Raw genomic sequence first — 44,178 nt, 5'->3', positions numbered from 1 at the left:
CCGCTTCGTTTGCGTCGCTGCGTCTGCAGCAGAGAAACGAGATTATGGAGAACTTCCGCCAGATCGTCAACAGGTTTTTATCACTCGCTTAACCTGCCCACGCCGCTAAAGCCCTCGCCATAAAGGCTTCCCGCTTCCCCGCGCTCCGGTGTCCGGAGCACGAAAGAGCGGAATTCTAGTCGCCGCCAATGCGACTTGCAAGCGATATTTTCACGCTCCACCCGCAACCTGCCGCGCCCCCAAAAACACCTCGCCTCACGCAGTCGCATGCGCGCGCATCGCCCGTTCGACGACGGCCAAATAATGGTCGATCCCCGGCGTCGCGCGATCCCTCTCTTTCGCGCGATCGTCCCATCGGCGCAAACGCATCGCGTCTTCCGCGTACGGCTTCTGCATAAATGCCTGCGCCTCTTCCCTGCTAAAGATCCCGCCCTGCAATTGCAAGCTGCGCACCGAATCGGCGGAAAGCTGGCCGAAATACGCGGCGTCGATCGCGCACAGGCAGCGCTTTGCGTCGACGTGCAGACGAATCGGCTCCAGCACGGCATCTGACAACGCCGGTCGCAAAAACGGCAAGGCGAAATACTGATGCAGATCGTCGACACCCCGTTCCGTCGGCGTCTCCCCTTGCAGGTTCAGCAGATGTCCGAGGTCATGCAAAAACGCCGCGGCGACCAGTTCGTCGCTCGCGCCTTCCGCCTCGGCCAGCGCGCCGCTCTGCAACGCGTGCTCCAGCTGCGTCACCGGTTCGCCGCTATATGCGAGGCTGCCGTGCCGCTCGAAAAGCGCACGGATATCGTCGAGACTCAATGCCACGGGTCACTCCCAAGGTAATGAAAACGTCTTCAGATTGGTAAAGCTCTTCATCGCTTCCTGAACGCCTTCCTTGTAACCAAGCCCGGAATCCTTGATGCCGCCGAATGGCGTCAGCTCGATCCGGTAGCCCGGCACTTCCCAGACGTTGACGGTCCCCACGCGCAGCTCGTTAATGAAACGCGTGATCGCGTCCTGCCGGTTCGTACACACGCCCGACGACAGCCCGAACGGCGTCCCGTTGCTGATGCGAATCGCGTCGTCGAGCGTATCGAACGCGATGATCGGCGACACCGGCCCGAAGGTTTCCTCGCGCACGAGCGTCATCGACGGATCGACGTTGTCGAGCACCGTCGGTGCATACAGCGCGCCGCTGCGCTCGTTGCCAATGCGCAGGCGCGCGCCCGCGGCCACCGCCTCGTTCACACGCGCCTCGAACAGTTGGGCGGCGGCGGCGTCGATCACGGTGCCCATCTGGTTCGACGCATCGAACGGATCACCGAACGTCCACGCGCGCGTCTTCTCGACGACCCGCTCCGTGAACTCCGCCGCGACGCGCTGTTGCACGAGCATCCGCTTGACCGCCGTGCAGCGCTGCCCCGAGTTCTTGTACGACCCTTGCACCGCAAGGGTCGCCGCCCGCTCGAGATCCGCGTCGTCGAGCACGATCAGCGGGTCGTTGCCGCCCAGCTCCAGCACGACGCGCCGATATCCGGCCTTCGTTGCAATGTATTTGCCGATCGCGACACCGCCGGTAAACGTAACGAGTTCGACCGACGCGTGCGTAATGAGCTCGTCGGCGATTTCGCGCGGATCGCCGGTCAGCACCTGCAGCATCGGCGCGGGTAGCCCCGCCTCATACAGCAGATCGGCCAGATAAAGCGCCGACAGCGGCACCTTCTCCGACGGCTTCACCACCACGCGGTTATTCGTCGCGATAGCCGGCGCGATCTTGTGCGCGATCTGGTTCATCGGATGATTGAACGGCGTGATCGCGACGATCACGCCCGCCAGCGGCTCGCGCTGCGAGAACACGCGACGCCTTTTGCCATGCGGCGTCAGATCGCACGAGAAACTCTGACCGTCGTCGCGCAACGCCTCGAATGACGCGAAGCGGAACACGTCGGCAACGCGGCCGATCTCGTAGCGCGAATCCTGCTTCGACAGCCCCGACTCCAGAGAGATCAGATCCGACGCCTGTTCGATGCGCTCGCGCAGCAGCACCGCCGCGCGCTCCAGAATCTGCGAACGCTCGTAGCGCGACAGCGTCGGCCGATACGCGAGCGCGTAGTCGAACGCGGCGCGCACGTCGTCGATGCTGGCGAGCGGCACGGTGCCGACGCGCATGCCGGTATAGGGATCGAATACGTCGAGCGTGCGGGCGCGCGTCGCGCGCTCGCCGCCCAGCCGCAGCGCTTCGGCGCGGAACCCCGGATGGTCCCGCAGCACCGGGTTCATGATGTCGACAAGCGATTGAGCGCAACGTCGAAGATATCGAAGTTGCGCAGCCGCTTGCCTTCGCTGCCACTGGCCGCTGGCTGAACACGCCGGTTGAACAGCAGCGGCACTTCCTGCTCGGAAATCCCGCCATGCGAGCGCAGCGGCACGGTGAGCCCGGACAGGTCGTGCTCGTCGCGCCGCGTGCCGAGCACGACATGCTTCGTGCCGATCACGACCAGATCGCCGATGCGATCCTCGGGCAGCCCGAAGCGCACGCACGCCGCGTTTCGGTCGAGCACGACTTCGATTCCCGGCAGGCGGCCGATCCGCGCAATCACGGATGCTGCATCCAGCTCGCGCGGCAGATAGACGGTCGCGAACGAACCCAGCGCGCCATGATGCACGACGTACGGATCGGTGATCGGCAGAATCACGCGCGTCGTCGATGCGCCGAGCCAGTCGTCGAGCAAGTCCTGCAGATAGATCACGTTCGGCTCGCCGGTTTGCGGATCGTGCTTCGCGTTCATGCCGTGGTCGGCGGTGAGGCCGATCACCCAGCCGAGCGCGTCGAGCTTCGCGAGATAGTCGTCCATCATCGAGTAGAACGCGTTCGCGCCTTCGGTGCCGGGCGCGCATTTGTGCTGGATATAGTCGGTGGTCGACAGATACATCAGGTCGAGCTTGCGCGTTTGCGCGAGCCGCACGCCGGCCGCGAACACGAATTCCGACAACCCCGCGCTATACACGTCCGGCAACGGCAGACCGACCAGATCGAGCACGTCGTCGATGCCGTTTTCCTCGACCGTCACCTTGTCGGCTTTCTCCGCCGAAAAACAGATGCCCTTCAACTGCGAGCCGAGCAGCCCGCGCAGTTTGTCCTTCGCGGTGACGACGGCGACCGCGGCGCCCGCGTTGGCGGCGGCCGCGAGCAGCGTGGGCGCGCGCAGGTAGGCGGGGTCGTTCATCATCACCGCCGCGCCCGCGCCGTTGTTCGCGTTGGTGTCCCAGAAGTAGTTGCCGCAGATCCCATGCACGGACGGCAGCACGCCGGTCACGATTGACAGGTTGTTCGGGTTCGTGAACGACGGAATCACGCAGTCGCCGCGAAACGTCGCACCGCCTTCGAGCATCGAGCCGATGAAAGGCGCCACACCGGCCGCGACCGACGCTTCCAGATACTCGAACTCGCAGCCGTCGACACAGACGACGACCGTCGGTTGCGAAGGCAGCCGATAGCTCCGGCCGTTGACTTCGATCGTGCGCTGCTCGGGGTGTGTCATCGCGTGGTTTTCCATTCCAGGGGTGGTCATTGCCAAGGCCTCATCGCCCGCGCGAGCCGGCCGCGCCCGCGGTTGCCGGGAGGCGCTGTTCGTGCGCCGCATCGCACGCCGCATGGGCGCGCTGCAAGCCGCCCTGCACATGCGCGCGCATCAACTGCGCGGCCTGCTCGGCATCGCGTGATGCGAGCGCGGTCAGAATCGCGCGGTGCTCGGCGAGCGAGCGCGCCATCGCATCGCCTTGCACGACCAGCGCCGCTCGCCGAAACAGGCTCAACTCGCTGACGAGCCTGCGATATGTGTCGTACAACTTCGTGTTACCCGCCGCCGCGACCAGCGCATCGTGAAACGCGACGTTCGCGCGCGCATACCCATCGTGATCGTGCGATGCGAGCGCGGCGCGCATCGCATCGACGCAATCGCGCAGCACCGCGAGCTTGCCCGCATCGATGCTCGCCGCGAGCATCCGGCACGCCGCCTCTTCGAGCACCGCGCGCACCGCGTAAATCTCGTCCGCTTCCGCGAGCGACACCGTCCGCACGAACACGCCGCGATTTTTCTCGGTACGCACGAGCCCCGCCTGCTCCAGCGCGCGAAACGCCTCGCGCACCGGCCCGCGCGACACCTGCAAGCGCGCCGCCCAATCGGCTTCGTTGAGCTTGTCGCCCGGCGCCAGCGTGCCGTCGACGATATGCCGCTCGATCTCGTCGCGCACCAGCGTCGTCAGCGAATGGCGGCGCACGACCTCGATTGGATCGACGGAAGCAGATTGCATATATTCGGTCACTCTGACAAATTTTGCCACACCGACATCGAATGCCCACCGGCAGCGTGCATGCTTCAGGTCAAGCAAATCGCCCGCGAATCGGCCGTGTCAGCCAGGTCAGTCGATCCGCCGACGCGGAGCGCGCGCCGCGATCAACAGCAGCGCGACCAGCGAGACCAGCAGCAGAATCAGCGACAGCGCCGAAGCCGGCAGGTAATAGCCGCGCTCCACCTGCCCGACGACAACGATCGGCACCGTCGCGAAGCCCGGCGGATACACGGTCAGCGTCGCGCCGAGTTCGCCGAGCGACAGCGCAAAACCGAGCGCGAGACTCGCGCGGATCGCCGGCACCAGTTGCGGCAACACGACACGGCGCAGCACCATCGACGGCGGCGCTCCGAGGCTCGCGGCCGCTTCGCGCAGCACGGTCAGCTCCGGGCGCAGCGCGGCGGCCGCGCACCGGTAGCAGAACGGCAGCACCAGCGCGAGCTGCACGAACACGACGATCGCCGCCGAGCTCGACAGATCGAGCGGCCGCTTGTGATAAGCGATCAGCACCGCGAGGCCCAGCACCACGCTCGGCACGCCGTTGGGCATCATCGCGATCGTGTCGACGATGGCGCCGAGGCCGCGCCGGTCGCGTCCCTCGAGCGCGAGCGCGAGCCACAAACCGAGGATCGTGCCGAGCACCGCGACGCCCATGCCGACTTCGAGGCTGGTGGTCAGCGCGTCGAAGTCGCTCGAACCGAGGCGCTCGAACCAGCGCATGCTGAAGCCGTCGGGCAGGATCGTGCCGGACCAGTGCGACGCGACGCTCGATAGCGCGACGACCAGCACCGGCAGCACGAACAGCCAGAAGCACAGCAGCGCGGCGAAGCCGAGAAAAAGACCGCCGAACAGTCGCACGACGAGACTGTGCCGCACCGGCCGGCCCTTCTTGTGCATGACCGGCAGCACGGTCGGATCGAGTTCAACGGCCATGACCGGCTCCCTTCACCTTGCGACTATTGACGCGCCGGTACAACGCGTACAGCGACAACGACATCAGCAGCATCACGACCGCGCCGGCGGCTGCGGTCGGCAGATCGAGATCGACGGTAGCGGCGCTATAGATCGCAACCGGCAGCGTGATCAGATGGGCGCTGCCGAGCACCAGCAGAATGCCGAACTCGTTCAACGTCAGCAGAAAACACAGGATCGTGCCCGCTGCGATACCCGGCCACGCGAGCGGCAGGATCACCTTGAACGCGACCATCAGGCCGTTCGCGCCGAGGCTGCGCGCGGCTTCGATCAGCCGCTGGTCGAGCAGCGCGAACGAGGCCAGCGTCGGACGCACGACGAACGGCGTATAGAACACCACTTCCGCGAGAATCACGCCGCCGATGCCGAACAGAAAGTCGAGCGGCGGCGCCTGCAGATTGAACAGCCGCTGCAGCCCGATGCTGACCGAGCCCTGCGAGCCGTACAGAAAGATCAGTGTGAAGGCGACCAGAAACGAAGGGAACGCGACGAACAGTTCGAGAAAGCGCGTGACCATGCGCGCGCCGGGAAACGGCTTGAAGAACAGCAGCGACGCGAGCGCCACGCCGAGCAGCGACGCGAGGCTCGCGCTCGCGAACAGGATGCCGAGCGTGGTGCCGATCACGCCACGCGTTTCGGGGTTGCCGAAGAACGTCACGTACGCGTGACCCGACAGGCCGTGCGTGCCGGTCAGACTCAGCATCACGAGCCGCACCAGCGGATAGATGACGAGCGGTCCGAGCACCACGACCGCAATGAACAGCAGATGCCATTGCGCGAGACGCTCGCGCCGCTTCACCGCGGCCGCATGCGCCGCGGCGCTCGCGAGACGGCGTGCGGCGGCGGCTTCGACTTCCGCTTGCGCGGCGAGGTCGAGCGGATTGGACGTATCAGGGCTTGATAAGGACGACATCGCCAGCCTCATAACGCAGGGAAACGCGCGCGCCCTTCTCCGGCGTCAGGCCGAGGCCGCGCTGCATCGTGACGAGCACGGGATCGTTCGGCAGCGCATCGAGCACGACCGATACCGACAAGGCCGCGCCATACCACTCGACCGACGCGATCGCGCCGTGCAGTTGCCCCTCGCCGAGCGGCACGATGCGCAGCGCCTCCGGACGCAGACACGCGACACGTTCGCGCTCGTTGTGGCGCGCGTCGTCCATGCCGAACGCGACCTGCGGCGGCAGCAGATTGGCCGCGCCGAGGTAGCGCGCGACGAAGCCGTCGACCGGCGTGTCGTACAGCTGCTGCGGCGTGCCGAGCTGCGCGATATGGCCGTCGCGCATCAGCAGCGTACGGTCGGACAGCACGAGCGCATCGTCCTGATCGTGCGTCACGCAGACGATCGTCAGATTCGGCAGACGCTCGTGCAGCGCTTTCAGTTCTGAACGCACGGACGCGCGCAGATTGGCGTCGAGCGCGGACAACGGTTCGTCGAGCAGCAGCACGTCGGGCTCGATCACGAGCGCGCGGGCGAGCGCCACGCGCTGCTGCATGCCGCCCGACAGTTGCGCCGGCATCACGTGACCGGCATCGCCGAGCTGCACGAGCTTCAGCGCCTCGGCGACACGGCGTGCGACGTCGCGCGCCGGAATGCGCCGTGCGCGCAAACCGAACGCGACGTTCTCGAATACCGTCAGATGCGGAAACAGCGCGTAGCTCTGGAACAGCAGACCGAGGTTGCGCTTGTGCGGCGGCACGTGCGTCAGATCGCGGCCGGCCACCGTCAGCGTGCCGGCCAGACCGTCGGCTTCGATGAAGCCCGCGATGAAGCGCAGCAAGGTCGTCTTGCCGCAGCCGCTGCGGCCGAGCACGGTGAGCAACTCGCCGCGCTGGATGGTCAACGACAGATCGTCGAGCACCGTGCGCGCGCCGAAGCGCACCGTCAGGTGATCGATCTGCACGCCGCCCGGCGCGTCCAAACGCGCGGCGTCGAGCGCATCCAGCGGAGCGCCTGGCGCGGCGGGGTGAGCGAGACTGGCCGTATTCACCGGGGTCGTCCTCCAACAGAATTAATGCTGATGCGGCGCCGCGCAGTAGCTGCGAAGCGCCGCCTGGACCGACAACGTCAGACGTTGCTTATCTGAGTCACTTACTTCGGCTTGACCACTTCGGTCTCTTTGCCCGAGGAACCGATCACGTCGCTCTTCCAGCGCGCGGTCCAGTCGGCCTTCTTCGCCATCACGTGATTCCAGTCGACCGGGATCAGCTTGACGCCGCTGATCGCCTGCTTGACCGTTTCGCCGTTCTTGCCCGCGAGCGGCACGTCGCTGCGCGCCGGAATGCCGAAGACGTCCGGCACCTTCGACTGCACTTCCGTCGACATCAGATAGTCGATCAGCTTCTTGCCCTCGGCCTGGTTCGGACCGTTCTTGATCAACGCGATCGCGTACGGCAGCTGGAACGTGGTCGGCTGGCCGCCGGGCGTAGCGGCGAGGAACACCGGCTTCAGCGACAGGCCGCCGTTGGCCGCGTCGTCGAGATCCATCTGCAGATCGCCGTTGGCGACCGCGATCTCGTTACGCGATAGCAGCACGTCGAGATAGCCCGTGCCCTTGGTGTGGAACTTGGCGCTCTGCTCGAGCTTCTTCAGATAGTCGAACGCCTTGTCTTCGCCCATCACCGACGAGGTCAGAATGATCACCGCCATGCCGTCGCCGGCGGTCGCCGGATTGGAATAGGCGACCTTGCCGGTGAAGTCCGGGTGCAGCAGGTCCGCGAACGTCTTCGGCTGGTTTTTCGTGACTTCGGGGTTGATCGCGAACGAGAAGTAGTTGTTCACGAAGGTGGCCCATGCGCCATTCGGCGCCTTCGCGATGGCCGGCACGTTCTTGTAGTTGGCACTCTGGTACGCCTGCAGCAGACCGCTCTGGTCGGCCTGCTGGATGAACGGCGGCAGCGTCACGAGCACATCGGCCTTCGGCTGGTCCTTCTCGATGGTCGCGCGGTTCACGACTTCGCCGCTACCCGCCGTGACGATATTGACCTTCACGCCTTCCTTCTTTTCGAAGGCAGGCAGCACATCCTTGTACAGATTTTCGAGGCCGTCGGCCGTGTACAGCACGACGGCGTCGGCCGCATGAGCCTGCATCGCGGCACCGCCGAACGCTGCGGCGGCGACCAGCGCCGGCAGCAGTTTGCGCGCGAGACCGGCCGCGGCGTGAAGGGAATTCGTCTTTTTCATGTCGCTCTCTCCGAAAGGCTAAAAACCAGACGGTCGGGATAACCCCATACCTGTAGTGATTGAACGGCGGCACGCGCCGCCTGGCGTTGCCCGCTGCGGTTGCCGCGCCGGTCTGTCGTGGATTGCAGATTGCCGACAACTTTGCCGCTTCTCGCCCAGCCTGACTGACAGCCCGTCTCCGACACCCGCGCTGCCTGCCGCGCCTGAGCGGGCACGGGAAGAATCACAGGTTTCGATGACAGGGCCGTGACGATTTTGCCGAATTCCAAAAAAAGACACAAATTGCCAATTCAAGCCAACCGAAGGAATTCGTCGCGCCGCCCAAAATGAAACCCCGCGCGCCGATCCCGTGTGGATCGTACATGGCGAAAATGACGATGTATGCACGATGCATCGACAAAATTGCGAAGGTGCGGGGCTGCTCGCGGACGCGGTGCTCGCACGGCGCGCTGGCCGTGCGCGTCGCGGGCCCGGCGGTTGCCTCGGCTGCGGTGGACGCGCTCCTGACAACGGCGCGTATTGTGCCCGGCCGTTCCAATTTCTGGAGCGAATCCCGCGGCTTTTTTTAGTTAGATTTTGGCGGGTGAGGAATGGCGTTCAGCGCGAGTAGCCGTCTCACGCGATCAGAATCTCCGGACCATGCGCGGTGATCGCCTTCGCCAGCGCGCGCTCGGGCGCCAGTTCAGTGACCAGATACCGCGCCGACTCGATACCGTTGATGCGCACCGGCGTCACGCGTCCGAACTTCGAATGATCGGCGACGACCACCACCAGGTCGGCCGCGGCGATCATGCGGCTGCGCACTTCGGCCGCCATGCGGCTGTAGTCGGTCAGATAGCCGTCCGGGGAAATCCCGCCCGCGCCGATGAACGCGAAATCGGCGTGGTACTGCGTGACCTGGTGGACCGTGTCGAGTCCGAAGGTCGCGTCCTCGATATCGGACAACTCGCCGCCGAGCAGCGTCACACGATTGTCGTTGCGTCGGCCGAGCAGCAGCGCGATGCGCCAGTCGTTCGTGTAGACCGTCAGCCGATGCCGGTCGAGCAGCGCCCGCGCGACGGCCTGCGTGGTACTGCCGGAATCGATGATCAGCGACGCGCCGTCCGGCACGAACTCGGCCGCGCGCTCGCCGATCGCACGCTTGGCGCCTGCGTTCTCCGCTTCGCGCGTATCGAGATCGGGCTCGCGCCGATCGCTCGACAACGCGCCGCCGTGGGTCGTCACGAGCAGGCCGCGGCCGGCCAGTGCGTTGAGGTCGCGACGGATCGTTTCGCGCGATACGCTCAGTTCGCGCACCAGTTCAGCGACCGACAGCGCGCCGTTCTTTGCGACTTGCGCGAGGATGTATTGATGACGTTGTTCTGCGAGCATCTGTGCGCCGTGGTTGAGGAAGGCCGCCGTATTGTATTACGCGTACTGTGCGTTGTCGGTGCGGGCGCGCAGGTCGCGCTGATGGCGCGCTCATCGCGCGCTCATGTTGCGACGCGCCGCCCCTGCACGCGAACACGCCCGCCACCGCGCCGACCTGCTAACCTTGACGGCTGGACTCTTCGGCCATGCGGCCAACACCACGCCGCTGCCCGGCCGAGTCCCACGCACAACGCCTCGCCCGTCAACCGAACCGCCGATGCCGCCACTGTTTCGCCGTCTACTGCTGCTGTTCCATGCGCTACGTTACGGCGCGCGCCTGATCTGGCTCGCCGCCCCGCCCGACCACAAGCTGCATTGGATGATCGAGCTGATCGGCCGCGTGCATGCGTCCGAGCGCAGCGGCGCGCAGTTGCATGGCCTGCTGCCGGCGCTCGGTCCGCTCGCGAGCCGCTTCACGCAGACGCTCGCCACTCGCCCCGAGCTCGCGAGCGGCACGCTGCACGACGCGCTGGACGCCATCGATCACATGGAAGCGCCGCTGTCGCCGGACGACTCCGCGCTGGCCTTGACGCGCGCGTTCAACCGGCCGCTCGGCGAGCTGTTCAGCGCGGTCGACCTCGTGCCGGTACGCAGCGGTTTCGCCGAGCAGACCCATTTCGCGCGGCTCGCAGTGCCGATCAAAGGGCACTACGAGGTCGCCGTCAAGCTCGTGCGCGCGCAACAGTTGCAACAGATCGGCGATGAGCTCGCGCTATTGCGCTGGGTCGCGCGCTGGCTCGAAAAGCTGTCGCGCGTCGCGCGCCGGATGAAGTTGCGCGCGCTCGCGCAAACCTTCACCGACGACATCCTGCGCCGCTTCGACCTGCGCGCCGAAGCCGCGAACCTGAGCCAGACCGGCCACCATTTCGACGGCGACAAGCGCATCGTCGTGCCGGACGTGATCTGGGAACTGTGCACCGACCACACGCTGACGATGCAGCGCGTCAATACGCTGCCCGCGAGCGACCTGCCCGGCCTGCACGCGCACGGCATCAAGCTGGCGCCGCTCGCCGCGCATATCGTCGAGGTGGTCACCGAGCAGGCATTCGAGCATGGCTTCTTCCACGCGACGCTCGATGCGCGCCGCGTGCGCGTCAGCATCGAGCCCGACACGCTCGGGCGCCTCGTGCTCGCCGAGTTCTCGATCATGGCGACGCTGTCGAGCGGCGAGCGCGAGTTCTTCGTGCACGGCGCGACCGCGTTGTTCGACCAGGACTACGCGCGGCTCGCCGACATGCATCGCGAGGCCGGCCACGTGCCGGACGACACGCGCCCCGAGATGCTCGAAGCCGAACTGCGCACGCGCGCCGAAGCGCACTTCGCGGCGGCGCCCGAGGATCGCTCGGCGGGTTCGCTGTTTCATCATCTGCTGCACGGCATGCAACCGTTCGACGGCCAGGTGTCGGGCCAGCTCGCGACCGCGCAGCGCTCGTTCCAGCAGGCGGAGATGCTCGCGCGAACACTGCATCCGGGCGTCGATACGTGGAACATCGCACGTGGCGTGCTTGCCGATATCGCGCGACGCGATCTCGATCATCGCGGCTGGCTCAAGCGGCTGTCACACGAGCTGCCGCATCTCGCGCATATGCTGCCGCGCGTGCCGCAACTGGCGGTGCGCTATCTGCAGCAGCACGATCGCGCGGGTACGCCGCAACAGAACGCGCAACTGCTCGCGGATCTCGCGCGCGAATACCGGCGCACGCGTTGGCTGTTGTGGGCGTGCGTGGTCTGCGGCGGCGCGCTCGGAGCGGGGATGACGCTGATCGCGTGGTGACGGTCCCGCGCGCATTGCAGCTTTGAACAAGACGCGCGCCGCGCCTGGGGCCAACATGGCGGCTTTTTTAACCTCCTGCCGCCCCGATGCTCGCCACCTTTGTTGCCGCAGTGTTCGTCGTGCTGTGGTCGACCGGTTTCGTGGTCGCCCGCGCGATCACGCCTTACGCCGATCCCAATCTGTTTCTGCTGGCCCGTTTCGGCGGCACCGCGCTGATCTTCGCGCTGGCCGCGCTCGCCGCGCGCTCGGCATGGCCGACCGGACGTAACCTGGGCAAGCACCTGACCGCCGGCGCACTGCTGCAAGGGGTCTATCTCGGCGCCGGCTACTGGGCCGTCGCGCAAGGTCTCAGCGCGGGCGTGATGGCCTTGCTCGGCGCGCTGCAGCCGCTCGCGACGGCCGCCGTCGCCGCGCCGCTGTTCGGCGAGCGCTTGTCGCGGCGCGGCTGGTGCGGCATGGCGGTCGGCCTCGCCGGCGTCGCGCTGGTGCTCGCGCCGAAGCTCGCTGCCGCGACGCCGCCCACGCACGGCAACGCACCGGCGTGGCTGGTCGTGCTGATATCGATCGTCGCGGTGGGGGCGATCACGGCGGGCACGCTGTTCCAGAAGACCTCGCTCGCCAAGGCCGATATTCGCAGCGCAAGCGCGGTGCAGAACGTCGGCGCGGCTGTCGTCGCGGGGGTGCTGGCGCTCGCGCTCGGCGAGCATCGCTGGATCGCGTCGCCGACGCTGTGGGGATCGCTCGCATGGGGCATCGTGATGCTGTCCGGCATCAGCGTCACGTTGCTCGTCTGGATGGTCCGGCGCGGGGATGCTTCGCGCGCGACCGCGCTGCTGTTTCTCGCGCCGCCGCTTGCGGCGCTCGAAGGCTATCTCGGGTTCGGCGAGACGCTGCTGCCCGTGCAAATTGCCGGGTTCGCGGTCGCGCTGGCTGGCGTGTTGTTGGCGAGGTCGTGAGGGGCGCCCCGCGCTGGTATTGCGACAAGGACAAGGCGCCAGTCAGTCCGCCGTATCCGCGTGCGCGGGCATCTTTGCGCGCGCGACCGCGCCGGGGACTGGCGACCACGCTGGCCGGCTCTTGCGCTGCGAATCGACGACGACGATAAAACGCCCCGCCCACGGCATGATCTGCCGATCGCTTTTCAGCACCCACAACGACTGGCCCGAATCAATGAGCTGCTGGTATTCCGCGTCGAGAATCCCGTAGTGATCGAGAAACGTGTTCAGCGACGCGGGAATTCGCACGCAGCCCTTCGAATGGCGAATACCGAGCAGTGGTTCTAGCCGATCGGGGTCGGTCGCGTGCATCTGGAAACGCATCTGCGACATGCCGCCCTTGCCCCAGCCGCGTTCCCCCTGGGCCCAGCCGAGGTCGAAGATACGCATATCGCGCCGGCCATAACCGCGAATGTGGTTTTCGTTCTCTGTGCCCTCGGAGCGGAAATCCATATTGTCGGGCGTATGTTCGAACACGCCGAGCGGCGTAATGAAGTGGTCGTACTCGCCTGGCCGTCCGGTGGATACCGGCGATGCGCCGATCATCTGCCAGTCGTCGGCGGGCACCGCGCGGAAGTAAATCAGGAGCGCCTGCACGTTCGCGTTGCGATCGACGAGCACTACGTACTCGCCCGACACATTGCCAAGCTCGTTCTCGTTGAGCGCCGTCTCCAGACGGTCGGCGTACGCACGCTGCTCCGCGGCGGGCAGTCTGAGCCGGCGCGTCACATCCTGCGCGAAGACGTCGCGCAGCAGCAACGCGCGGCGCGGATCGACGATGCCGGCCGCGTCGGGCGCGGCGACGGTGGCGGCGTCGATCGTGCCTAACGGCTGACTCACGCCATTCCACGCTTTCGCCGAAGTGGTCGCATTCACCGTATGCACCGCCGATGTTGCGGATGCGGGCAACTGAGTAGTACCGGTCACCGCTGCATGAACCTGCGCCGCTATCGCGCCGGCACCTGCCGATATGACGATTGCGCACATCCAAGCGCAAATCCTCAGGTGGTTCAATCCAGGCTGGCCACGCCGATCTGGGTATCTCATCGCGTCCTGAAACAAACATGATTATTATTGATTGACACGCCGGATCCCTGTGGCGTTCGGTACGATCGATGTTACTCAGCGAATTGACGCGTGTCGATGAATATACCCTCTAACTTGCGACCTCTTCAAATCGATGGCTATTTCCCCGCAATCGACGCATTAGTGAAATGCAATTAATTCGCAATTAAATCGGTCATCGGAAAATCAGGCCACGAAAGCGAAGGACGATTTCATTTTCGGACGAAAGATCGCCCGAATACGGTGGTAGATCCCGATACTCAAACGGTTTTTCAGCCGGCTTTCAATCTGTTTCACGCCGTTTCAACCGCTTTTTCTCCCGCGAGGACAACAACGATCATGGCTCCATCCGATCCCGCCGCCCGCCAGGCCCGCATCGCGGCCGAAATGCACGTCACCGCTAAATTCGACGCAAGCCGCGAAATCGAGCGCCGGGTCGATTTTCTGGCGAACTATCTGCGCAACAGCAACCTGAGAACTTATGTGCTCGGCATTAGCGGCGGCGTCGATTCGACGACGGCCGGGCGTCTCGCGCAACTCGCGGTCGAGCGTTTACGGGCGAACCATTACGACGCGCGTTTCGTCGCGGTCCGTCTGCCTTACGGCAAACAGCGCGATGAAGCGGATGCGCTGGAGGCATTACGTTTCATTCGCGCCGACGAAAATCTGACTATCGATATCAAACCCCCCGCCGATGCGATGCTCGAGTCGCTCGATAAAAGCGGCGTGTCGTTCAAGGACGAATCACAGCGGGATTTCGTGCACGGCAATATCAAGGCGCGCCAGCGGATGATCGCGCAATACGCGGTGGCGGGTGCGCGCGCCGGTGTCGTGATCGGCACGGACCACGCGGCTGAATCGGTGATGGGCTTCTTTACGAAGTTCGGCGACGGCGGCGCCGACGTGCTGCCGCTCGTCGGGCTCAGCAAGCGCCGCGTGCGCGCGCTCGCACATACGCTCGGCGCGCCCGACTCGTTGGCGCACAAGGTGCCGACCGCCGACCTCGAGATGCTGCGGCCGCTTCGTCCCGACGAAGACGCGTACGGCATCCCGTACGACGCGATCGACGATTTCCTCGAAGGCAAGCCGGTCAGCGATACCGTGCGTGACGTGGTGCTGCAGTTTTACAACGCGACGCGTCACAAGCGGGCGCTGCCGTACACCCCATTCGACTGGCAGGCGTCGCCGGATGGGCAATGATGACGCAGCGCAAGCGGCTCTCAAACGAATAAAGGCGGTGGACCGGCGCGCAACGTTGCGCAGGTCCACCGCCTTCGAAAAGAATCGGCCTTACTGAACCGCCTACGGCGCTCGCTGCTCCGGCGGCGGGTCGTCGCTGAACAGATCGGCGCTCGCTTCGAGCGCTTGGCCGCCCAGATGCTTGCCGTGAATCTGCCGCGCGATCACGTCGCCGACATACGGCACGCTCGCGTCGAGTTCCACCGTCGCGTAGGCGTTGGGCTTGCCGGCGTCCACCACCTCGACGTGTTTCGCGTAGTGGCCGAGTTCGCGCTTCAAAAATTCCCGCACGTCCTGCTCGCTGCACGATTCGGCGATATTGCGCACGGTCAGGTTCATGCGGACTACCCTCGCCGTGCCTGCCGGTCAGCCCGTCGGTTTGAGCTGGCGATACGCACCGGTCGCAGCGCGACACGCTGCTTCGTCTGAGCCGCGGCCAGTGCGCGAAGTGCGACGACGCCGGTCGCGCCGGCCAACCCCATAGCGAGCAATGACAAAAAGAAGGCCATCGTTCCAATCTCCTGTGCAAGTTTCATCCTGTTGTCAGGATAGCCCGCTTCGACAGCGAACACACTGTGACGCAGTGTCGTAGGCAACGGCGAAACAACCCCCGTCAATGCACTGTACCTGAATCAGTCGCGCCGATCCCGGAAAACATCGGCTGCTTCAGCAGCTTGCATGCCCGGCACGCGAGACGCATCGAAGTGAGCAAAGGCGGCCTGATCGCGCCGATCAGTCGGCCGCTTGCACGTTCTCCGCGCTTACCCACCAAGCATTCTTACCGTGCGGCAGTCGGACCAGCACCGCGGAAGGATCGTCGACGCCGTCGTCGGCGATCTGGCAAACCGGCAGGCCGTCGGGCAGACGCTTCACTTCACCGGCGGCCTCGAACAGCGCGATTCGCCGCGCATCCAGCGGGCGCAGCTGCCGATATACGTCGAAGCTGAGCGCCGCGGGCACGTCGCCGCGAATCTCGAGTTCATTGGCGCGCGCGCAATGCGCGGGTGCGGCGGCAACCGCAGCAACCGCGGCTGCGCTGCCGCTCAGGCAACCGATCGTCAGCGCAACGGCGGCGAGACGGAAATAGGTCATCGTGTTTCTCCGAAAAAAATGAGAGGGCAGCGAACCGTGGCTCCGCGACGACTGCGCAAGCGCGGACGCGCTCAACGCCCGCGCTCATGCGCGTCGCCGCGCCGGCTGTCTTCGCTGTCGACGCCGTCGTCGTCGTCAGTCGAGACGTCTAGGCGGCTCACGTTGCACGAGGCCTGGCCGAAACCCGCGTACACCGCCGACCAGTTGCCGACGATCGCCGCTTGCGCCTGCGCGAGACTCAGCTTGCCTTCGCAGACGCAGCGCTTGAGCATCGCCGCCGCGCGTGCCTTGCGGCGCTCGCCCTGCGGGCCGGCCCACGGCAATAGATCGAGATTGGCCGGCGCATCGGGCGAGCCGCCGAGCATGATCGGCACGTGCCGGTCGAGCGCAAACGCGGCGCTGTCATCCACATCGATGCCGCGCGCGGCAAGCATGCGGTCCTTGTGCGCCATCAGTTCGTCGAACGGCGGCGCGACGGTTTCCGCATAGCCGGGGCGACAAATCGTCCGGCCGATCGACTGCTGGGTCACGCGGTCGTCGAGGACGGCGCGCGGTTGCGCGGTGGCTTCTCCGATGCGCAGCGCCAGCAGTGCGCCGACGATAACGAGCAGCGCAAGTTGCGTGATGAGCACGCGCGAGCGAAGAACGCTCTTGCGCCCGAGCCGCGGCGCGTTGGCCGGGTCATTGCTGCTGGTGGTGTCGCGGGGAAGACCGCGCCGATGCGTGTCTGCGATGCCTGCGTTCATTCGTCTGCGCGCCGGCGGCGGCACGCGGTAGTTCAATTCGCAAGGCAATTAAAACATATTCAATCTGGATGAGTATAAAAGCCCGACATGGCAGCGCGCCGTTTGCCGGCTCGCGGCAGCCGCCGCGAGCCAGAGCAGACCAGCACGACGCGACGTCGATGAGCCGCGACGCCCCGCCACCTCCGCTACTTCGCCACCCGCGCCTGCAACGCGCGGATCCGCCCGAGCGCCTGCGCGTTCGACACCGTCTCTTCGTACATCTTTGCCAGGTCGGCTTTCAGCGCGGTGCGCGAACCGCCGTCGAGATACACCATATGCCCCGATGGATAGAACCGCGCCGACAGGTTCTGCCGCACCTGCTGACTGACCAGCGGCATCTGCTGCAGGTCGAGCACGGTCTGATAGAACGGCGTGACGAAATCGAAAAAGCCGTTCGCCGACAGCACCTTCAGGTCGGGATTGAGCGCCATCACGGCCGCAAGATCGCCGGCCGTGTACAGAATGATGTTGCCTTTCGAGTCGACGCCCTTCTGCGCGCCGGTCGGATCGATATGGCTGAAATCCCAGTACTTGAACGCCTGATCGTTGAGGTCGGTGAACGACGAATTCGACGTGTACTTCAACTGCTCGTTCAGATACACGTTCCACATCGTCGTGTAGACGCCGCTGACCGCGGTCATCGTCGGATCGTTGCCGCCGGAGTTCGGGTCGATCTTGCCGGCGATGCCGGTGTCGATCGCGGTCACGCGGCCGTCGTAGGCGCCGAGCGCGAGGCCTTGCGACTTCAGCAAGGTGGTCAGGAACAGCGAATTGCCGCGGCTGTCGTAGCCCGCGATGTCGAGGCTCCACGCGAGCAGTGTCGTTTTGTCGATACCGGTGTATTCGCTGAGTTTTTCGACGGTCGCGGTGTCGGTGGTCGGGAACTTGCGCAGCGCGGCCAGGTAGTCGGTGCGTGCGAACTGCGCGACCTCCTCGGCGAACGTGCCGAGATCGGTCGGCCGCGGCGCGACGCCGAGCTTCTTGTGATACCACGCGTCCGCGGCCGCCGTGGGCAGCGCGCCGACCGGGTTGCCCGACTGCGTGTAATCGAGAATCGACGACTGCAGCGTCACCCCGTTCAGATCGACGCCATCCTCGTGCAGCCGGTACGCGAGCACGCAGCTGCGCGCCGTGCCGTAGGACTCGCCGAACAGATACTTCGGCGAATTCCAGCGGTTGTTCTTGGTCAGAAACCGCTTGATGAACTGCTTGATCGAGTCCGCGTCCTGATCGACGCCCCAGAAGTCGCGATTCTTCTTCGGCGCGATCGCCGCCGAGTAGCCGGTGCCGACCGGGTTGATGAATACGAGGTCGCTTTTGTCGAGCAGGCTGTCCGGATTGTCTTCGAGCGAATATGGCGCCGGCGGCGTGAAGCCCGGCATCGACGTCTTGATGCGGCGCGGCGCGAACGAGCCGAGCAACACGAACACCGACGACGATCCCGGCCCGCCGTTATAGAAGAACGTGACCGGCCGCGTCTCTTCCTTCTGGTTGTCCTGCGTGAACGCGACGTAGAACATCCTCGCTGACGGCTGCGAACTGCTCGGATCGACGATCACCAGGTGGCCCGCCGTTGCCGTGTAGTTGATGTTGTGCCCCCCGATGGTCACCGAATGATGCGTGATGGCGGCCGTCTCGACCGTATCGGTAACCGAATCGTCCGGGCCGTTGCCATAGGCGACCGGGTCGAAGAACGGCTGGTCGCCGGCTTTGTGCGGCGTGCTCGTGGCGGTGGACGCGCCAGCCGAGGCCGTGGCATGCGTGTTGTGCGGCGAATGCTGGCTACCGGAAGCTGATTCTGTATTCGTCATGATCGCTCCAAGGGTTCGTTTTATTGCCGTGCGTCCTCGTTCTTACGTCTTGTTGTTGTGTTATGCGCTGTGTTGCAGACTATAGTGCGCCCGCCACCTTCCCGCCATTGGGGCTGCCCAGGCCCGTGCAGGCGTCCCATCCCTTCGACGCCGCAAAACTGCCGTTGTTGCCCTGGGTGATGTCGTTGCAGACGCCCGCTGCCTTGTACAGTTTCGCGTTGACGAAGCCGACCGGCTGTCCCTTCGCCGCGTTGATGCGCGCGATCAGCGCCGCCCACAGCGGCGCGACCGCGCTGGTGCCCCCCACCACCGTTTGCGTTCCGTCGACCAGCACGTCGTAGCCGGTCAAGGGCGAGGCATCGCCCGCGACGTCCGGCACGCCGCGCCCGCTGAGCGGCTGGCTGCCACCGCCCGTCATCGTGGCCGACAAACCCTGCTGCCACGCCGGCAACTCAAACGCGGCGCTGACGCCGCCGCCGCTCGCACCGCCCTGTGCACCGTCGTTCCACACGACCTCACGCGTGATCGCCGAACCGGACGCGCTCAGGTGCGTGCCGCCGCAGGCGAGCACGTACGGGCTCGATGCCGGGAAGTCGACCTGGTCGCCGCCGCCCGAGCCGTCGCTCGACCCGCTGTCCCCGGAAGCCGCACAGATTGTCACGCCGAGCGCCGCCGCCGATTGCAGCACGCTGTTAAGCGCATTCATCGACTGGCTGGTCCACACCGACTCCGGCGCCCCCCAGCTGATCGAAATGACCGACGGCTTGTGGGTCGTGTCGTGCACCGCGCGGCTCACCGCGTCGATGAAGCCGGCGTCGCTGTTCGGCGTGAAGTACACGGCGATGGTTGCGCGCGGCACGATCGCACCGACGATCTCGATGTCGAGCGTGACCTCGCCGTCCGGCCCGTTCGGGTCGCCGCTCGGTTTGTTGCCGGCCTGATCGACGCTGACCGCGGTCACGGTCGGCTCGCTGACGCCGAGGCTCGAGAAATAGGTCTTCAGGTCCGACGTGTTGTAGCCGCCGCCGAGCTCGATGATGCCGACGCACTGGCCGCCGCCGTCGCCTTGCGGAAACTGGTAGAGCGACGCGAGCTGCGGCGGCGTGAACGACTCCTGCTGCGCGCGCGCCGCGACGAACGGCGGCCGGATACGGAAGTGCGGTCGCGCCTGCGGCCGGTTGTCGAGCCCGAGCACCGCCTCGACGACGCCACGCAGGTCGTCCGGCACGCTGATGGTGCCGGTGCGGCCACGGAACTGGCCAGCCGAGTGGTGCTGGTAGCGTTCGAGCTTCACCTCGAACGCGCTCTGGAATTGCGCGATCGTGCCGCTCAGCAGCACCGAGCGCGCCGCCGGGTCCTCGCGCACGACGGTGAGCCCATGCGCGGCAGCGAACGCGCGGACTTTCGCGATGTCATCGGGCGCGGCGCCGTAGTCCTGGGCAAGCGCCTCGCGCGACAGCGGCTTCACGCTCGCGTCGCCGGCCTGGATGCGTTTCATCAACGCGTCGAACTGCGCCTGCTGCTGGCGGCGCAGCATCACGAAAACCTCGATCCGCTCGGCGGGATCGCATTGCCCGATGACCGTGGTGCCCTGCGCGACCTTACGCTCGCTGCCCGGCAATGGATACTTGCTGACCATGGTGTCGACTCTCCTGTTAGCGTGGCTTCGCACACGGTCATGCACGACCGCGCGGCCCGGCGGGGGCAAGCACGCCACGCGCCTGCACGAAGCGCATCGTTTGCGCGATACGCGGCAGGGGTTGTTCAAGAACTTCGTCCAAGCGTCCGACCCAGGTATTCGAACACAGTTCCGACGCGCGCGGCAGTCGTCCGAATGGCTAATGCGCGGCGCGGATGCGACAGGCTATGATGCTGGAGCGGCATTCCCGCCGTTTCATTGCCGCGCGCGCCGCCTGCGCGCACGATCGAGAAATCAGAGGAACCCATGTCAATTTCGATGTATCAAGCATCACTGCCAGTGCTGATTCGCGGCCTCACCAACCTGCAGGCCATCCTCGGCAAGGCCGAGGCGCATGCCGCCGCGAAGCAGATCGAACCGTCGGTGTTCACTAATGCCCGGCTCGCGCCGGACATGCTGCCGCTCGTGCGCCAGGTGTATATCGCGAGCGATACCGCGAAGGGCTGCGCAGCGCGCCTCGCCGGCGTCGAGCCGCCGAAGTTCGAGGACGTCGAGCAGACTTTCGATGAACTGCGGGCCCGTATCCAGAAGACGATCGATTACCTGAAGGAATTCAACGCGGCGCAGATCGACGGCTCGGAGAGCCGCACCATCACGCTGAAATTGCGGCCGGGGCCGATCGAGTTCACGGGAGCGTCGTATCTGTTCGGTTTCGTGCTGCCGAACTTCTTTTTCCACGTGACGACCGCGTACGACATCCTGCGTCATAACGGGGTCGAGCTCGGTAAGCTCGACTATCTGGGCGGGATGCAGCAGTAAAGGGAGCGGGTGGGTCGTCGATCGCGGCGCCCCGCTCACACGTGCAGGCGCGGCTGGAATGCGATCACCGCCATGCCGGCCAGCGTCAGCGCGGCGCCTGCCGTGTCCCATAGCGTGGGCCGCACCTCGTCCACGACCCACAGCCACGCAATCGCCACCGCCACGTACACGCCGCCATAGGCCGCATACACGCGGCCCGCGGCGGTGCCATGCAGCGTCAGCAGCCAGGCGAACAGCGCGAGGCTTGCCGCGCCGGGCAGCAACAGCCACGCCGAGCCGCCCTCCTTTAGCCAACGCCAGGGCAGGTAACAGCCGAGGATCTCGGCAATAGCGGTCACGACATACAGCAGGAAAGTTTTCATCGACGAACGTGAGAAGGTGATTGTGTCGCCGCGCGTGCGCGCGGCGGCTGCGCTATCGGCTTTATTAACACAATCACTTGGCATCGTGCGCGCTGGACGTGCGACAGTCGCGCCACTTCAACTCGAACGGCCACCGGTCATGAGCATCGCATCACCCTGCGTCGATATCTGCAAGTTCGACGACAAAACCGGCCTTTGCATCGGCTGTATGCGCACGCGCGACGAATGCAAAAGCTGGAAAAAAATGAAGGACAAGCATCGCAAGAAAATTATCGAGGACCGGCCGCGGCGCGAGCGCAAGCTGAAGAAGTGAGCGGCGGACATCGCCGCTCGGCCGCTCACGCAATCTGACGCCAGCCTCGAGGGTCAATCCAGCGAAAGCCGCAGCGCGAAGCCGATCAACGCAGCCGAAAACGTCCAACGTTGCAGCGTTTGCGCCAGAGGATGGGCGCGCATCCAGTTGGCGATGCGCGCGGCGCCGATCGCATACAACGCGTCGAAGCATGCGCCGATCGCGAGCAGCACGACACCGAGCTCGATCATCTGCCACGCCACCGGCCCCGCTTCCGGCCGCACGAATTGCGGCAACAGCACCGAGCAGAACAGCAGCGCCTTCGGGTTCAGCAGATTGGTCAGCAGACCTTTGACGAACGCGGTCCGCAACGGCCGCGCCCCTCTATCCGCATCGTTCGAAGGAGTGGATTCCACTCGCGACGCGCCGGCCGCTTGTTTGTCACGTGCACCGGCGGGCAGTGCGAACCCGGGCGAGCGGAAAATCTGAATCCCGATCCACGCGAGATAGACCGCGCCGGCATAACGCACCGCGTCGTACAGCCACGGCGCGTTGCGCAGCAGCGCCGCCATGCCGCACGCCGACAGCGTCACGTGCGTCGCGCGCGACACGCCGAGCCCCGCGGCGGCAGCGAAGCCGCTGCGCACGCCGCGCGCGATGCTGGTTTGCAGGATCAGCGCCATGTCCGGCCCGGGCACCGCATAAACGACGATCAATGCCGCCACGTAGACGGCCAGCAGGTGAGCGGAAATCATCGGAGCCTCCTTGTTGTTCGAGGCTCCATCTTGCTATCGGAGACGGAGGGTTTGCTGGCGATTTTCGGCCGGGACTAATCCAAAAATAGCGGAATGCGCTAATATTTTCCTACGTAATGGCGCCTTCCACCAACCACTAGAAACCACCTCCCCACCATGTCCGCCGACGATCTCGACAAAACCGACCGCGCGATTCTCGCCGCGCTGCAAAACGACGGCCGCATGTCGATTGCGCGTCTCGCCGACATGGTCGGCCTCAGCGAGACGCCGTGCGCGCGCCGTCTGAAACGTCTGGAGAACGATGGTTACATCGACCGTTACCGCGCAGTGCTGTCGCGCGCTGGGCTCGGTCTGGGCGTGGTCGCCTTCGTGCTGGTGCGCTTCGCGGTGCACGACCGCGTGGTGGCGACGCGCTTCGAGCGCGAGGTGCAGGCGATCCCGCGTATCCTGTCGTGCCATAACGTGTCAGGCAGCGCCGACTACATCCTGCAGATCGTCGCGCGCGACCTCGACGACTACGGCACCTTCATGCGCGATGAACTGCGCAGCCTGCCGGGGGTGACGTCGGTGGAATCGGCCATGTCATTGCGCGAAGTGAAAGCGTTCGGCGGTCTGCCGCTGTCCTGAACGCGAACGTGGCATAGTCACCCCTTTAGTCCCCTTTTGGAGCGGCGCGAGCCGTTCCGACGCAACCCGACGACCCCGGAGTTCTCATGGATCACGACAAGGCGCGAGCCGAAGAAACCGCCGCAATGGAACGCGTGTTGACCGCCACCAAGCGTGTGCAGACGGCGTTCGCGTCGCTGCAATCGCAATTCCCGCCGGCAGGCAGCGGCAAACCCTCGCAATTTGCGTTGCAGACTTTCGACGCCGCGCTGCAGGAACTCGAAGACGCGCAAGCCGCGTTCGACGAACTGCTCGGCGATCTGCTCGACGGCAATCGTTGAGCGCTAGCGAGCGTCTGACCGGCGCCCCACTCTCCAGCCGGCTCGCATGCCAGGCGCCGCCGCCCGCGCCTCAACGTGCATCCGTCTCCACCACCGCTTCACAGAGAATCGGAAAGTTGACCGAGTTCGCGATGTAGCACTTCTGATGCGCGACGTGATGCAGATGCATGGCCTGCTCGACGTCGCCGCCCGCGCGGATCGTCACGCGCGGGCGCAGCACGATCTGCGAAAAGCGGCCTTCGTAAGGGGAATCGAGCATCGTGCCTTCGGCGTCGTCGCGATAGTCGAGCACCACGATGCCCGCGTCCGAGCACAGATGCAGGTACCAAAGCTTGTGACACGCGCTCGCCGACGCGACCAGCAGGTCCTCGGGATTCCAGCGCGTCGCGTCGCCGAGAAACGCCGCGTCCGATGAACCCGGAATGTCGGGCTTGCCGTCGGAAGAAATCACGTGATCGCGGCCGTAGTCGCGGTAGCCGGAGGTGCCGCTGCCGCGGTTGCCGGTCCATTGCACCGATACGTGGTACTTGTGCTCGCCGTGTGCCATTCGCTTCCCCTGTGGTCGGATCGGATCTGCATTCTATACGCCGCCCTAGCGCGGCGGCGCCGCGCGGCCGGTCACGTTCGGCGCGCGCGGGTCGGGACTCATGTAGAGCGCCGTACCGTTCGCGCGCATGTTGTTGAGCGCGCCGCCCGAGCCGGTCGCGCCACCGGAGCCGAGCCCATACGAGCCACCGGCCGACATGCCGGGTCCCGGCATCGCACTCGGACTGACGCCGGTACCGATGCCCATTGCACCGGCGGCAGCCGCATTGCCGCTGCCCGCGCCGGAGCCCGCACGGGTTCCGGTTTGGCTGCCGCCAGGACTGCCCAATTGCTGAGCCTCGACCGTCCCTGCGCCCCCCGCCGTCAACAGCGTCACGAGCAACGCCGACCACACGATCCCACCTGTTGCTGTCTTCATAGCTCCCCCTAGCGCATCGATCCGCCGAGCCACGATATCTATTCTGAGCCGATCGTCCGACCGCTGCAGAAGCGCCTCCGCCCGCGCCCACCGTTTGCCCGTGCGCGTTATGATCGGTCGTCTCGCCCAAACGGCCGATCGCGCACGATGGAGCACGCCTACAGCCAACTTTTGCATCTGCTCGCCGGCCACTCGACGTGGATGCTCGCGGTCGTGTTCCTCGCCGCTTTTTTCGAATCCATCGCCGTCATCGGCACCTTCGTTCCAGGCAGTACCGCGATGTTCCTCGCCGGCGCGCTGACCGGCACCGGCTCGCTGAGCCTTGCCTGGGTCTTCGTGTGGGCGATCGTCGGCGCGGTCGCCGGCGACGGCGCCAGCTTCTGGCTCGGCGATCGCTACAAGGAGCGTATCGTCACGCTGTGGCCGTTCCGCGCACACCCCGGCGTGCTCGACGCGGGCCAGCGCTTCTTTCTGAAGCATGGCGCGAAGAGCGTCGTGCTCGCCCGCTTCATCGGCCCATTGCGGGCGATCGTGCCGGTCGTCGCGGGCATGATGGGCATGCGGCCGCTGCGCTTCCTCGCGATCAACGTGCTGTCCGCGTTGTTGTGGGCACCCGCGCACATCCTGCCCGGCGTCGTGTTCGGCGCGTCGGTGCTGCTCGCGGGCGCGGTGTCGTTCCGGCTCGTCGTGATCATCGCGATGCTGGTGTGCATCGTGTGGCTCAGCTTTCGCGGCGCGGGATTCCTCGTATCGCACGCGAATGCATGGTCGAGCGCGGCGGGCCGTCATCTCGGCAGCTGGGCATGCCGACATCCGGGGCCGCTCGGCCGCATCGCGCGCCGCATGCTCGACCCCGACACGCCCGATGCGACCCATCTGCTCGTGACGTCGCTGATCGTGCTGGTGGCCGGCGCGCTTTTCTTCGGCGTCCTTGAAGACGTCGTCAGCGGCGATCCGTTGACCACCGTCGATCTGTCCGTCTATCACTTTCTGCAATCGGTGCGCACGCCGTGGGGCGACACGGTACTCGCGGCGCTCGGGACGCTCGGCAGCGGCATCACGCTGCTCGCGCTGGTCGTCACGGTCGCGCTGTGGATGGTATGGGAGAGGCGCTGGCGCACGATCACCTACTGGCTGGCCGCGGTCGTATTTTCGCAGTTGCTGATTCTCGGCCTGCAACTCGCGATGCGCCGCGCCCCGCCCAATGAGTTGATGGCAGGCCACTTCGTGTTTCCGAGCAATCACGTCGCCGCGACGGTGATCGTCTACGGCTTTCTCGCGTTTCTGCTCGCGCGTCGGGTCGACAAGCTCGAAGGCGTGCTGGTTGCCGGTGCGAGCATCATCATCGTGATCGTGGTCGCGCTTGCGGGCGTGTACTTCGGCCGCTACTGGGTGTCCGACGCGATCGGCGGCGCGGCGCTCGCGTATGTGTGGGTCGCGCTGATCGCGCTTACGGCGATCTGGCGGCATCCGCGGCCGCCGCCGCCGCGCCGTTTCATGCCGCTCGTGGTGCTCGCGGTAGTGGTGCTCAGCGTCGGCCTGCAGCTCGGCGTCGCCATGCCGGCGCCGCCGAACAGCGCGCCGCAACCACCACCGGTGCAGTTCACGCAGGCGCAGTGGGAGCGCTCCGAGTGGCGGCGGCTGCCGTGCTATCGCTCCGACATGGGCGGCGATCGCAAGGAGCCGCTGACGTTGCAATGGGTCTCCGAACCCGCTTCGATCCGCGAGCTACTGCGCGCGCGGGGCTGGGTCGAGGGCACCGACGTGTCCGCGCACAGCCTGCTGTCGCTCGCCTCGCCCGATGTCGCGGCGGCGGCGCTGCCGGTACTGCCGAAGCTGAACAATGGCGTGCCGTCGTCGGTGGTCTTCATGCGGCCTGGCGAATCGCGCGAGGAACGTTACGTGCTTCGCTTCTGGCCGAGCGGTTACGCGGTCGGCAACGGCACTTCCGCGGCGCCGCTGTGGGTCGGCGCGCTCGCGCACGAGCGGCTGAGCCGGCCGTCCTGGCCGCTGAACATTCTGCGCATCGACCGCAATGGAACGCCGATCGACTCGCGCGCCAGGTTGGGCGAAGAGCTCGGCGCGACGGTCCTCGCGCAAGTCGATTGTCACGGCGTGCCGGTGTCGCTGCTGGTCACGCCGAGGGAATGAGCGTCATATGCAGGCTACTCAGGCAACCCCCGACTCAACGATTCGATAAAGGAGATAACCGTGGGCCGCTTTTCGACCGAACAACTCGACGACTACGCAGCGACGTTCGAACGCGACGGCATGGTCGTTCTGCGCCAGCACTTCCCGAAGCCGACGCTGCTCGCATGGCGCGACGCGTTCGCGCCATTGCTGCAACAGCAGATCGCCGCGCAGGCGACCGCCGTGCGCGGCGAAAACCGGCACTACATCACGCTGCCTTTCACGGGGGTATTCGCCGATCAGTCGATCTTCTGTGATCCGGACGTGCTCGGCATCGTCGAGCGCGTGGCCGGCGACGACCCCGTGATGTGCCAACTAGCCACCGACACGCCGTTGAACGGCTCGACGTATCAGGAGATTCATCGCGACACACCCGCGCTGTTCGACGGCGAAGCGGAGACCCCGTCGTTCCAGCTCGCGGTCAACTTTCCGTTATGTGACGTCACGCTCGAGAACGGCCCCTTCGAAACGACGCTGGGTACGCATCGGATGCGCGCCGAAGACGCGCTGAACGCGTGGCGCGACGGCCGCCTGCCGTTGCATGCGATCACGATGGAACTCGGCGACGTGATGATTCGCGACGTGCGCGCGCTCCATCGCGGCACGCCGAACCGCACCGAGCTGCCGCGTCCGATGGTCGTGATCGGCTATAGCCGCAGCTGGTATTTCCGACCGGAAGTCCGCATCGACGTACCCGACTCCGTCTATCAGCAATTGGCACCACGCGCGAAACGCCTGCTGCGCCATATGCCGCGCGTAAGCGAACTCGACAATGCGTTCGCGCCGGAGCAATACCGGAAATTCGCCTATTGAAGTAAGTATTCATTCGCCGCATTGACCGCGCAACGAATTATCACGAAAGCGAATCGCCAATTGACGCGCAATTACATCGGATTGCGAGTGACACGCGATTTGACATTTAAACCTTCGTTGCGCAAATGCAACGACACGCCCGCATCATCCGCACTTCTGCCGCGCTATTTGCACCGATAGCGCTCCTAATTCATTTTTCCACTCACGCAATCCGAAATAGCGCTGGCAGAATAGGCAAAAAAACAGTTAGCGGGAACCGGCATGCACCGCCGTTCCCGCAACGAGACACGCGGACCCTGATTTTCTACCCAAATTCATGCTTTAACGCTATCGTCTTATTGCGACCTGAACTCGTAGACCACCAGGAGCTCCGTGTGCGGAATCGATCGATACCTCGCGTGAAGAAAGACCGCCAGTCCGCCATACGCAGCCGCCGCTCGCGTGGTTCCCGATTATCGTCAAGTGCGCTTTACGGCTCGCTTTCCCGCTCGTTGTCCAGGCTTCTTCCCCGGTTATCGCTTTGCATGAGCGCGCTGGTGCTCGCCGGCTACTGCGCGTATAGCTTCGCTGGCGTTTCCGTATTGCGTCCGCCGCGCGAAGCGCTATCGAGCAGTCCGCTCGAAGTGACGATCGTCTATGCCGGCGATCTGCCCGGCGGCACCGAAGTAGACGTGCCGGCGCAATTGAACATCGCGGTCAGCAATACCGAGTTGATACCGCGCCGGTTGGCGCTCGCGCTCACGCGCGAGAGCGGCGCACCCGAGCACCTGAAGCTCGCCGCCGGCGAACTGAAGGCAGTGCGCTATACCGGCACCTGGCCCGAATGGGCGCGCGGCGCGATGCAGATCGACGTGCCGGATCTCGACGTGTCGCCATCGTACGTGTTGCTGACGCATCCGCCGCGCTCCGACAAGGACGCGGAGCTCGCGTCGGCCGGGGGCGCAAATGCAACGACGGGAACAACGGCGGCTGGCACCATGAGCGGCGCACCGTCGTCGTCGAGCCTGATCGCGTCGTCGCCCGCACCGTCGCGGCCGGATGCGCCGGTGCCGCAAATCAACACTTTCCTGAGCCGCTTCTCCGCCTACGAGCCGATGTACTTCGCCGATGGCTGGGGCCAGGATGGCGACAATCTCGCGAAATTCCAGCTGAGCTTCAAGTTCCGCCTCGTCATTCCAGACGACCCGCGCTCGCGTAGATTCGTGGACAACCTGTACTTCGGCTATACACAAACCTCGCTGTGGGCTATCGAGGAGTACTCGTCGCCGTTCCGCGACACGAGTTATTTGCCCGCCCTCTTCTACTACCTCGAAGACACCGGCTGGAAGAGCAAGTGGTGGAGCAGAATGGGCGTGATGGCCGGCTACGAGCACGAATCGAATGGACGCGACGGTCCGGAATCGCGCGGCGTCGACTATGTGTTCCTGAAGCCGATCTGGGATTTCGGCGACATCAACGGCTACCATCTGACCATCGAGCCGAAGATTTATTACTATACGCACATCGCCGGCGAGAACCATGACATCGCCGACTACCGCGGCTACGTGGATCTGCGGTTCATCTACGGCAGCCCCGATGGCGCGCAACTGGACACGACGCTGCGCAAAGGAACGAAAGGCGGCAAAGGCAGCATCGATACGCAGTTCACCTATCCATTGGCGAAGCTGATCAACAGCCGCTGGGGCGGTTACGTATGGCTCGGCTTCTTTAGCGGTTATGGCGAGGACATTCTCGACTACAACCAGCATCGCTGGATTGCGCGAATCGGCTATAGCATCACACGCTAATCCGGAATTCGCCGGAGATGCAAGCAAAGGGCCGCCGAGCGGCCCTTTTGCCATTCGAGGACGGCGCACGACGTGCCGTAATACCTCGAAAGTCCTGCCGTAATTCTTTCAAAAGATTGCCCAGAGCCGATTCCCACCCGGCGGGCAACCCGTCTTAAATCCGCTCGTGAATGCTGTGTGCACGAACAGACGGGCATATCGGTGCGGATTTCTCTAGAGTTGAAGGGTCGCCGGTCCAACCGGCTGGCCACGCCGCGCGCTGACTTTTCCAGCGTCTAATCAAAACCAAGGAAAAACCAATGAAAACCGCTCTCCTTAAAGACCTGTCGACCGTTTCAAACGAGCCAACCGGACTTCTTTTGCATCGGAATAGTGCACCGCTTGCGCTCAAGCACGAAATTCACCCGGAACAGATCCGCGATAGCCTGCCGGCCCGTCAGGGGGGAGTCGGCTTTCTGTTTCACGCGACCGACTGGGAGACCCTTTCATTTTCTTTTCACAACGTTCGCGAACGCAGCGAATCGTTCGAAGAGGAATTGTGGAAGACCAAGCCTTTCATCGCCTCGCCGATCTATTCGGGCTCGCAGGTGATCGGCGCGAATATCGCCTGCCCGGTGCCGCTCGAAATGTGGCTCGGCAGCCCGCGCGGCATCAAGCGCTTTCGCGCGACGCAATTCTTTCCGGCGCTGGAGCTCGCCAGAAAGGCGGGCTTGAACATGGTCGCGATGGGCGCGTCGACGCCGTACGCATGCAACTACGGCGCGCTGCCCCGGCCGGTCAAGCCGCCTCACATCACGACCGGCCACGCGGCGACCGCGGCGATGCTGAAGGACTGGGCAATGCATTGCTGCGAACAGCTCGACCTCGAATTCGGCAACACGAAGCTCGCGCTGTTCGGCGCGGCCGGCCGGCTCGGCACGACGGTCGCGAAGTATCTGCTGTACAAGGACGCGCCGAAGGAACTGGTGCTGATCGATCTGCCGGACAAGCTCAACCTGCTGACCGATCAGGCGAACGAGCTGCTCGCGTCGGACCTGCTCGGCAAATCGAAAGTATCGGTGCATACGTTCAGCCCCGACACGCCGCTGCCCGACTTCGACGGCGCAATCCTCGCGAGCAGCACGAGCGTGCCTTACCTGAGCGCCGCTGATCTCAAACGCGCGCAATTCTGGATCGACGATTCGCATCCGCGCGCGGCCAGCGTCGAAGCGGAACTCGCTTCTCGCGGTCATACGCTCTATATTGAATGCTTCGCGCGTGGACCCGCTGAACTCGACACCGCTTTCCCGTTCCGGCTGCCGTCCACCCGCGACTGCTATACCTGCTTTGCCGAAGGCTATTCCGCGTGGCAAGAAGGCATCGCATCCGATTTCATCATCGGTAGCCCGCCCGTATGGTCGGTCTCTTATACTCATGGTCTCCTGAAGAAGTACGGCTTTTCGGTCGGACCGTTTCACGGCAAGAACGGCGATTCGCTCGCCGAAGGCGTCGCAGCACAGCAATTCAATACGCATGAAATGATGGGTTCCTGATGAACTCGGAGGCCTGATGGCGAGACCGCGCGAAAGTATGCGGGACATGCTGGAAAGAAGCAGGTTCGCGATTCGATGGGGAGGCGCACTCGGCCTCCTGTGTCACCCCATCTATTACATTGTCTGGACCTACCTCCTTCCGCAGCCTTACGACAACCTGCTGCTGCGACTCAGCGCGGCGGCCGTCTGCGTTCCGCTGCTGTTTCAGGCGCGCTGGCCGAGGCGCTACAACCCCGCGCTGCTGATCTACTGGCATTGCTGCCTGATTTACGTGCTGCCGTTCGTCTGCACTTTCCTGACCGTCAGAAACGGTTTCTCCACGATGTGGATGATGACCGAGGTCATGATGATCTTCATTCTGGCGCTGTGTATCGACAACCCGCTGCTGCTGATAACGTGCATCGGAATCGGCGTGTTTTCCGGCGGCCTCGCCGGCGTGTTGAGCTCGCCGACGCCGGTCGTTCTCAGCGCCGAGGACAAGTCCAACCTTGCGCTGCTGCCGGTGGTCGTGCTGTGCAGCATGGCGTTCAGTCACGCGATCAGCAAGGGACGCATCTTCGTCGAAAAGAACCGCGCGTTGCAGGCGCTCGCGGGTTCCATCGCGCACGAGATGCGCAATCCGCTGAGCCAGTTGCGGCACGTGCTCGACCGCGTCGAGGAAGCGTTGCCCTCGGCGAACAGGGCGGGCGCGGCGCCGACGCTCACCGACGGCACGGCCTCGCTGATGTACAACCATCTCGCGCAGGGCCAATTGTCGATCGAGCGCGGCCTGCGCATCATCGCGATGACGCTCGACGAAGTCGCCGCGAAATCGATCCGCCCGGATAGTCTCAGCTACCTGCATGCCGGCGCGACCACGCGCAAGGCGCTCGCCGAATACGGCTTCGACAACGACAAGGAACGCGCGAAGGTGAGCGTCGTCGTCAACCGCGACTTCGTGTTCAAGGTCGACGAGACGGTCTATCTGTTCACGCTGTTCAACCTGATCAAGAACGCGCTGCATCACATCGTCGCGTATCCGCAGGCGACGCTGACATTGACCGTCGATACCGACTCGGTGATCGTGCGCGACACCGGCCCCGGCATCGCGGCGGAGATCCTGCAGCATCTGTTCGAGCCGTTTCGCACGGCCGGCAACTCGGGCGGCACCGGGCTCGGGCTCGCGTACTGCCAGCGCGCGATGCGCGCGTTCGGCGGCAGCATCGACTGCGAATCGGAACTCGGCAAGTTCACCGCATTCACGCTGCGCTTTCCACCGGTGGCGGCCGACGAGGTCGCCGAGCACGAGCGGCGCCTGTTCGAACGCGCGATGCCGGCGTTCAAGGGCAAACGAGTGCTCGTGGTCGACGACGACGCCACGCTGCGCGCCCGCACCCGCCGCGTGCTGACCAAGGCCGGCGCCTATGTCAGCGAGGCGTCGGGCGGCGAGCTTGCGCTCGCCACGTTGCGGCGCGCGCCGCTCTACGACCTCGTGCTGATGGACATCAGCATGCCCGATCTGGACGGCTACGCGACGACCGAGCGCATCCGCGCCGACCGGGACTGCCCGAACCGCAACGTGCTGATCGCCGCCTATACCGCCGAACCGGGCAACGCGGTGCGGCTGCGTGCGCGGCGCGCCGGGATGGACGAGATCATCGGCAAGACGTCGAGTGTGCAGGAGCTGATCACCGCGGTGCAGGCCCTGTTCGACAACGGCGTGCGGCATCAGCCGGGCGAGCTGCCCGACAGCTTCGCCGGCAGAACCTTCGTGATCGCCGACGACGACACCTATAGCCGGCTGGTCGCGAAGGCTTATCTGGAGCGCTGCGGCGCGAGCGTCGTCGAGGCCGACCACGGTCAGGCGGTGCTGACCAACCTGCACGAAGACGGCTTCATCGACGCGATCCTGATGGACGTGAACATGCCGGGCATGAACGGCATCGAGACGACGAAATCGATTCGCGCGCGCACCGATGCCTACGCGACGCTGCCTATCATCGCGCTGACCAGTCACACCGATGCCGAAGCGGCGCAGGCTTGCCTTGCCGCCGGGATGAACGAGGTGTTGATCAAGCCGGTGCAGGCCGGCTCGCTGTACGCATGTCTCGCGCGGCAGTTCGGCACACGCAGCGCGCCGATTGCGGACTCTCCATCTTCACAACGGATCATGCAAACCGCTGGCGAAAGCGCGCAAACGGATTTTGCCGCGACGCCGGTGGCATTGGCCCCAACTGGGAGCGCGCACGCGGCCGCCCCCATCGCCGAAGAAAGCCTGCTCGATGAGCCGCACCTCGAAGAACTGGTCTCGCTCGATCTGCTCGACGAATCGTTCCTGAACGGCATCGAACAGATCCGCTCGCTCGTCGCGCGGCTCGCGGCAAACAGCGCGGCTGTCGATATCAAGGCGACCCACGCGAGCTTGCATGCGCTGCTTGGCGTCAGCGGCAACATCGGCGCGAAGGCACTGCATCGCTATGCGCGGCAGATCTATCCACGCGTGATCGGCGGTGAGTGGCCAGTGGAAACCGACTGGCTCGTGCAGATCCGCACGCTGGGCGCACGCTCGACCGACGCGTTGCAGCGGTATTACGCGTCGGCGAAGGGCCCGCGCGATCATCGCGATGCGCTGAGCGATTGAGCGCGCGCGCCGCCGCCGTCAGAACTTGTGCAGCACGCCGATCGCAACCGCCAGCTGGTTCGCGCCGGTCTTCACGGTCGTCGTCGCGACCGAAGTCGCCCATCCCGTCGCACTCAGTGCAGCCTTCGAGCTGTTGATCACATAGGTGATGTCGGTGTACAGCGCCGTGCGCTTCGATAGCCAGTAGTCCGCGTTGACACCGGTGCTCAATGCGTGCGCGTCGACGTGGCGATACGCGTGGTAGTAAGTCGCGGCTGCGAGGTCCAGCGCCGGCGTCGCCTTGTAGCGCACGCCCGCGAACGCCATCGACTGCGGCGGCGAGGCGGTGAGCGTCGACGGGACATCGTTCAGCAGCAATTCGTAGCCGCCGTACAGCGTCGCCTTGCCGATCGCATACGAACCGCCGGCCACGTAGCGCCGCTCGCTGTCGCCCGATGTCGCGATCACCGAGCCTTGGCGCTGCTCGTACACGAACGTGAGATTGAGCGGCCCCTGCACGTAGCGTCCACCGATGTCGTACTGCTTGCCGACGCGGAACGAGCCCGCCACCGGCACGTTGGAGCTGACTGCGTCATAGCCGAAGCTGTAGAGCGCGTTCAGCTCGAACGGTCCCACATGGCCGAGATACGACACCGCGTTGTCCGCCCGACCGACGAACTGCGCGTCCTGCGCGGACAGTCCGTAACTCGAATAACCGAGCGGATCGAGAGCGAGGAAGTAGCGGTACATCGGCGTCATCTGCCGGCCGAGCATCATCGCGCCGTAGTGATCCGATTCGAGTCCGACGAACGCCTGCCGGCCGAACAGCCGCCCGCCTTGCTGCAGCGCGCCGGTGTTCATCGCCATGCCCGATTCGAGCGTGAAAATCGCCCGCAGTCCGTTGCCGAGATCTTCCTTGCCGGTGAAACCCCAACGCGAATTCTGCCGGTTGCCGGTGCCGAGCGCGACCTGGGTGCCCGACGATCCCTGCGGCGTGACGGCGTGAGTCACGTAGGTCACCCCCGAGTCGACAATGCCGTACAGCGTGACCGACGACTGCGCATGCGCCGCGCCGCTGATGCCGATACCAATACCACATGCAAAAAGGACCTTCGACGGCCTGGCGAGAGGCTTGTGCGTCACCATGTGTCTCCTCTGGAAATTGAGTTGTTTTGTGCTGCGAAAGCGTGATCGTTCGATCTCTGTGGTCGCGGTAGCCGGCGCGTGGTCGCGGCGGCTACCGGAGAGAGTCGGTCATTCGCGTGCGATGTGCGGATTGACGAAGAACATTGCGACGACCGCGATAGCGGGTCCGATCGCAAGCGTGATGAGTGCGAGCATGAACGAATGACTCGCGCCATACAGCGAGCCGACCACCATCGGCGACACCGCGCTGCCGGACTGCCAGATCGCATTGGTCCAGCCGGCGCTCGCGCCGGCGAGGCGCTTGCCGGATGCGTCGCTGACCTGTGCCATCAGCACCGGCAGGTAGCCGAACGAGAACGCCCCGAGGATCGGCGCGACCAGATAGAACTGATGCGCGGTCGAGCAGTAGCCGAACACCAGCAGCGCGATCGTGAACGCGATCAGGCAGCCGATCGACATCATCCGCCGCGACACGCCAGGCAGATCGGAGATCCAGCCGAGCGTCGGCTTCGCGATCACCGCGCCGATGCCGAACGAGGCGACGATCGATCCGGCGACGATCGGCGCAATGCCGTATTGCCGCGTCATCAGCGCGTTGCTCCATGCGGCGAAGCCGACGGTCGCCCACAAGCCGCCGCAGCCCGCGATCGACAGCGCGATCAGGTTGCGGTTGCGCAACAGGCCGAGCATGTCCTGCAGGCTGTTGCGCGCGGGCTTCGCTTCGTTCGACGGCCGGTTCTTCAGCAGCAGCAACGTGACGACGCCCCACGCGAACGTGACGATGCCGAGCATATGGAATGCGTTCGACCAGCCGTGCCGCGCTGAGAACGACGGCACGACCGCGTTCGCGATCACGACGGCGAGCGACGTCGCGGTCGTGTAGAGGCCCATTGCGCGGCCCCGGTCGCGCGTGAACCATGCGGGAATGATCTTCATGCCGGCCGAATAGTCGGCGCCCGCCGCGAAACCCATCGCCGCCTGAATCACGATGCCGAAGGCGAGCGAATGCGTATAGCCGAAGGTGAACGTGAGCACGCCCAGGGGCAGCAGCGCGAGCGTGAGCATCGCGCGACCGCCGAGCAGATCGGTCAGCATGCCGCCGACCACGTTCGCAAGCACATAGCCCGCGTAGAACGCGGTCACGAACGCACCGAGCATCGACACGCTGATGCCGAGCGACGCGCCGACCGGCGCGGCCACCGTACTCCACGCCACGCGGACCACATAGCTGAGCAGAAACGCGGCCCACACGATGAACAGCGCGACCCAGCGATACGGGTTCGTGTCGGCGCTACTCGCCTCCCGTGCGGCGTTCGTGGCCCAGACGCTCGCGGACATGCCCTCCGACGACGCCAGATTCTTCTCCATGACTCCTCCAATGCCGGGCGTGCCAGCGGCCGACCGTTTTCTTTCTTTCTGATGGATAGGGCGCCGGCCGCCTGCTGTGACCGGCGCCGGCGATTGCCGTTACAGATCGAGCACCAGCACCCTCGACTTCGCACGTGAACAGCACGGCAGGAACTGATCGTTGCGGGCCTGCTCCTCAGGCGACAGGTACAGATCCCGGTGGTCGGGTTCACCTTCGAGCACCCGCGTAATACAGGTGCCGCAAATGCCCTGCTCGCACGACACCGGCACGTCGACGCCCGCCGCCGTGAGCGCCTGCGTGACCGTGCAATCGGCCGCGATCGACACGACGCGGCCCGAGCGCGCGAGCCGCACGTCGAACGAGCCGCCGTCGCCGGCAGGCTGCGCCGCCGCGAAGTATTCATAATGCAGACGATCGTCGCTCCAGCCGAGCGAGCGCGCCGTGTCGAGCACCGCGTTCATGAAGCCCTGCGGACCGCACACGTACAGATGCCGGTCCGCGCCGACTGTCAGCAGTGCGTTCAGATCGAGCATGCCGTGCTCGTCGTCGAAGTGGTATTGCGCGTTGTCGACCCACGACGACGCGGCGATTCGCTCGACGAACGCTGCCCGGCTCTTCGAGCGCGCGCAGTAATGCATGTTGAACGCCGCGCCCATCGCTGCCAGCTGCTCCGCCATGCAGAGAATCGGCGTGACGCCAATGCCGCCCGCGAGCAATAGCGGCTTCGCGTCGTGCAGGGAGAGCGGGAAATGATTGCGCGGCACGCCGATGCGGATCGCGTCGCCTTGGTTCACCGCGTCGTGCATGCGCAGCGAGCCGCCGCGCGAATCGGCGTCGCGCAACACCGCGATCTGATACCGGTGACGCTCGTGAGGCGCGTTGCACAGCGAGTACTGCCGCACCGGCCCGCCGGGCACGTAGACGTCGATGTGCGCGCCCGCCTCGAACGGCGGCAGCTCGCGTCCGTCGACATCGACGAACTCGAAGCCGGCGATCCCGTCGGCTTCGTCGCGCCGTGCGGCAACCCGCACCATCAGCGTGGAATCGGTCATGTTCATGCCACCTCTCCTCCGCTCACATCGCCGACAGGCCGCCGTCGACCATCAGCGTCGTGCCCGTGATGTACGACGCCTCGTCGCTCGCGAACCACAGGATCGGCCATGCGATCTCTTCGGGCGATGCCCAGCGGCCTATCAGCGACGTGTCCTGGCGCTGGGTCTTCAGCGCTTCGACGCTCTTGCCTGCTGCAATGGCGCGGTTCACGTGGAATCCGGTCAGCGTCGAACCGGGGCATACCGCGTTCACACGCACGCCGTTCGCGGTCTCCTCGAACGCGAGCGTGCGGGTCATCGCCAGCATGCCGGCCTTGGTCGCGTCGTACAGGCCCATGCCCTTGCGGCCGGTCACCGCATAGCACGACGATACGTTGACGATACTCGCGCGCCCCGCGCGACGCAGGAACGGCAGCGCCGCCCTGCAATAGTTCGACGTGCCGACCAGATTGACCGACACCATCGCCTGCCACTCGGCCGGCGTCGCGTCGGCGAGCGCGCTGTAGTTGCGCATCGCCGCGTTGTTCACCAGCACGTCGAGCCGGCCGAACGAAGTGGCGGCGAACTGCACCGCGCGCACCGCATCGGCGTCATCCGACACGTCTGCCGCGAACGTCTCGACACGCGCGGACGGATCGGCCGTTTTCAGTTCGTCCGCGACGCGCGTGAGCGCCTCCGGATTCGCATCGACGAGCACCACCGCGGCGCCCTGGGCGCAGAACACGCGCGCGGTGGCGGCGCCGATGCCTCCTCCGCCGCCAGTGATCAGCGCGACCTTGTCTTCGAGTCTTTTACGTTGCTGCATTGCTTGCCGGCGCGCAGCCGGCCTCCTTTTGCGGAATGGGCAGAAGGTCCAGTCGGACCAGGTGACGACACGCGGAGCCGAAACGAAGTCCGGCCCCGCCGTGCATCAGATCGTGTAGATCGGCTGGTCCTTGCCGTCGTGCAGATGGATCACCGCCCATTCCTGTGGCTTCTGATCGCGCGGCAGCAGCACGCCGGCCGCGCGCACGCGCTGCTGGTCGGCGTCGATCGCGGGCGGATCGGTATCGGGCACCAGCGCGGTTGCCGCCTCGTACATCATGCGGCGCGCCATTACGATTGCGCGGTCGGTCGGCAGCAGCTTTTCCTTGCTGTGATCCTGGATCGGACCCATGCTTTCCTGCAGCGACGCGTCCTGCATCGCGAAGCCGAACACGCCCGAGTACGCGCGCTTTTCCTTCTGCGCCTTGCGGTCGATCAGATAGTCGTTGTCCTTGTTCGCCTTCGGACGGAACGAGCCACCCTCCTCGTACTCGCAGTGAATGCCCTTGCCGGCATTCAGGTCGGCCAGTTCCTGCTCGTCGAGCGGACGGTCCGGACGGAAGTTGATGCTCCACGCCCAGCAGCTGTGATCGTCGATCGGTACCCACACGTGGCCCGCGAGCGAGTGGTCGCCGAACGGCGGGATCAGCGTGTACCACGGGAACAGCCACTGCGTGACGCGCCAGTAGTACGAATCCGGCTCGCCGTTGCGGCGCCCGAACAGCGTGAGGCCGAACGGCTGCTTCTCGATCTCGAAGATCACGTTGCCGTCCGCCTTGATGTAGTCGAGCGCCTTCGTGCCCTGGTGCATCGGATCATCGTCGACTTCGTAGCGGTGCACGTACGACACGTGGCTCGTGTCGATGCCGCCTTCCATGGCCTGCAGGTAGTTCGATTCCTGCAGCCGCTTGGATACGAACACGTGGCTCTCCGGCAGGTTGCACCACTCGAGATCCGGCGGCGCCGGCTGGCGGTCCTTCGGCCCCATGTACGCCCACACGATGCCCGCGCGTTCGATGCACGGATACGCGGTGATGCCCATGTGCTTGCACGCCTGCGGTGCGGACGGCACTTCGACGCAGTTGCCGTTGCGGTCGAATTTGAGGCCGTGATACGAGCAGCGAATGCCGTTCTCCTCATTGCGGCCGAAGTACAGCGACACGCCGCGGTGCGAGCAGAACTCGTCGATCAGCGCCGGCTGGCCTTCGGAATCGCGAAAGGCCAGCAGCTTTTCGCCGAGGATCTGCACGCGCACCGGCGGGCAATCCGGCTCCGCGACTTCGCTCGCGAGCAGCACCGGCACCCAGTAGCGGCGCATCAGATTACCCATCGCCGTGCCCGGGCCAGTGCGAACCAGCGTCTCCGACATGTTCTTGTCCATAATTCCTCCGAATCCGGTTGTCCGTTGTGTGAGAATGTGATCTCATTGTACGGACAGATTGATTTGCGTCAAGTTCGTTCCGATAGGGACTTTCACTACAATGTGCAATCGACGCGGACCGACGTGGAAAGGAAATTTCAAATGGAAGAGAAAAAGCCGCACGAAAATGTGCGAGCAGTCGAGCGGGCGCTAGAAATTCTTCTGGCGTTCCGCCCCGGGGACAAGGAACTGACCGTTGCGGAGTTGCTGACCCGCGTGGACCTGAGCCGGCCGACGCTGTACCGGCTGCTGAATACGCTCGAACAGAACGGCTTTCTCGCGTCGTCCGGCGAGCCGCAGCGCTTCAGGCTCGGCAGTTCGGTCGCGCAAGTCGCGCACACGTGGATGGCGAACAATACGATCGCGCAACTCGCGCAGCCGATGCTGCGCGAGCTTTGGGAAGCGACCTCTGAGACGGTCGCGTTGTTCGTGCCGGAGGGCACCTACCGGATTTGCGTGGCCGAACTGGAAAGTCCGCAGCCGCTCAGCTTCCGGCGCGGGGTCGGCTATCGCGAGAAGCTAGTGCTCGGCGCGAGCGGCCGCACGATTCTTTCGCAGATGCCGCTGTCAGAGGACGATCTGCGGCGCTATCTGACCGATCCGAATCAGGACGTCGCGACGCTCGCCGCCGATCTCGATGCGGTCCGCGCAAAGGGCTTCGGCACCAGCCATCACGAGCTGATCGCCGGTGCGGTCGCGGTGGCCGCGCCGTTCTTCAACGGCGCGAACCAGGTGGCGGGTTCGGTGTGCATCTTCGGGCCGAGTGTGCGCGTAACCGATGAGCGCGTCGCGCAGTTCGCGGCGTTGCTCAAGCGAGAGGTGGGCAATCTGTCGCGCGCGCTGGGGCATCAAGGGGAAACTGGACGGGTGCCGGTCGCGGCGCGCCGGTGAAATCGGCATCGAAGATATTGGCCAACGCCTGAACAGTCGTCGGAGAAGTCGACGCTCTGTTCAGGCGCCCGCTGACTCAGCGCCGACGCCGAGACTCATGCGCCGGACTGCACGGCAATGACGCGCCGCGCGAGCGCCGAATAAGCAAGTGGCTCGAAACGATCGAGCCCATCCTTGACGGCAGCGATGTCGTTATTTCTGGCTTGCTGCTCCATCTGTGCGCAAGCATTCGCCGCTTCGGTTTCCTGAATCATCGCGAAAGATCCGCGTACCGCATGAAGTTGGGCGAGCACCGTTTTCATATCCCCAAGTTCAATGGCGGCGTGCAGTTCCCGAAGCGAATCCTTCAGCGTCCGAGTCATCGCGGCATGGATGTGCTCGGGCAATGGCCCTTGCGAGATGTCGCGCCTCGCCAACGTGGCATTCGCGGGGCGCCTGCCGGCCTCGTCGACCAGTCGCCGCACAGTCGCGTCCATCGTGTCTAGCAGGACAGGTTTGAGCAGGACCTCGTCGATTCCCGCGTTCGCGCATCGCGCGCGCTCTTCTGCCGCGACGTGAGCGGTAATCGCGATGATCGGCAGCGTCTCGCTTTGGGCACGAAGGCACCGCGCGAGCGCATACCCGTCCATTCCCGGCATATTGATGTCGGTCAGCACCAGATCGTAGTGGCGCTCGTTGAAGCGCCGCAATGCCGCCCCGCCACTATCGGCCATATCGGCCTCGTATCCCAGCGTAGCAAGTTGCGCGACGAGCAACTCCCGGTTGGCGAGCTGATCGTCGACGACGAGGATCTGAATGGTGTGTGTGTCGATCTCGCTGGACTTCGATTCGGCTTTGGTATGTCCTGCTGCGCTGACCGGGGTGGCTGCACTCACCGGAATGGGCAAGGTCACGACAAAGGTGCTTCCGGCATTCAACTCGCTCTTCACCCAAATCGTGCCATGCATCAATTCAGTCAGGCGCAAACAGAGCGCGAGTCCGAGGCCTGTTCCGCCGTAACGCCTCGCAATCGACGAATCGGCCTGTGTGAAAGCATGAAATAGCGTCTCCTGCTGCTGCGGGGTCATGCCGATGCCGATGCCGGTGTCGCTGACGCCGATCACGATCGGAGAATCGACGGCTGTGTCATCCTTCAGGTAGACCTCGAGCAGTACATCGCCCGTGGCGGTGAATTTGATCGCGTTCGCAACGGATTCTGTACCGACGGCAACTGCGCCGTAGCCCTGCGAACTCGCACCTGCGCCCGCGGCAAGACCACCCTGTCCGGCAACCACCGTAGCCGCGTCGCTGCCATCGTTCAGTCCATCCGCAACGAAGTAGCCGCCATTGCCAACGACATCCTGTGGCGTGACCGACATCAGAGACATCTGCGCCACTTGCTGGTCCACCTTGGCAATCTGCTGGCTGACCTGCTCCAGTGTCGCCGCCGTGCCACTGCCGATGCGAGCGTCCAAGGTCCTCAGGTTGACCGCGTCCGTAGCCAACTGCGCGTCGGCGACGTTCGTGATCCGGCGCTCAGCGCCGCTCGAACCCACCGACACGGTATTGAATTCGCTCGCAATTGAACCGGCACCCAGCGCTACGGAATTACCCGCCGAAGCAACGGCATTCGCTCCGAGAGCGATGGATGCCGTAGAGTTCGCAGATGCATTCGAACCCAACGCGATCGAATTACCCGACACCGCATTTGCGTTCGCACCAATGGCCACCGACCTGGTGCCTGTTGCCGACGCATCATCCGTGCCGTCGTTCTTGCCGTTCGCCTTGAAGTAACGCGTAGCCGTATCGACAGTCGTATTGAGCTGCGACACGTTGACAGCATCTGTTGGTGCCGTGCCGGCCGCCACGTTCGTGACCTTCGTGCCATTGCTGTCACCGCCCAGCGTGACCGTGTCCTTCGTGGCATCGTCGTAATGCACCGCCAGCGCATCCGCCCCGCCGCCGGCACCATTACGGATGTCCTGGCTCAGCTGGTCCACCTGCTGGTTCGTGGCGTACAGCTGCGAGCCGTTCACCGCGTCGGTGCTCGTCGCGCTCAGGCGACCGGCGGCCACGTTCGTGATCGTGCGCTCGTTACCCACGCTGCCCACGCTCACCGTGCCAATCGGATTCGTACCGGCAAAGAAGTAGTTCGCGCCGCCGATGGACGTGCCGCTCGGACTCACCGCAGCCGCCGTCGTCGAGCCTGCGCCCAGCGCCACGTCGTTCGCGTTGTTCGACACAGCACCCATACCGATTGCCACCGAGTCCTTGCCCAGCGCCAACGAATCCGCTCCCGTCGAGTTCGCGTGGAAGTACTTCGTGCCCTTCTCGTACACGTTCGTTACCTGGTCGCCAAGGTTGGTGATCGAGGTGGTGTTCTGGTCCACCTGCTGGTTCGTGGCATACAGCTGCGAGCCATTCACCGCGTCCTTGCTCGTCGACGACAGGTCACCTGCGGCAACGTTCTTGATCTTCGTGCCATTGCTGTCACCACCCAGCGTGATCGTGCCCTTCGTGGCATCGTCGTAATGCACCGCCAGCGCATCCGTCCCGGCGCCGGCGCCATTCTTGATGTCCTGGCTCAGCTGGTCCACCTGCTGGTTCGTGGCGTACAGCTGCGAGCCGTTCACCGCGTCCGTGCTCGTCGCGCTCAGGCGACCCGCGGCCACGTTCGTGATCGTGCGCTCGTTACCCACGCTGCCCACGCTCACCGTGCTCGCCGGATTCGCACCGGCGAACGTATAGTTCTTTCCGCCGATGGTCGCACCTGCCGTGCCCACCGCCGCTGCCGTCATCGAGCCTGCACCCAGCGCCACATCACCCGCGTTGTTCGACACCGCACCCATACCGATCGCCACCGAGTCCGCACCCAGCGCCGACGAATCCGTTCCCGTCGAGTTCGCGTGGAAGTACTTCGTGCCCTTCTCGAAAATGTTCGTTGCGATATTCGTCACCCGGTCATCCAGGTTGGTGATCGACTGGTTCGTCGCGTACAGCTGCGAACCATTCACCGCGTCCTTGCTCGTCGACGACAGGTCACCTGCGGCCACGTTCTTGATCTTCGTGCCATTGCTGTCACCGCCCAGCGTGATCGTGCCCTTAGCGGCATCGTCGTAATGCACCGCCAGCGGATCCGTCCCGCCGCCTGCGCCATTCTTGATGTCCTGGCTCAACTGGTCCATCTGCTGGTTCGTGGCGTACAGCTGCGAGCCATTCACTGCGTCGGTGCTCGTCGCGCTCAGGCGACCGGCGGCCACGTTCGTGATCGTGCGCTCCTTACCGACGCTGCCCACGCTCACCGTGCCAATCGGATTCGAACCGGCAAAGAAGTAGTTCGCGCCGCCGATGGACGTGCCGCTCGGACTCACCGCAGCCGACGTCGTCGAGCCTGCGCCCAACGCCACGTCGTTCGCGTTGTTCGACACAGCACCCATACCGATTGCCACCGAGTCCTTGCCCAGCGCCAACGAATCGGCGCCCGTCGAGTTCGCGTGGAAGTACTTCGTGCCCTTCTCGTTCAGGTTGGTGATCGACGTGGTGTTCTGCCCCACCTGCAGGTTCGTCGCGTACAGCTGCGAACCATTCACCGCGTCCTTGCTCGTCGACGACAGGTCACCTGCGGCCACGTTCTTGATCTTCGTGCCATTGCTGGCACCACCCAGCGTGACCGTGCCCTTCGCGGCATCGTCGTAATGCACCGCCAGCGCATCCGTCCCGCTGCCGGCGCCATTTTGGCTGATCTGCTCGATTGCCTGGTTGGTCGCATACAGTTGAGAACCATTGACCGCATCGGTGCTCGTCGCGCTCAGGCGACCCGCGGCCACGTTCGTGATCGTGCGCTCCTTGCCCACGCTGCCCACGCTCACCGTGCCAGTCGGATTCGAACCGGCAAAGAAGTAGTTCGTACCGCGGATGGACGTGCCGCTCGGACTCACCGCAGCCGACGTCGTCGAGTCTGCGCCCAGCGCTACCGAATTCGCCTGCGTTGCAGCGGCGCGCGCACCCAGCGCCAGTGAAAACTCACCTGTCGCGCCTGCCGTATCACCAAGCGCCACGGCGGCGGCGCCTGTCGCATTCGTGTTAAAACCAATCGCCGTGGACTTGGATCCAAGCGCTTTAGCCACATTACCAAGCGCCGTGGCAC

The 44,178-nt window shown here is 65.0% G+C and carries 39 protein-coding genes; 14 read left to right on the top strand and 25 right to left on the bottom strand.

Annotated elements, in window-relative coordinates:
* Positions 1-255: 255 nt before the first annotated feature.
* The 8 genes from ACLFKU_RS35520 to phnS form a co-directional block, all read right to left on the bottom strand.
* Complete coding sequence (locus tag ACLFKU_RS35520; protein WP_368586041.1) at positions 256-816, bottom strand: phosphonate degradation HD-domain oxygenase; 561 nt, start codon at positions 814-816, stop codon at positions 256-258.
* 3 nt (positions 817-819) lie between these two features.
* Positions 820-2,271 (bottom strand): phosphonoacetaldehyde dehydrogenase, encoded by a 1,452-nt coding sequence (gene phnY / locus ACLFKU_RS35515; protein WP_410852265.1) that lies wholly within the window; start codon positions 2,269-2,271, stop codon positions 820-822.
* Entirely contained in the window at positions 2,268-3,548 is a 1,281-nt protein-coding gene (phnA, locus tag ACLFKU_RS35510) for a phosphonoacetate hydrolase (protein WP_410852266.1), read from the bottom strand. Before phnA ends, phnY begins: the two co-directional genes overlap by 4 nt.
* 25 nt (positions 3,549-3,573) lie before the next feature.
* Positions 3,574-4,305 (bottom strand): phosphonate utilization associated transcriptional regulator, encoded by a 732-nt coding sequence (locus ACLFKU_RS35505; RefSeq protein ID WP_410852264.1) that lies wholly within the window; start codon positions 4,303-4,305, stop codon positions 3,574-3,576.
* 108 nt (positions 4,306-4,413) lie between these two features.
* Positions 4,414-5,277 (bottom strand): 2-aminoethylphosphonate ABC transport system, membrane component PhnV, encoded by an 864-nt coding sequence (gene phnV, locus ACLFKU_RS35500; protein ID WP_368586038.1) that lies wholly within the window; start codon positions 5,275-5,277, stop codon positions 4,414-4,416.
* The gene (locus ACLFKU_RS35495) at positions 5,267-6,229 is read right to left on the bottom strand and encodes a 2-aminoethylphosphonate ABC transporter permease subunit (RefSeq protein WP_368586037.1); all 963 of its coding nucleotides are present in this window, start codon (positions 6,227-6,229) and stop codon (positions 5,267-5,269) included. Before ACLFKU_RS35495 ends, phnV begins: the two co-directional genes overlap by 11 nt.
* Entirely contained in the window at positions 6,207-7,307 is a 1,101-nt protein-coding gene (phnT, locus tag ACLFKU_RS35490) for a 2-aminoethylphosphonate ABC transport system ATP-binding subunit PhnT (protein WP_368586036.1), read from the bottom strand. Before phnT ends, ACLFKU_RS35495 begins: the two co-directional genes overlap by 23 nt.
* Positions 7,308-7,408: 101 nt before the next feature.
* Positions 7,409-8,500, bottom strand: coding sequence for a 2-aminoethylphosphonate ABC transporter substrate-binding protein (gene phnS / locus ACLFKU_RS35485; protein WP_410852263.1), 1,092 nt, complete (start codon positions 8,498-8,500; stop codon positions 7,409-7,411).
* Between the two features lie 362 nt (positions 8,501-8,862).
* Between phnS and ACLFKU_RS35480 the strand changes: the two genes are divergently transcribed.
* A complete protein-coding gene (locus ACLFKU_RS35480) occupies positions 8,863-9,069 on the top strand; it encodes a hypothetical protein (RefSeq protein WP_410852262.1) in 207 nt (68 codons plus the stop codon).
* 46 nt (positions 9,070-9,115) lie between these two features.
* Here ACLFKU_RS35480 and ACLFKU_RS35475 read toward each other — a convergent pair whose 3' ends face one another.
* Positions 9,116-9,871, bottom strand: coding sequence for a DeoR/GlpR family DNA-binding transcription regulator (locus tag ACLFKU_RS35475; RefSeq protein ID WP_410852261.1), 756 nt, complete (start codon positions 9,869-9,871; stop codon positions 9,116-9,118).
* Positions 9,872-10,127: 256 nt separating this feature from the next.
* On the opposite strand from ACLFKU_RS35475, the gene ACLFKU_RS35470 reads away from it, so the two are divergent.
* Both ACLFKU_RS35470 and ACLFKU_RS35465 read left to right on the top strand, forming a co-directional pair.
* Complete coding sequence (locus ACLFKU_RS35470) at positions 10,128-11,684, top strand: ABC1 kinase family protein (RefSeq protein WP_410852260.1); 1,557 nt, start codon at positions 10,128-10,130, stop codon at positions 11,682-11,684.
* Between the two features lie 86 nt (positions 11,685-11,770).
* Positions 11,771-12,640 (top strand): DMT family transporter, encoded by an 870-nt coding sequence (locus tag ACLFKU_RS35465; RefSeq protein WP_410852259.1) that lies wholly within the window; start codon positions 11,771-11,773, stop codon positions 12,638-12,640.
* 42 nt (positions 12,641-12,682) lie between these two features.
* Here ACLFKU_RS35465 and ACLFKU_RS35460 read toward each other — a convergent pair whose 3' ends face one another.
* Positions 12,683-13,666, bottom strand: coding sequence for a L,D-transpeptidase (locus tag ACLFKU_RS35460; RefSeq protein WP_410852258.1), 984 nt, complete (start codon positions 13,664-13,666; stop codon positions 12,683-12,685).
* Positions 13,667-14,083: 417 nt separating this feature from the next.
* Between ACLFKU_RS35460 and nadE the strand changes: the two genes are divergently transcribed.
* On the top strand, positions 14,084-14,944 hold the full coding sequence (gene nadE / locus ACLFKU_RS35455) for an ammonia-dependent NAD(+) synthetase (RefSeq protein WP_410852257.1): 861 nt from the start codon (positions 14,084-14,086) through the stop codon (positions 14,942-14,944).
* A 102-nt stretch (positions 14,945-15,046) separates the two neighbouring features.
* Here the strand turns inward: nadE and ACLFKU_RS35450 are convergent, their stop codons facing one another.
* The 5 genes from ACLFKU_RS35450 to ACLFKU_RS35430 all read right to left on the bottom strand — a co-directional run bounded on the left by ACLFKU_RS35450 (position 15,047) and on the right by ACLFKU_RS35430 (position 20,310).
* Entirely contained in the window at positions 15,047-15,322 is a 276-nt protein-coding gene (locus ACLFKU_RS35450; RefSeq protein ID WP_368586029.1) for an RNA-binding protein, read from the bottom strand.
* Positions 15,323-15,715: 393 nt separating this feature from the next.
* Positions 15,716-16,075 (bottom strand): hypothetical protein, encoded by a 360-nt coding sequence (locus tag ACLFKU_RS35445; protein WP_410852256.1) that lies wholly within the window; start codon positions 16,073-16,075, stop codon positions 15,716-15,718.
* Between the two features lie 71 nt (positions 16,076-16,146).
* Complete coding sequence (locus ACLFKU_RS35440) at positions 16,147-16,821, bottom strand: hypothetical protein (RefSeq protein ID WP_410852255.1); 675 nt, start codon at positions 16,819-16,821, stop codon at positions 16,147-16,149.
* A gap of 185 nt (positions 16,822-17,006) precedes the next feature.
* Positions 17,007-18,671 carry a S10 family peptidase gene (locus tag ACLFKU_RS35435; RefSeq protein WP_410852254.1) on the bottom strand — a complete coding sequence of 555 codons (1,665 nt, stop codon included), beginning with the start codon at positions 18,669-18,671 and terminating at the stop codon, positions 17,007-17,009.
* A 79-nt stretch (positions 18,672-18,750) separates the two neighbouring features.
* The gene (locus tag ACLFKU_RS35430; protein ID WP_368586025.1) at positions 18,751-20,310 is read right to left on the bottom strand and encodes a protease pro-enzyme activation domain-containing protein; all 1,560 of its coding nucleotides are present in this window, start codon (positions 20,308-20,310) and stop codon (positions 18,751-18,753) included.
* Positions 20,311-20,616: 306 nt separating this feature from the next.
* On the opposite strand from ACLFKU_RS35430, the gene ACLFKU_RS35425 reads away from it, so the two are divergent.
* Positions 20,617-21,129, top strand: coding sequence for a DUF1993 family protein (locus tag ACLFKU_RS35425; protein ID WP_410852253.1), 513 nt, complete (start codon positions 20,617-20,619; stop codon positions 21,127-21,129).
* 35 nt (positions 21,130-21,164) lie between these two features.
* On the opposite strand, the gene ACLFKU_RS35420 is transcribed toward ACLFKU_RS35425, so the two are convergent.
* On the bottom strand, positions 21,165-21,491 hold the full coding sequence (locus tag ACLFKU_RS35420) for a YnfA family protein (protein ID WP_368586024.1): 327 nt from the start codon (positions 21,489-21,491) through the stop codon (positions 21,165-21,167).
* A 139-nt stretch (positions 21,492-21,630) separates the two neighbouring features.
* Here ACLFKU_RS35420 and ACLFKU_RS35415 point away from each other — a divergent pair, with 139 nt between their 5' ends.
* Positions 21,631-21,804: a DUF1289 domain-containing protein gene (locus tag ACLFKU_RS35415; RefSeq protein WP_013091438.1), complete on the top strand. Its 174-nt coding sequence runs from the start codon at positions 21,631-21,633 to the stop codon at positions 21,802-21,804.
* Between the two features lie 53 nt (positions 21,805-21,857).
* Here ACLFKU_RS35415 and ACLFKU_RS35410 read toward each other — a convergent pair whose 3' ends face one another.
* Positions 21,858-22,538, bottom strand: coding sequence for a LysE family translocator (locus ACLFKU_RS35410; protein WP_410852252.1), 681 nt, complete (start codon positions 22,536-22,538; stop codon positions 21,858-21,860).
* Positions 22,539-22,694: 156 nt separating this feature from the next.
* Between ACLFKU_RS35410 and ACLFKU_RS35405 the strand changes: the two genes are divergently transcribed.
* Together ACLFKU_RS35405 and ACLFKU_RS35400 are read left to right on the top strand one after the other, a co-directional pair.
* The gene (locus tag ACLFKU_RS35405; protein ID WP_410852251.1) at positions 22,695-23,165 is read left to right on the top strand and encodes an Lrp/AsnC family transcriptional regulator; all 471 of its coding nucleotides are present in this window, start codon (positions 22,695-22,697) and stop codon (positions 23,163-23,165) included.
* A gap of 86 nt (positions 23,166-23,251) precedes the next feature.
* Positions 23,252-23,485 (top strand): hypothetical protein, encoded by a 234-nt coding sequence (locus tag ACLFKU_RS35400; protein ID WP_013091435.1) that lies wholly within the window; start codon positions 23,252-23,254, stop codon positions 23,483-23,485.
* Positions 23,486-23,555: 70 nt separating this feature from the next.
* On the opposite strand, the gene ACLFKU_RS35395 is transcribed toward ACLFKU_RS35400, so the two are convergent.
* Both ACLFKU_RS35395 and ACLFKU_RS35390 read right to left on the bottom strand, forming a co-directional pair.
* Positions 23,556-24,032 (bottom strand): OsmC family protein, encoded by a 477-nt coding sequence (locus ACLFKU_RS35395; RefSeq protein WP_368586021.1) that lies wholly within the window; start codon positions 24,030-24,032, stop codon positions 23,556-23,558.
* A gap of 45 nt (positions 24,033-24,077) precedes the next feature.
* Positions 24,078-24,449 (bottom strand): hypothetical protein, encoded by a 372-nt coding sequence (locus tag ACLFKU_RS35390; RefSeq protein ID WP_410852250.1) that lies wholly within the window; start codon positions 24,447-24,449, stop codon positions 24,078-24,080.
* A gap of 147 nt (positions 24,450-24,596) precedes the next feature.
* Between ACLFKU_RS35390 and ACLFKU_RS35385 the strand changes: the two genes are divergently transcribed.
* The 5 genes from ACLFKU_RS35385 to ACLFKU_RS35365 all read left to right on the top strand — a co-directional run bounded on the left by ACLFKU_RS35385 (position 24,597) and on the right by ACLFKU_RS35365 (position 33,391).
* The gene (locus tag ACLFKU_RS35385; protein WP_410852249.1) at positions 24,597-26,600 is read left to right on the top strand and encodes a VTT domain-containing protein; all 2,004 of its coding nucleotides are present in this window, start codon (positions 24,597-24,599) and stop codon (positions 26,598-26,600) included.
* Positions 26,601-26,660: 60 nt separating this feature from the next.
* Positions 26,661-27,452, top strand: a complete 792-nt coding sequence (locus ACLFKU_RS35380) for a phytanoyl-CoA dioxygenase family protein (protein ID WP_410852248.1) — start codon at positions 26,661-26,663, stop codon at positions 27,450-27,452.
* 524 nt (positions 27,453-27,976) lie between these two features.
* Positions 27,977-29,239 (top strand): phospholipase A, encoded by a 1,263-nt coding sequence (locus tag ACLFKU_RS35375; protein WP_410852247.1) that lies wholly within the window; start codon positions 27,977-27,979, stop codon positions 29,237-29,239.
* A gap of 299 nt (positions 29,240-29,538) precedes the next feature.
* A complete protein-coding gene (locus ACLFKU_RS35370; RefSeq protein ID WP_410852246.1) occupies positions 29,539-30,771 on the top strand; it encodes a hypothetical protein in 1,233 nt (410 codons plus the stop codon).
* 16 nt (positions 30,772-30,787) lie between these two features.
* Positions 30,788-33,391, top strand: a complete 2,604-nt coding sequence (locus ACLFKU_RS35365) for a hybrid sensor histidine kinase/response regulator (protein WP_410852245.1) — start codon at positions 30,788-30,790, stop codon at positions 33,389-33,391.
* Between the two features lie 18 nt (positions 33,392-33,409).
* Here the strand turns inward: ACLFKU_RS35365 and ACLFKU_RS35360 are convergent, their stop codons facing one another.
* The 5 genes from ACLFKU_RS35360 to ACLFKU_RS35340 form a co-directional block, all read right to left on the bottom strand.
* On the bottom strand, positions 33,410-34,516 hold the full coding sequence (locus ACLFKU_RS35360) for a porin (protein WP_410852244.1): 1,107 nt from the start codon (positions 34,514-34,516) through the stop codon (positions 33,410-33,412).
* A 108-nt stretch (positions 34,517-34,624) separates the two neighbouring features.
* On the bottom strand, positions 34,625-35,884 hold the full coding sequence (locus ACLFKU_RS35355) for an MFS transporter (protein WP_368586013.1): 1,260 nt from the start codon (positions 35,882-35,884) through the stop codon (positions 34,625-34,627).
* A gap of 99 nt (positions 35,885-35,983) precedes the next feature.
* Positions 35,984-36,943 carry a PDR/VanB family oxidoreductase gene (locus ACLFKU_RS35350; RefSeq protein ID WP_410852243.1) on the bottom strand — a complete coding sequence of 320 codons (960 nt, stop codon included), beginning with the start codon at positions 36,941-36,943 and terminating at the stop codon, positions 35,984-35,986.
* 16 nt (positions 36,944-36,959) lie between these two features.
* The gene (locus ACLFKU_RS35345; protein WP_410852242.1) at positions 36,960-37,742 is read right to left on the bottom strand and encodes an SDR family NAD(P)-dependent oxidoreductase; all 783 of its coding nucleotides are present in this window, start codon (positions 37,740-37,742) and stop codon (positions 36,960-36,962) included.
* 105 nt (positions 37,743-37,847) lie between these two features.
* On the bottom strand, positions 37,848-39,122 hold the full coding sequence (locus ACLFKU_RS35340) for a Rieske 2Fe-2S domain-containing protein (RefSeq protein WP_368586010.1): 1,275 nt from the start codon (positions 39,120-39,122) through the stop codon (positions 37,848-37,850).
* 141 nt (positions 39,123-39,263) lie between these two features.
* Between ACLFKU_RS35340 and ACLFKU_RS35335 the strand changes: the two genes are divergently transcribed.
* Entirely contained in the window at positions 39,264-40,052 is a 789-nt protein-coding gene (locus ACLFKU_RS35335; protein ID WP_368586009.1) for an IclR family transcriptional regulator, read from the top strand.
* A 95-nt stretch (positions 40,053-40,147) separates the two neighbouring features.
* Here the strand turns inward: ACLFKU_RS35335 and ACLFKU_RS35330 are convergent.
* Positions 40,148-44,178: response regulator (locus ACLFKU_RS35330; protein WP_410852241.1), on the bottom strand; the 4,031-nt coding region annotated here is incomplete at its 5' end.

Origin of the sequence: Paraburkholderia sp. EG304 (assembly GCF_046543485.1) — a bacterium.
GTDB classification, from domain to species: domain Bacteria; phylum Pseudomonadota; class Gammaproteobacteria; order Burkholderiales; family Burkholderiaceae; genus Paraburkholderia; species Paraburkholderia youngii.
The sequence above is the reverse complement of the archived record's forward strand: the minus strand, read 5'-3'. Positions and strand labels throughout refer to the sequence as shown.

What these genes read in the sequence shown, in the direction of transcription:
- nadE (WP_410852257.1), top strand. Translation starts at nt 14,084, where the DNA reads ATGGCTCCATCCGATCCCGCCGCCCGCCAGGCCCGCATCGCGGCCGAA.
- phnS (WP_410852263.1), bottom strand. Translation starts at nt 8,500, where the DNA reads ATGAAAAAGACGAATTCCCTTCACGCCGCGGCCGGTCTCGCGCGCAAA.
- ACLFKU_RS35385 (WP_410852249.1), top strand. Translation starts at nt 24,597, where the DNA reads ATGGAGCACGCCTACAGCCAACTTTTGCATCTGCTCGCCGGCCACTCG.
- ACLFKU_RS35390 (WP_410852250.1), bottom strand. Translation starts at nt 24,449, where the DNA reads ATGAAGACAGCAACAGGTGGGATCGTGTGGTCGGCGTTGCTCGTGACG.
- ACLFKU_RS35400 (WP_013091435.1), top strand. Translation starts at nt 23,252, where the DNA reads ATGGATCACGACAAGGCGCGAGCCGAAGAAACCGCCGCAATGGAACGC.
- ACLFKU_RS35355 (WP_368586013.1), bottom strand. Translation starts at nt 35,884, where the DNA reads ATGGAGAAGAATCTGGCGTCGTCGGAGGGCATGTCCGCGAGCGTCTGG.
- ACLFKU_RS35430 (WP_368586025.1), bottom strand. Translation starts at nt 20,310, where the DNA reads ATGGTCAGCAAGTATCCATTGCCGGGCAGCGAGCGTAAGGTCGCGCAG.
- ACLFKU_RS35445 (WP_410852256.1), bottom strand. Translation starts at nt 16,075, where the DNA reads ATGACCTATTTCCGTCTCGCCGCCGTTGCGCTGACGATCGGTTGCCTG.
- ACLFKU_RS35340 (WP_368586010.1), bottom strand. Translation starts at nt 39,122, where the DNA reads ATGGACAAGAACATGTCGGAGACGCTGGTTCGCACTGGCCCGGGCACG.
- ACLFKU_RS35395 (WP_368586021.1), bottom strand. Translation starts at nt 24,032, where the DNA reads ATGGCACACGGCGAGCACAAGTACCACGTATCGGTGCAATGGACCGGC.
- ACLFKU_RS35365 (WP_410852245.1), top strand. Translation starts at nt 30,788, where the DNA reads ATGGCGAGACCGCGCGAAAGTATGCGGGACATGCTGGAAAGAAGCAGG.
- ACLFKU_RS35415 (WP_013091438.1), top strand. Translation starts at nt 21,631, where the DNA reads ATGAGCATCGCATCACCCTGCGTCGATATCTGCAAGTTCGACGACAAA.
- ACLFKU_RS35420 (WP_368586024.1), bottom strand. Translation starts at nt 21,491, where the DNA reads ATGAAAACTTTCCTGCTGTATGTCGTGACCGCTATTGCCGAGATCCTC.
- ACLFKU_RS35360 (WP_410852244.1), bottom strand. Translation starts at nt 34,516, where the DNA reads ATGGTGACGCACAAGCCTCTCGCCAGGCCGTCGAAGGTCCTTTTTGCA.
- ACLFKU_RS35465 (WP_410852259.1), top strand. Translation starts at nt 11,771, where the DNA reads ATGCTCGCCACCTTTGTTGCCGCAGTGTTCGTCGTGCTGTGGTCGACC.
- ACLFKU_RS35475 (WP_410852261.1), bottom strand. Translation starts at nt 9,871, where the DNA reads ATGCTCGCAGAACAACGTCATCAATACATCCTCGCGCAAGTCGCAAAG.
- ACLFKU_RS35405 (WP_410852251.1), top strand. Translation starts at nt 22,695, where the DNA reads ATGTCCGCCGACGATCTCGACAAAACCGACCGCGCGATTCTCGCCGCG.
- ACLFKU_RS35480 (WP_410852262.1), top strand. Translation starts at nt 8,863, where the DNA reads ATGGCGAAAATGACGATGTATGCACGATGCATCGACAAAATTGCGAAG.
- ACLFKU_RS35370 (WP_410852246.1), top strand. Translation starts at nt 29,539, where the DNA reads ATGAAAACCGCTCTCCTTAAAGACCTGTCGACCGTTTCAAACGAGCCA.
- phnY (WP_410852265.1), bottom strand. Translation starts at nt 2,271, where the DNA reads ATGAACCCGGTGCTGCGGGACCATCCGGGGTTCCGCGCCGAAGCGCTG.
- ACLFKU_RS35350 (WP_410852243.1), bottom strand. Translation starts at nt 36,943, where the DNA reads ATGAACATGACCGATTCCACGCTGATGGTGCGGGTTGCCGCACGGCGC.
- ACLFKU_RS35460 (WP_410852258.1), bottom strand. Translation starts at nt 13,666, where the DNA reads ATGTGCGCAATCGTCATATCGGCAGGTGCCGGCGCGATAGCGGCGCAG.
- ACLFKU_RS35450 (WP_368586029.1), bottom strand. Translation starts at nt 15,322, where the DNA reads ATGAACCTGACCGTGCGCAATATCGCCGAATCGTGCAGCGAGCAGGAC.
- ACLFKU_RS35425 (WP_410852253.1), top strand. Translation starts at nt 20,617, where the DNA reads ATGTCAATTTCGATGTATCAAGCATCACTGCCAGTGCTGATTCGCGGC.
- ACLFKU_RS35440 (WP_410852255.1), bottom strand. Translation starts at nt 16,821, where the DNA reads ATGAACGCAGGCATCGCAGACACGCATCGGCGCGGTCTTCCCCGCGAC.
- ACLFKU_RS35495 (WP_368586037.1), bottom strand. Translation starts at nt 6,229, where the DNA reads ATGTCGTCCTTATCAAGCCCTGATACGTCCAATCCGCTCGACCTCGCC.
- phnV (WP_368586038.1), bottom strand. Translation starts at nt 5,277, where the DNA reads ATGGCCGTTGAACTCGATCCGACCGTGCTGCCGGTCATGCACAAGAAG.
- ACLFKU_RS35375 (WP_410852247.1), top strand. Translation starts at nt 27,977, where the DNA reads ATGAGCGCGCTGGTGCTCGCCGGCTACTGCGCGTATAGCTTCGCTGGC.
- ACLFKU_RS35335 (WP_368586009.1), top strand. Translation starts at nt 39,264, where the DNA reads ATGGAAGAGAAAAAGCCGCACGAAAATGTGCGAGCAGTCGAGCGGGCG.
- phnA (WP_410852266.1), bottom strand. Translation starts at nt 3,548, where the DNA reads ATGGAAAACCACGCGATGACACACCCCGAGCAGCGCACGATCGAAGTC.
- ACLFKU_RS35435 (WP_410852254.1), bottom strand. Translation starts at nt 18,671, where the DNA reads ATGACGAATACAGAATCAGCTTCCGGTAGCCAGCATTCGCCGCACAAC.
- ACLFKU_RS35410 (WP_410852252.1), bottom strand. Translation starts at nt 22,538, where the DNA reads ATGATTTCCGCTCACCTGCTGGCCGTCTACGTGGCGGCATTGATCGTC.
- ACLFKU_RS35470 (WP_410852260.1), top strand. Translation starts at nt 10,128, where the DNA reads ATGCCGCCACTGTTTCGCCGTCTACTGCTGCTGTTCCATGCGCTACGT.
- ACLFKU_RS35505 (WP_410852264.1), bottom strand. Translation starts at nt 4,305, where the DNA reads ATGCAATCTGCTTCCGTCGATCCAATCGAGGTCGTGCGCCGCCATTCG.
- ACLFKU_RS35345 (WP_410852242.1), bottom strand. Translation starts at nt 37,742, where the DNA reads ATGCAGCAACGTAAAAGACTCGAAGACAAGGTCGCGCTGATCACTGGC.